Annotated in this window: 55 protein-coding genes, 1 tRNA gene and 1 pseudogene (1 of these 57 running past the window's edge); 23 read left to right on the forward strand and 34 right to left on the reverse strand. The window is 43.4% G+C overall.

What is annotated here, in order from left to right; translation table 11 throughout:
* The 3 genes and pseudogenes from AACV12_RS02745 to AACV12_RS02755 all read left to right on the forward strand — a co-directional run.
* Positions 1 to 228, forward strand: a pseudogene (locus tag AACV12_RS02745) (PTS galactosamine/N-acetylgalactosamine transporter subunit IIA); the annotation flags it as partial.
* The gene (gene nagA / locus AACV12_RS02750; RefSeq protein ID WP_096036141.1) at positions 218 to 1,426 is read left to right on the forward strand and encodes an N-acetylglucosamine-6-phosphate deacetylase; all 1,209 of its coding nucleotides are present in this window, start codon (positions 218 to 220) and stop codon (positions 1,424 to 1,426) included. The pseudogene AACV12_RS02745 and the gene nagA, both read left to right, overlap by 11 nt.
* Complete coding sequence (locus AACV12_RS02755) at positions 1,417 to 2,271, forward strand: tagatose bisphosphate family class II aldolase (RefSeq protein WP_088720988.1); 855 nt, start codon at positions 1,417 to 1,419, stop codon at positions 2,269 to 2,271. The genes nagA and AACV12_RS02755 overlap by 10 nt, the downstream gene beginning before the upstream one ends.
* Before the next feature lie 287 nt (positions 2,272 to 2,558).
* Here AACV12_RS02755 and AACV12_RS02760 read toward each other — a convergent pair whose 3' ends face one another.
* From AACV12_RS02760 to AACV12_RS02785, 6 genes are all read right to left on the reverse strand, one after another.
* Entirely contained in the window at positions 2,559 to 3,005 is a 447-nt protein-coding gene (locus tag AACV12_RS02760) for an RNase H family protein (protein WP_170899899.1), read from the reverse strand.
* 80 nt (positions 3,006 to 3,085) lie between these two features.
* Complete coding sequence (locus tag AACV12_RS02765) at positions 3,086 to 3,283, reverse strand: helix-turn-helix transcriptional regulator (RefSeq protein WP_170900041.1); 198 nt, start codon at positions 3,281 to 3,283, stop codon at positions 3,086 to 3,088.
* A gap of 107 nt (positions 3,284 to 3,390) precedes the next feature.
* Complete coding sequence (locus AACV12_RS02770; RefSeq protein WP_170899900.1) at positions 3,391 to 4,623, reverse strand: tyrosine-type recombinase/integrase; 1,233 nt, start codon at positions 4,621 to 4,623, stop codon at positions 3,391 to 3,393.
* A 312-nt stretch (positions 4,624 to 4,935) separates the two neighbouring features.
* Positions 4,936 to 5,023, reverse strand: a tRNA-Ser gene (locus AACV12_RS02775).
* A gap of 168 nt (positions 5,024 to 5,191) precedes the next feature.
* Positions 5,192 to 5,641, reverse strand: coding sequence for an L-alanine exporter AlaE (locus AACV12_RS02780; RefSeq protein WP_017042265.1), 450 nt, complete (start codon positions 5,639 to 5,641; stop codon positions 5,192 to 5,194).
* A gap of 237 nt (positions 5,642 to 5,878) precedes the next feature.
* Positions 5,879 to 8,302: a hybrid sensor histidine kinase/response regulator gene (locus AACV12_RS02785; RefSeq protein ID WP_049785461.1), complete on the reverse strand. Its 2,424-nt coding sequence runs from the start codon at positions 8,300 to 8,302 to the stop codon at positions 5,879 to 5,881.
* 161 nt (positions 8,303 to 8,463) lie between these two features.
* Between AACV12_RS02785 and AACV12_RS02790 the strand changes: the two genes are divergently transcribed.
* A complete protein-coding gene (locus tag AACV12_RS02790; RefSeq protein WP_013856580.1) occupies positions 8,464 to 9,045 on the forward strand; it encodes a UPF0149 family protein in 582 nt (193 codons plus the stop codon).
* Between the two features lie 112 nt (positions 9,046 to 9,157).
* Here the strand turns inward: AACV12_RS02790 and nadA are convergent, their stop codons facing one another.
* The 16 genes from nadA to cysS all read right to left on the reverse strand — a co-directional run bounded on the left by nadA (position 9,158) and on the right by cysS (position 23,217).
* Complete coding sequence (gene nadA, locus AACV12_RS02795) at positions 9,158 to 10,219, reverse strand: quinolinate synthase NadA (protein ID WP_170899901.1); 1,062 nt, start codon at positions 10,217 to 10,219, stop codon at positions 9,158 to 9,160.
* 134 nt (positions 10,220 to 10,353) lie between these two features.
* Complete coding sequence (ybgF, locus tag AACV12_RS02800; protein WP_019280925.1) at positions 10,354 to 11,130, reverse strand: tol-pal system protein YbgF; 777 nt, start codon at positions 11,128 to 11,130, stop codon at positions 10,354 to 10,356.
* A 15-nt stretch (positions 11,131 to 11,145) separates the two neighbouring features.
* On the reverse strand, positions 11,146 to 11,685 hold the full coding sequence (gene pal / locus AACV12_RS02805; RefSeq protein WP_013856577.1) for a peptidoglycan-associated lipoprotein Pal: 540 nt from the start codon (positions 11,683 to 11,685) through the stop codon (positions 11,146 to 11,148).
* Between the two features lie 30 nt (positions 11,686 to 11,715).
* Complete coding sequence (gene tolB / locus AACV12_RS02810; protein ID WP_088718023.1) at positions 11,716 to 13,053, reverse strand: Tol-Pal system beta propeller repeat protein TolB; 1,338 nt, start codon at positions 13,051 to 13,053, stop codon at positions 11,716 to 11,718.
* A gap of 27 nt (positions 13,054 to 13,080) precedes the next feature.
* Positions 13,081 to 14,151: a cell envelope integrity protein TolA gene (gene tolA / locus AACV12_RS02815; protein ID WP_094146917.1), complete on the reverse strand. Its 1,071-nt coding sequence runs from the start codon at positions 14,149 to 14,151 to the stop codon at positions 13,081 to 13,083.
* 12 nt (positions 14,152 to 14,163) lie between these two features.
* A complete protein-coding gene (gene tolR, locus AACV12_RS02820) occupies positions 14,164 to 14,607 on the reverse strand; it encodes a protein TolR (RefSeq protein ID WP_013856574.1) in 444 nt (147 codons plus the stop codon).
* A gap of 3 nt (positions 14,608 to 14,610) precedes the next feature.
* Positions 14,611 to 15,294 carry a protein TolQ gene (tolQ, locus tag AACV12_RS02825; protein WP_013856573.1) on the reverse strand — a complete coding sequence of 228 codons (684 nt, stop codon included), beginning with the start codon at positions 15,292 to 15,294 and terminating at the stop codon, positions 14,611 to 14,613.
* Positions 15,284 to 15,703, reverse strand: coding sequence for a tol-pal system-associated acyl-CoA thioesterase (ybgC, locus tag AACV12_RS02830; protein ID WP_017042272.1), 420 nt, complete (start codon positions 15,701 to 15,703; stop codon positions 15,284 to 15,286). The genes tolQ and ybgC overlap by 11 nt, the downstream gene beginning before the upstream one ends.
* A 179-nt stretch (positions 15,704 to 15,882) precedes the next feature.
* Positions 15,883 to 16,185, reverse strand: a complete 303-nt coding sequence (gene ybgE, locus AACV12_RS02835; RefSeq protein ID WP_013856571.1) for a cyd operon protein YbgE — start codon at positions 16,183 to 16,185, stop codon at positions 15,883 to 15,885.
* The gene (gene cydX, locus AACV12_RS02840; RefSeq protein WP_000270284.1) at positions 16,178 to 16,285 is read right to left on the reverse strand and encodes a cytochrome bd-I oxidase subunit CydX; all 108 of its coding nucleotides are present in this window, start codon (positions 16,283 to 16,285) and stop codon (positions 16,178 to 16,180) included. Before cydX ends, ybgE begins: the two co-directional genes overlap by 8 nt.
* Before the next feature lie 11 nt (positions 16,286 to 16,296).
* Positions 16,297 to 17,433, reverse strand: a complete 1,137-nt coding sequence (cydB, locus tag AACV12_RS02845; protein WP_013856570.1) for a cytochrome d ubiquinol oxidase subunit II — start codon at positions 17,431 to 17,433, stop codon at positions 16,297 to 16,299.
* A gap of 17 nt (positions 17,434 to 17,450) precedes the next feature.
* Positions 17,451 to 19,037 carry a cytochrome ubiquinol oxidase subunit I gene (cydA, locus tag AACV12_RS02850; RefSeq protein WP_029189795.1) on the reverse strand — a complete coding sequence of 529 codons (1,587 nt, stop codon included), beginning with the start codon at positions 19,035 to 19,037 and terminating at the stop codon, positions 17,451 to 17,453.
* 472 nt (positions 19,038 to 19,509) lie between these two features.
* Complete coding sequence (ruvB, locus tag AACV12_RS02855) at positions 19,510 to 20,514, reverse strand: Holliday junction branch migration DNA helicase RuvB (protein ID WP_017042275.1); 1,005 nt, start codon at positions 20,512 to 20,514, stop codon at positions 19,510 to 19,512.
* On the reverse strand, positions 20,511 to 21,131 hold the full coding sequence (ruvA, locus tag AACV12_RS02860) for a Holliday junction branch migration protein RuvA (RefSeq protein WP_013856566.1): 621 nt from the start codon (positions 21,129 to 21,131) through the stop codon (positions 20,511 to 20,513). Before ruvA ends, ruvB begins: the two co-directional genes overlap by 4 nt.
* A gap of 100 nt (positions 21,132 to 21,231) precedes the next feature.
* Positions 21,232 to 21,753, reverse strand: a complete 522-nt coding sequence (gene ruvC, locus AACV12_RS02865; RefSeq protein WP_013856565.1) for a crossover junction endodeoxyribonuclease RuvC — start codon at positions 21,751 to 21,753, stop codon at positions 21,232 to 21,234.
* A gap of 81 nt (positions 21,754 to 21,834) precedes the next feature.
* A complete protein-coding gene (gene cysS, locus AACV12_RS02870) occupies positions 21,835 to 23,217 on the reverse strand; it encodes a cysteine--tRNA ligase (protein WP_170899902.1) in 1,383 nt (460 codons plus the stop codon).
* Between the two features lie 179 nt (positions 23,218 to 23,396).
* Between cysS and AACV12_RS02875 the strand changes: the two genes are divergently transcribed.
* The 4 genes from AACV12_RS02875 (at position 23,397) to AACV12_RS02890 (ending at position 26,515) form a co-directional block, all read left to right on the forward strand.
* Positions 23,397 to 23,891, forward strand: a complete 495-nt coding sequence (locus AACV12_RS02875) for a peptidylprolyl isomerase (RefSeq protein ID WP_010319203.1) — start codon at positions 23,397 to 23,399, stop codon at positions 23,889 to 23,891.
* A gap of 36 nt (positions 23,892 to 23,927) precedes the next feature.
* Positions 23,928 to 24,662, forward strand: coding sequence for a UDP-2,3-diacylglucosamine diphosphatase (gene lpxH, locus AACV12_RS02880; RefSeq protein WP_017048060.1), 735 nt, complete (start codon positions 23,928 to 23,930; stop codon positions 24,660 to 24,662).
* Positions 24,663 to 24,765: 103 nt separating this feature from the next.
* Positions 24,766 to 25,980: an EAL and HDOD domain-containing protein gene (locus AACV12_RS02885; protein ID WP_094127160.1), complete on the forward strand. Its 1,215-nt coding sequence runs from the start codon at positions 24,766 to 24,768 to the stop codon at positions 25,978 to 25,980.
* A 67-nt stretch (positions 25,981 to 26,047) separates the two neighbouring features.
* Positions 26,048 to 26,515 (forward strand): YchJ family metal-binding protein, encoded by a 468-nt coding sequence (locus AACV12_RS02890; RefSeq protein WP_170899903.1) that lies wholly within the window; start codon positions 26,048 to 26,050, stop codon positions 26,513 to 26,515.
* 114 nt (positions 26,516 to 26,629) lie between these two features.
* Here the strand turns inward: AACV12_RS02890 and AACV12_RS02895 are convergent, their stop codons facing one another.
* Both AACV12_RS02895 and AACV12_RS02900 read right to left on the reverse strand, forming a co-directional pair.
* On the reverse strand, positions 26,630 to 27,259 hold the full coding sequence (locus tag AACV12_RS02895) for a DUF2057 family protein (protein WP_170899904.1): 630 nt from the start codon (positions 27,257 to 27,259) through the stop codon (positions 26,630 to 26,632).
* A 65-nt stretch (positions 27,260 to 27,324) separates the two neighbouring features.
* Positions 27,325 to 28,287, reverse strand: coding sequence for a porin (locus tag AACV12_RS02900; protein WP_170899905.1), 963 nt, complete (start codon positions 28,285 to 28,287; stop codon positions 27,325 to 27,327).
* 513 nt (positions 28,288 to 28,800) lie between these two features.
* Here AACV12_RS02900 and dinG point away from each other — a divergent pair.
* Genes dinG through rsmS form a run of 4 tightly spaced genes read left to right on the forward strand, consistent with a single transcriptional unit; the run spans position 28,801 to position 32,426 of the window.
* Positions 28,801 to 30,876 carry an ATP-dependent DNA helicase DinG gene (gene dinG, locus AACV12_RS02905; protein ID WP_038172098.1) on the forward strand — a complete coding sequence of 692 codons (2,076 nt, stop codon included), beginning with the start codon at positions 28,801 to 28,803 and terminating at the stop codon, positions 30,874 to 30,876.
* Positions 30,877 to 30,929: 53 nt separating this feature from the next.
* Positions 30,930 to 31,709 carry a sulfite exporter TauE/SafE family protein gene (locus AACV12_RS02910; protein ID WP_010319210.1) on the forward strand — a complete coding sequence of 260 codons (780 nt, stop codon included), beginning with the start codon at positions 30,930 to 30,932 and terminating at the stop codon, positions 31,707 to 31,709.
* Positions 31,706 to 32,254 carry a primosomal replication protein PriC gene (gene priC, locus AACV12_RS02915; RefSeq protein ID WP_010319211.1) on the forward strand — a complete coding sequence of 183 codons (549 nt, stop codon included), beginning with the start codon at positions 31,706 to 31,708 and terminating at the stop codon, positions 32,252 to 32,254. Before AACV12_RS02910 ends, priC begins: the two co-directional genes overlap by 4 nt.
* Position 32,255: 1 nt before the next feature.
* Entirely contained in the window at positions 32,256 to 32,426 is a 171-nt protein-coding gene (gene rsmS, locus AACV12_RS02920; protein WP_013856554.1) for a pleiotropic regulatory protein RsmS, read from the forward strand.
* A 34-nt stretch (positions 32,427 to 32,460) separates the two neighbouring features.
* Here the strand turns inward: rsmS and AACV12_RS02925 are convergent, their stop codons facing one another.
* Positions 32,461 to 34,578: a methyl-accepting chemotaxis protein gene (locus AACV12_RS02925; RefSeq protein ID WP_017050380.1), complete on the reverse strand. Its 2,118-nt coding sequence runs from the start codon at positions 34,576 to 34,578 to the stop codon at positions 32,461 to 32,463.
* Between the two features lie 225 nt (positions 34,579 to 34,803).
* On the opposite strand from AACV12_RS02925, the gene xthA reads away from it, so the two are divergent.
* Entirely contained in the window at positions 34,804 to 35,613 is an 810-nt protein-coding gene (xthA, locus tag AACV12_RS02930) for an exodeoxyribonuclease III (protein WP_069212014.1), read from the forward strand.
* Positions 35,614 to 35,722: 109 nt separating this feature from the next.
* Here xthA and AACV12_RS02935 read toward each other — a convergent pair whose 3' ends face one another.
* From AACV12_RS02935 to AACV12_RS02950, 4 genes are all read right to left on the reverse strand, one after another.
* Positions 35,723 to 36,400, reverse strand: a complete 678-nt coding sequence (locus tag AACV12_RS02935) for an ABC transporter permease (protein ID WP_019282050.1) — start codon at positions 36,398 to 36,400, stop codon at positions 35,723 to 35,725.
* Between the two features lie 2 nt (positions 36,401 to 36,402).
* Positions 36,403 to 37,143 (reverse strand): ABC transporter permease, encoded by a 741-nt coding sequence (locus AACV12_RS02940; RefSeq protein ID WP_013856550.1) that lies wholly within the window; start codon positions 37,141 to 37,143, stop codon positions 36,403 to 36,405.
* A gap of 208 nt (positions 37,144 to 37,351) precedes the next feature.
* The gene (locus AACV12_RS02945) at positions 37,352 to 38,128 is read right to left on the reverse strand and encodes an ABC transporter substrate-binding protein (RefSeq protein WP_026028918.1); all 777 of its coding nucleotides are present in this window, start codon (positions 38,126 to 38,128) and stop codon (positions 37,352 to 37,354) included.
* Positions 38,129 to 38,232: 104 nt separating this feature from the next.
* Positions 38,233 to 39,003: an ABC transporter ATP-binding protein gene (locus AACV12_RS02950; protein ID WP_013856548.1), complete on the reverse strand. Its 771-nt coding sequence runs from the start codon at positions 39,001 to 39,003 to the stop codon at positions 38,233 to 38,235.
* A 615-nt stretch (positions 39,004 to 39,618) separates the two neighbouring features.
* On the opposite strand from AACV12_RS02950, the gene AACV12_RS02955 reads away from it, so the two are divergent.
* The 3 genes from AACV12_RS02955 (at position 39,619) to AACV12_RS02965 (ending at position 44,893) form a co-directional block, all read left to right on the forward strand.
* Positions 39,619 to 41,160 (forward strand): DUF3360 family protein, encoded by a 1,542-nt coding sequence (locus tag AACV12_RS02955; protein ID WP_017042289.1) that lies wholly within the window; start codon positions 39,619 to 39,621, stop codon positions 41,158 to 41,160.
* A gap of 268 nt (positions 41,161 to 41,428) precedes the next feature.
* Positions 41,429 to 43,705 (forward strand): formate C-acetyltransferase, encoded by a 2,277-nt coding sequence (pflB, locus tag AACV12_RS02960; RefSeq protein WP_013856546.1) that lies wholly within the window; start codon positions 41,429 to 41,431, stop codon positions 43,703 to 43,705.
* A 201-nt stretch (positions 43,706 to 43,906) separates the two neighbouring features.
* On the forward strand, positions 43,907 to 44,893 hold the full coding sequence (locus tag AACV12_RS02965) for a lipid A deacylase LpxR family protein (protein WP_170899906.1): 987 nt from the start codon (positions 43,907 to 43,909) through the stop codon (positions 44,891 to 44,893).
* A 17-nt stretch (positions 44,894 to 44,910) separates the two neighbouring features.
* On the opposite strand, the gene AACV12_RS02970 is transcribed toward AACV12_RS02965, so the two are convergent.
* On the reverse strand, positions 44,911 to 46,788 hold the full coding sequence (locus tag AACV12_RS02970; protein ID WP_017048071.1) for a methyl-accepting chemotaxis protein: 1,878 nt from the start codon (positions 46,786 to 46,788) through the stop codon (positions 44,911 to 44,913).
* A 201-nt stretch (positions 46,789 to 46,989) separates the two neighbouring features.
* Between AACV12_RS02970 and pflA the strand changes: the two genes are divergently transcribed.
* The 7 genes from pflA to AACV12_RS03005 all read left to right on the forward strand — a co-directional run bounded on the left by pflA (position 46,990) and on the right by AACV12_RS03005 (position 54,897).
* Entirely contained in the window at positions 46,990 to 47,730 is a 741-nt protein-coding gene (pflA, locus tag AACV12_RS02975; protein WP_013856543.1) for a pyruvate formate lyase 1-activating protein, read from the forward strand.
* A gap of 64 nt (positions 47,731 to 47,794) precedes the next feature.
* Entirely contained in the window at positions 47,795 to 48,460 is a 666-nt protein-coding gene (locus AACV12_RS02980; protein ID WP_170899907.1) for an energy-coupling factor ABC transporter permease, read from the forward strand.
* Between the two features lie 123 nt (positions 48,461 to 48,583).
* The gene (locus tag AACV12_RS02985) at positions 48,584 to 49,084 is read left to right on the forward strand and encodes a YfbU family protein (protein ID WP_013856541.1); all 501 of its coding nucleotides are present in this window, start codon (positions 48,584 to 48,586) and stop codon (positions 49,082 to 49,084) included.
* Positions 49,085 to 49,372: 288 nt separating this feature from the next.
* A complete protein-coding gene (locus AACV12_RS02990) occupies positions 49,373 to 51,307 on the forward strand; it encodes a PrkA family serine protein kinase (RefSeq protein WP_013856540.1) in 1,935 nt (644 codons plus the stop codon).
* A gap of 82 nt (positions 51,308 to 51,389) precedes the next feature.
* A complete protein-coding gene (locus tag AACV12_RS02995) occupies positions 51,390 to 52,661 on the forward strand; it encodes a YeaH/YhbH family protein (RefSeq protein ID WP_017042294.1) in 1,272 nt (423 codons plus the stop codon).
* A gap of 12 nt (positions 52,662 to 52,673) precedes the next feature.
* Entirely contained in the window at positions 52,674 to 54,212 is a 1,539-nt protein-coding gene (locus AACV12_RS03000) for a SpoVR family protein (RefSeq protein ID WP_013856538.1), read from the forward strand.
* Between the two features lie 166 nt (positions 54,213 to 54,378).
* Positions 54,379 to 54,897, forward strand: coding sequence for a cytochrome b (locus AACV12_RS03005; protein WP_017045183.1), 519 nt, complete (start codon positions 54,379 to 54,381; stop codon positions 54,895 to 54,897).
* Between the two features lie 42 nt (positions 54,898 to 54,939).
* On the opposite strand, the gene kdsB is transcribed toward AACV12_RS03005, so the two are convergent.
* The 4 genes in view from kdsB to msbA are tightly spaced (at most 3 nt apart) and all read right to left on the reverse strand, a layout consistent with a single transcriptional unit that may run on beyond the window.
* The gene (gene kdsB / locus AACV12_RS03010) at positions 54,940 to 55,692 is read right to left on the reverse strand and encodes a 3-deoxy-manno-octulosonate cytidylyltransferase (RefSeq protein WP_017045182.1); all 753 of its coding nucleotides are present in this window, start codon (positions 55,690 to 55,692) and stop codon (positions 54,940 to 54,942) included.
* Complete coding sequence (locus AACV12_RS03015) at positions 55,692 to 55,871, reverse strand: Trm112 family protein (protein WP_013856535.1); 180 nt, start codon at positions 55,869 to 55,871, stop codon at positions 55,692 to 55,694. The genes kdsB and AACV12_RS03015 overlap by 1 nt, the downstream gene beginning before the upstream one ends.
* The gene (gene lpxK, locus AACV12_RS03020; protein ID WP_017048074.1) at positions 55,852 to 56,859 is read right to left on the reverse strand and encodes a tetraacyldisaccharide 4'-kinase; all 1,008 of its coding nucleotides are present in this window, start codon (positions 56,857 to 56,859) and stop codon (positions 55,852 to 55,854) included. The genes AACV12_RS03015 and lpxK overlap by 20 nt, the downstream gene beginning before the upstream one ends.
* Positions 56,860 to 56,862: 3 nt before the next feature.
* Positions 56,863 to 57,671, reverse strand: the end of a protein-coding gene (gene msbA, locus AACV12_RS03025; RefSeq protein WP_013856533.1) for a lipid A ABC transporter ATP-binding protein/permease MsbA. 940 nt of this gene lie beyond the right edge of the window; the window shows 809 of its 1,749 coding nt (coding positions 941-1,749); the start codon falls outside the window, past its right edge; it ends in the stop codon at positions 56,863 to 56,865.

The raw sequence follows: 57,671 nt of genomic DNA on the forward strand, positions 1-57,671 counted from the left end.
CCATTTCGTACCGCATCACTTCTGAGTCAGGAAAGAGACGATATTGAAGTGGTAACGGGAACCAATATGCAGATGGCAGCGGAAATGTTACTTGAACGAGATGAACTCAGTCTGGTCGAGTTTCGCAAGCAAGCTGTTGAATGTGGGTATAGAGGAATCACTTCATTGGCTGCGGAAATAGAACAAAGAGCGCTAATCGCGGATACGGTAGAAGAAGATGGAATCTGAACAACACACTAATGTGAAGCAGAGCTATCGTGCTCAGCGAATATTACATGGTGATAAATGGCTTAACGATGCCTTAATTACCGTTAATGTTGACGGAGTTATTGATGTTATTGAGCAATTCGAACCTCAGCAGCATGTAGATTTTATAGATTTGGGCGCAGTGAGTTTGCTCCCTGGCATGATTGACAGTCATGTCCACGGGGCAAAGGGCTGCGACGTCATGGATGCCAACCATAATAGTCTAAATACTATGTCACGTTACTTTGCAAGTCTTGGCGTTACAGCCTTTGTTGCTACAACCGTGACAGCGCCAGTGGCAAAGATTCGATGTGCGCTAAAACAAGTTGCGAAAAGTAAGCAGCAGGGCGTTGACGGTGCTGAGCTTCTTGGGGCGTATTTAGAAGGGCCATATTTTACAGAGAAAAATCGTGGCGCACACCCTACAGCATGGTTTCGAGATTTATCAGTTGAAGAGCTTGATGACTGGATTTCTTATAGCGATAACCAGTTACTTAAGGTCGCTCTGGCTCCCGAAAAGACGGGGGCTTTGAAGGCTATCCGCTACCTCAATGAACAAGGCGTGCGAGTGATGCTTGGACACACTGATGCCAGTTACGATCAAGTTCAGAAGGCTCTCGATGCAGGGGCATGTGGCATCGTCCATTGCTACAACGGTATGCGTGGTTTGCATCACCGCGATCCGGGCGTGGTTGGTGCCGGACTTCTTAATCCTAACAGTTATGTAGAGATGATCGCCGACGGCCGTCATGTTCACCCTGCGGCCATCGACGTCGCTCACCGTTGCTGTGGCACTCGCATGACATTAATTACCGATGCGATGTGTGCAGCGGGCATGCCAGATGGTGAGTACACCCTCGGCGAATACCAAGTGCAAATGCGAGATGGGGTCGTCACAACAGATTCTGGCAGTCTAGCTGGTAGCACACTGACCTTGCTAACGGCAGTACAAAACATTAAGCGCTGGCTCAACATTCCACTTGAGCAAGCGTGGCTGATGGCGTCTTTGACCCCAGCTGAATCATTAGGCTTACAACATCAATTAGGCACTTTAGAAATGGGTAAACGCGCTTCTATGGTGGCGATTCAATCAGATTTCTCAATTACAAAAACTTGGGTTAACGGACGTCTTGTATTCGAAACTAAACCCGTACCAAGTCAGGAGGCTTTATGTATCTAATATCTTCTCGTGAAATGCTAAAACGTGCTCAACTCGGTGGCTATGCAGTTCCTGCGTTCAATATCCATAACTTAGAAACGGTGCAGGTTATCGTCGAGACAGCATCAGAGATGGGCTCTCCCGTGATCCTTGCTGGCACACCTGGCACTTACGATTATGCAGGTACCGATTATCTAATTAGTATCTGTAAAGAAGCTGCGCATAAACACTCAATCCCACTCGTTTTGCACCTTGATCACCATGAAGATCTGCAGGATATCCGCACTAAGGTGGATCACGGCATTCGCTCTGTGATGATCGATGGCTCTCATCATGCCTTCGACCAAAACATAGAAATCGTACGTTCCGTAGTTCAATACTGCAACCGCTTTGACGCGAGTGTTGAAGCTGAGCTGGGTCGTTTGGGGGGGCAAGAAGATGACCTGATCGTCGATAGTGCCAATGCGCTAATGACAGATCCTGCATCGGCAGCAGAGTTTGTGCGTCGTACTGGGATTGACTCATTAGCAGTAGCAATTGGGACAGCCCACGGCCTGTACAAAGCAGAACCAAAACTTGATTTTGACCGTCTGGACAAGATCCGTTCAGTGGTTGATATTCCGCTTGTTTTACATGGTGCTTCAGGCGTGCCTGATGAGATGGTTCGCCGCTGTATTGACTTAGGTGTGTGCAAAGTCAACGTTGCAACTGAACTGAAAATCGCCTTCTCAAATGCTGTTAAGCAGCATTTTGCTGAGCATCCGGATGCGAATGATCCACGGAAATATATCACTCCAGGTAAAGCAGCGATGAAACAAGTCGTGATGGATAAGATTCATATGTGTGGCAGTGAAGGGAAACTTTAACTTTTATGTAATTTGGTAAACTCCCCCTATAACGTGTTTACCTGGGTGCTAGGATTTCTAGCACCCTTTTATTCTTTGGTGTCAGCCAGAGTCCAAGAAAGCATAAACATTATCCCCTTCGTAATAAACTTCAAGGAAACAGTTTGTTAGAAATAACTACTACACGTTATCACCTATCACACTCCTATCGCATCCACCTTCAGTTATATGTTATCTAGAAAAACGCAAATAACAGGCAATAGCGGCTTGTAGGTATAAATCTAAACCCTACAAGCCGTATTGTTACATCAATCGATATCGCTTCTAGCTGCTTCAACTGCTAACGAATCCGCTATTTCATTCCCTCTAACACCAGAATACGCTTTGACTTTAAGTACCTCAACACACTTTCTAGAACGTAATTCATCGACTTGCTTCCAGAGTTGACGATGCTTAACCGGTTTCTTATCCGCTCGACGCCAACCTCGGTCTTTCCAATCGTCCATCCAGATGTTGAAACCTTTCACACAATAATCTCTGTCCAAATAGATAACATCCCCATCTTCTGCGTATTCCAATGCTTCAATTAAGGCCAGTAGTTCTAGCCCAGTATTGTCGGTTTTTCGATTGATGGTAAAGCTCTCTTCATGAACAATCTCGTTGTCTTCATCCATGACCACCAGCCCAATGCCACCTCGTGTACATCCGTGTTGGTTGTTTGGTGCAGCGCCGTCTACGTAAATTGAATAGCTCATTTTTTATCTCTCTAATTGCAAAAAGGGCGCATGACTTTGCTTAGCCAGCGCCCCGTTGATGATGTAATTTGATGTTTGTGCTACTGAAAGGATTCTTGGTTGTCTCGCATGCTCAGACGAGATTCCATCCACTCCTGCACTTCACTCTCCACCCAAGCAACAGCACGCCCACCAAGCGGAACTTGCGCCGGAAACTGGTTTGCTTCGATAAACCGGTACATGCAGGAACGTGATAAGCCAGTCATGCCAAGCACTTCATTTAGACGGATCAGACGGATAGTTGGTTTAGGCATACATACCTCTTCTGTGTGTGAATATCACATAGATAACATATGCCTGTAAAAATTTTGAACGATAGCAAGTGGCCGTATAATACGGCCATAAATCAAATAACCTGGCTTAAATGACGTGAACCTGTAACGCTGTAACTTCCATAACTCGATTTGTCTATATGTTCACTCCACCAGCTCATTAGCTGACGGCGAGAGTCTAAATAATCAGTACGGTTATAAGCCTTACGTATTTGGTTTTTATCCGTATGGGCAAGCGCAGCCTCAATAACATCTGCATCAAAGCCCTGTTCGTTAAGTGTAGTACTGGCCAAAGCACGAAGACCATGCGCAGTAGTTCTATCTTTGAATCCCATTCGGCTCAACGCTTTATTGGCCGTTTCTGAATCGGTGGGTACCTTCGGATTACGACTGGATGGAAAAACGAACTCTCTATGGCCACTGATAGGTTTAATCGCTTCAAGAATGGCAACTGTTTGGTCTGTAAGGGGAACTAAGTGCTCACGGTTCATCTTCATTCGTTCCTTTGGGATGACCCAAAGTCGATTTGCTATGTCAATTTCATCCCAACGAGCACCAGAGGCTTCATTAGGCCGAACCATAGTATGAAGCTGCCATTCAATTAAAAATCGCGTCACGTGCTGTATATTGGCTGTAGCAACGGTACGTATAAGCTCATGCATTTCATGAGGCTGCAACGCTTTCATGTGGACAACCTTGTGTTTTCTAAACACATCACGGATCCCGGATAATGGGTTTGCATGAATAACCCCACTGTTCACCGCATAGTTCATTATCTCATTCATTAACTGAGCGGTGCGTTTAACCGTTTCAAGCAATCCCTGAGATTCTATGGGCCTCAATGCTGCTATCGCAATCGGTGCCGTGATCTTACTCACCGGAATGGTTCCAAGTTTAGGAAATGCGTAAAGCTCCAGCTTACGCCAGTTTCCATGAAGTGTTTTCTCTTTGATTTGACCTTCTTTGGTTGCCTTCCATTGTTCGGCGATAAACTTGAATGTCGCGTTTTGCTCAACAATGACTTTGGCTTTTTGCTCTTCCTTCGCCAGTTGAGGATCAATACCATCAGCTAACTGCTTTCTTGCTTCGAGAGCTTTCTCTCTAGCTTCTGCCAAAGACATATCAGGATAGGTACCAAATGACAGATAAGTGATCTTATCTTGCCCTGGTCGTTTGTAGCGGAACTGCCATGAACGAGAATTGCTAGGACGCACGCAAAAGTATAGATTGCCCCCATCAGATAAACGATAAAGCTTGTCTTTGGGTTTTGCGGTTTGAACTTGCCTTGCCGTTAGATTATTTGCCATTTCAATCCCTCAAGTAATACCTGACTAGAGCATAAAAACCAGGAAACTTAGGTATTACTTTTGGTCAATAACTATCTAATTTACATTAAGTTATAGATCATACTGATGGATAAAATGATAACAAAGTAATACCTGTATTAGTGCTCAAAAGTAATACTAGCACTAGATACGGTAGCTGGGTATTACTTTAGGTATTACGAAAAGCAAGCGCTTTTATGACACATCATGAAACGCTACGAAACCGTAACCGATTGATTTTTAGAAGGTTTAGATAAGAAAAAAGACGTCCTGAGACGTCTTTAAACTTGAATGTGGCGGTGAGCAAGAGATTCGAACTCTCGATACGTTGCCGTATACACACTTTCCAGGCGTGCTCCTTAAGCCACTCGGACAACTCACCAAATTATATTGTGGTTAGCGCATTTGGCTAACGAGGCGCTAATTTAATGATTCTATAGGATTAGGTCAAGCCAAAATAATAAAAAAGCCCACCACTTTGGTTCGTTTGACTACTTATTGACTTATTTGATGAAATTCAATACAAGCCTTTCTTCAGTGAGTGTCACGGTTAGGCGCTACGATGATAACCAGGGACACGGAACCAACGGCGGCACATATCTAAAAAATAGCCATAGAGAACGCCCATTCCACACGACACAATGGCATTGCTTGATACTGCGGTTATGATCTGCTCTGTAGATGCGCCTACAGCCCATAGAATGGCGGCATAGACCGGAGATTGAAATAGAACGTAAGCAACCAAATCCGAGACATTCTTCATTAAGCCAGTCTCAGACCATTGACGTCCCTGGCGCAGAATAAAGTCACGAAATACGCCATAAGGCCATGCTATTGCGATATTAACTGGGATAGACAGTGTACGTGATGCTAGCGACTGTTCGAAGGTCATTCCAGAGATGAAAATTTCAATGATCATGCCTGATATAAAACAAAAAACAACCATTGCAAATGTGTCCGCCGCAGCATGACGAATACAAAATGGGCCACGAGCTTTCATTACTTCCCTCTACACAATAGATATAACTATTAAATATGCCAATCAGCAATACAGATACCTAGAAAATAACAACAAGCTAGATAATGAGGGAATTAGAACACATATTTTGTAGATTTAGTGACCAATTTTAATTAACTTAGGTAAATTTATAACCAATTTTGAATCGGAAACTAGAATCTAACGCTATTCTTTAAATTCCTGTTACAACGCATTCTTACTAAATCTCAAAATGGTTATTTAATTACAAAAATCGGAAAGCAATACCGTTAGCAAATCGACTTGCTGCTGTGTAGGTAACTGGTGTTTTTCTAAGCTTGTTTGGGTATCGATTAACACTTGATGAATATGAGTATTTTCAATCTCCGGCAACTGTTGTATCAAACGTTGAATCATGGCTAATGCAAGTTCTATGTTTTGATCTTCCACGGCCATATAAAACGTCACCAATGATTCCTCTGCTGAGCCTATCTTTAGCGGCATAGAGGACTCTGGATGATATTGATACAGTTTTTCGACAAATTGGAAAAGAGCATCATCTAATTCATTGTCATCAATGGGTTTGGTGACAATATAATCAGCGCCGGCCGACAACATTCGCTCACGAGTTTCTTTGAAAACATCAGCAGTACAACCAAAAATGAGCACATTACGTTGCTCCCCAACTAAGATCCGAATCGCAGACACCGCTTCTACGCCATCCATTACGGGCATATGGTTATCCATCAATATCAGGTCATAATTCCCGCCAACAACCGCTTGAATTGCCAATTCACCATTCTCAACACAATCGCATGTAAACCCTTTATTCTTCATAAAGGTTTCGATGATGATAGAGTTGGTCCGGTTATCTTCCACAATGAGAGCTTTCAGTCCTTGGTAATTAAGCTTGCGACGTGGTTTGACTTCAATGGTCCCGGGCGTCGTTGTTTCTATCGCTAGCATAACGTGAAAACTGGTACCAATTCCTAACTCACTGGTTACCGTGACTGTCCCATCCATTAGCTCTACAATTTGTTTTACAATCGCTAAGCCCAACCCCGTTCCACCAAAACGCCTTGTCGTCGATGATTCAGCTTGTTCAAATGGGCGGAATATTTTTTCCTGAGCCTCTTTTGCTATACCTATCCCCGAATCCCGTATCCGAATAGAAAGATACCGTTTATCTTCCATCTGCTGCTCTTTTAGAGTCACTTCGACAAAGCCGTGAGAGGTAAACTTGACCGCATTATTAAGTAAATTAAACAGAATCTGTCTCAATCGTGCTTTATCTGAGTAATACCAGCGATCGTGAACAATATCGCTGTAAATCCTAAACTGCAGTCCTTTTTCATTGCATAAGGTATGGTAAACACTGTTAATACTACCAATCAGTGAATCCAAGGGGAAACGGGTGTTATCAAGTTCTAATCGCCCTTGTTCAATCTTGGAGAAATCGAGAATTTCGTTAAGCAGCACCATCATGTGCTCGCCAGACTCATACAGACTATTAAGGTGTTGCCTCTGTTCTGGGGAAAGCTCTGTTTTCAATAAGATTTGCGCGGTTCCTAAAACACCATTCATTGGAGTTCTGATTTCGTGTGACAGGGTTGCTAAGAAGGCACTTTTGGCTTGAGTGGAAGCTTGAGCTTTCACTTTTTCCGCTTCAAGATAAACGGTTTTTTGGTTAAATGAATCGATAAGCTGGCGGATCTCATCTTGGCTTCGATACGGCATATCAATAATACCGCCCTGCTTAGAATCACTCACTTTTTTGGCGATTATGGTAATCGGTTTAATCACATATTGATTGATCAAGTAATAACCGATCATAACGCAAACTAAAAGGATTGGAATGATACTCCGTTCGACATTCATCACCAGATCAAACACTTCGTCATTCACTAACCGATGGGCATTAATAACATCAACTCGCCATTCAAAATCACCAAAACCGAAATGACTTACGTTAGCTTCTTCACGTATTATAAAATTATGTTCAGTGATCAGGGATCCCCCCGAATCACTTAAGGATACGCCAAGGTTATAAAGCTCCGCTTGACTGGCAATAAATGTGGCTAACCCCGCCAATGACAGATCGACTGTTGCTACTCCAGCAAATTCACCGTTAACGTAATAGGGCGATGAAGCCGTGATCATCTGAACGTGCGTATAGGCATCAACATAGACTTCTGACCATACCACACTACCGACAGGCTTCTCTTTTACTGCGTTGTACCACTCTTCGTTATCGTAACCATGCGCTTCTTGATTGTTCCAAGAATGCAATTTGTCGACTTGACCGTCAGCGGCTCGATTATAAAATAGGCTACTGTATCGCTGCGATGCATTAATGCTGTAGGGTTTCGGCCATAGCCCACCACTGACGACAACATCATCAAGTATAGTGAACAGCGAAGAGAGCATTCTGTCTTGCTCAGCTTGGTTGGTTGCAGCTTGCCCAAGGCTCACAATGCTTTGGAGCACACCAATAGAACGGTTGAGAGGTTCGCGAATTTGGGCTGATAACACTTCTGCACGAAGATCTAAATTCTGTTTTAATTCAGCTCGTAGTGGCGCTTCGACAACCCAATAAGTAACGGTACCTGTGATCGCAATAAAAAAGCAGAGATAAAAAGAAAGGGCGATAATGCTCTTCTTCTTCAATGAAATAGGTGCTCTCATAAATCCTTTCAATTTTTTCTTTTGTGCAAATTATAGTGAACAATCTTAGCGAGCAATATGTTGATTGTTGTAAAACCTCACTAAAGCCAACAAATTATCAGCAAAATTCGCACATTGTATCGCTTTAACGTTAAAATGGCTGCAAATACACTCGGCAACTGATGGGATCTGCTGTGAATTTACAAGAACTCCTTACCCAACCCGAACTAGAAGATAAATTGCTTAATGAGGCCAAAACTCAAGGTTTTGTCGCATCCATGGCGTCAGCGCCTAACTTGCTCCCGCCAGAGGAATGGCTCCCTTTTCTATGGGGGGGAGAAGAAATCGCGCCATTTAGCGAAGGCAAACAGCTAGAAACCTATTTCCAACTGATCGTTGAAATGTGGAATGACTATCGCCCTGCTTTGCTCGAAAATCAATGGAGCTGGCCTGCAGGTTGCTCACTCGATGAACAAGAAATAGTGACTGAACATGTCCGTGATTTTTGTGAAGGTTTTCTTCAAGGTTGGCAACTTACGCGTGATGATTGGGAAACGTTAATGCCTGAAGATAGCCAAGATAATGCGCTACTTGGGGGCGTGCTCCTTTCGCTGAGTATGCTTTATGATCCGGAGACGTCCTTAGCAACACTTTCCCAGCAAGGTATGCAAGGACTCGACCAGTTTGAAGAAATCTATCAGGCCATACCGGTGATGTTGTGTGGCTTAACGCAGCGCGGCGCTCAGTTGGCACTAGAGCAATAACTTTGTTTTTGAATAGTTTTATTTTCGAATAACGTTAATTTCAAATCAATTTGCTTGCGATAAAAAAGGCTCTGAATAAGAGCCTTTTTTCATCCACTACCACCGAAAGGAATTAGGCATTCCCTTTGACTTGCAAATTTAACTGTTCAGCAAAATCCAACATACGGTTTAATGGGATGAGTGATTTCACTCTCACGGCTTCATCGACGAAAATTTCGTGATCTTTACCGCCTTCCATAAGAGCTGACTCAATCGCTCGAAGACCATTCATCGCCATCCAAGGACAATGCGCGCAGCTTCGGCATGTTGCCCCGGCCCCTGCCGTCGGTGCTTCAATCAATTCTTTCTCAGGGACTAACTGCTGCATCTTAAAAAAGATGCCTTTATCGGTCGCCACAATCATTTTCTGTTGAGGTAAGGATTTTGCTGCCTTAATCAACTGGCTTGTAGAGCCTACAGCATCCGCAAGTTCTACCACACTGGCTGGTGATTCTGGATGCACAAGGATGGCTGCATCAGGATACAGTACTTTCATCTTACGTAATGCATCGGCAGAGAACTCGTCGTGAACTACGCATTCACCTTGCCAAAGCAACATCTTTGCGCCCGTTTTTTTCTCGATGTATGAGCCTAAATGGCGATCTGGCCCCCAAATTATAGGTTTATCTTCCGCATCTAAGTGCTCAACAATATCAAGTGCAATGCTCGATGTAACCACCCAATCGGCACGAGCTTTGACCGCCGCCGATGTGTTTGCATACACAACAACGGTATGATCTGGGTGTGCATCACAAAATTCTGTGAATTTATCGGCAGGACACCCCAGATCCAAGGAGCATTCTGCTTTTAAGGTTGGCATTAAAATGCGTTTTTCAGGGGTTAAGATTTTTGCTGATTCGCCCATAAATCGCACACCAGCGATGATCAATGTACTGGCAGGATGGCGATTACCAAACTTGGCCATCTCTAATGAATCACCAACAAAACCGCCGGTTTCTTCAGCGAGAGCTTGAATTTCAGGATCGGTATAGTAATGCGCAATTAATACAGCATCTTTTTCTTTTAAGAGTTGTTTGATACTTGCTGTATAGGCTTGTTTTTGCTCAACCGTTAGTGGAATGGGCTTTGGCGGAAATGGATAAATAGTTTCAATCGTATCTAATATGTGGCTCATTGCTCTTGCTCTACGCAACTTCCAAGAATCCGAGCATTGTACACCGCACCTAACGAAGGATCAAAAGCGATTCATAAAATAGTGCCGTCGAAGAAAGAGGCCACAAGGCCTCTTTTTATTAACTCAAATTGTTATCAATTCAAATTCTCTTTAGCAACCTTGGCAGACGCACTTGTAGGGTATTCATCCACAACTTGCTGATAATACTTATTTGCTTGCGCAGTATTATTATTGCGCTTGGCAATATCACCTAACTTAACCAGCGCATCAGCACGTTTATTGGAGTCACTGTAAGTGAGCACGGCGGCAAAACTTTGTGTCGCTTCTTTATCCTGCTTTTTCGCAAAATAGAGCTGCCCTAACCAGTAATGGGCATTAGACGCAAAATTAGAATCTGGATAATCTTTTTGAAACTGTTGAAACGCTGCAATAGCACCACTGTAATCCCTTTTCTTCAGGATTAAATCAACCGCATTCTGATAGGCAGTTTGTTCATCAACATTGCTGCTAAACGTTCCTGCAATATCAGTGTCCGTTGTCGGCTGTGACGAACTTGCGGTTGTATTCTTCATTTCGCCACGTACGCGATCTAACTCGATAAAGAGTTCACGCTGACGCTGCAACATTTGCTGCATATCGTAGCTATTACGCTCTAACTGGCCACGTAGTTCGCTGATTTCAAGTGCCATATCATCGAGCTGCTGCTGCATTTTGAGTTGAACGCTATTACGGTTTTCAAGCAGACGTTCAAGACGTTGTACATTAGATTCAGATGATGATTGTTGAGCACGAGATGTGCTTGCTGAAGAGCTATTGCTAAGATCGGATACTGGAGCTGGTGCAGCGAGTACTTGACCCGCTGCACTTGCCAGTAACGTAAGCGTTACAATTCGCTTTAAGTTACTGAACATGAGGCGATTCCTCGATTAGTATACGAGAACCGCGCGGCGGTTCTTCGCATACACTTCTTCAGATTGACCAAGAAGAAGTGGCTTCTCTTCGCCATAGCTAACGATCGAGATTTGGTCAGCTTGTACACCTAGCGCTTGTAGATATTTCGCTACAGCTTGTGCACGACGCTCACCTAACGCGATGTTATATTCAGGCGTACCACGTTCGTCAGCATGGCCTTCGATGGTAACTTTCATTGCTGAATTTTTGCTTAGGTAAGCTGCGTGTGCAGCAAGCATATCTTCGTAATCACCAGCAATTGTCGCGTTATCAAATGCGAAATAAATGGTTTGAGTTTCACGAAGAGCTTGTTCCTTTAGCTCTTGTTCAGAGAGTTGGCCATTCGCATCAATTGGAGAAACTACGGTTGTATCAACGCTGTTTGCTGAACCTGAAGTAGACTGGTTAGTTTGAGTACCAGAAGCGTTTGTCGCTTCATCGCTTGAACTACATGCAGTTACTGCAAGTACTGGTAGCGCAATCAGTAGCCCTTTAAGAACTTTATTAAGTTGCATTTTTTTTCCTTACTTTTTGATACTTACTTGCTATAAAAACGGAGACCACGCAGGAGCCCTAACGCGACCATTTGTTGCCGGTAATCTAGCTTTGAAACGCCCATCTATAGACACCATCGAAAGTACATTCGCTTTGTTATAAATAGAACTGTATATGACCATACCACCATTGGGTGCAATACTTGGAGACTCATCGAGCAAAGTCTTTGTTAGAATTTGCACTGAACCAGTTTCCAAATCTTGTTTCGCCAGATTAAAACCCGAATTACTTCGGTTTACCATGACAAGGAATCGACCATCAGGCGTTATTTGTCCACCTAAATTCTGGCTACCTTGCCATGTCAGACGATTGGTAGAACCGTCTGATAAATTTACTTGATATATCTGTGGTTTACCACCCCGATCCGAAGTAAATATTAGCGATTTACCATCAGGATGCCAGAACGGTTCTGTATTATTTGATCTGCCACTCGTTATTTGTTTCAGCTTCTTGGTTGCCAAGTCCAGAGTATAAACCTGTAAGCTGCCCGTTTTAGACAACACCAAAGCAAGGGTTTTCCCATCTGGCGAGAACCTCGGTGCCCCATTATGGCGTGGGTACGAGGTCACTTTCTCTCTTTCACCAGTATAAATATTCATGATGAATATTTCCGCTTGGCCGTTTTGGAAGCTCACATACGCCAGTTGCTTACCATCAGGTGACCAAGTCGGTGACATCAAAGGCTGTTTTGAACGAAGTACTAAACGTTCATTGTAACCGTCATAGTCAGCAACCCTTAGCTGGTAAGGATATTGTTCATCGTCGTTGACCACCACGTAGGCAATACGAGTGAGAAACGCACCCTTATCACCCGTGAGTTCTTGATAGACCAAATCTGAAATTCGATGCGCATACTCACGCATTCGGTTTGCTGGTACGGTGGCAACTTTATTGAATAAAACATGATCTTTAGAAAGCACCAACTGTCCATCGTTACTTAATGCTTTGCTTTGGCCTTGTGTCAGTTGACCACGCACTACATCTACCAATTGGTAGTTGATGACATAGTTACCTTCTGCATTTTGCGTAATGCTACCTGTGAGCAAAGCATCAACACCAATACTGGTCCAAGCATCAAACTTCACATCGGTTTCATTGTAAGGCGTTTGTGGCATTTTGCTGGTCGCAATCGGGCTGAATTTACCACTACGTTGCAAGTCTGACGCGATCACCGCAGAGACATCCTGCGGTAATTTTGTTTTGCCTTCCCACTTAAACGGTACGATAGCAATCGGCCTTGCTGAATTAATGCCGTCGGTGATAACAAGCTCCAATGCGGCGTTGGCGAGCTGTACACTACTTGCGATGACAAGTAAGCATCCTAACATCAATCGCTTTAACACAAGCTTTTCCTTTTAATTTGGTTCTACAGTTAAATTAATGTTTTTCAATTGATTGACTACATCAAGATCATCTTTGGGCAGCGGAAACGTCCCCACCTGCGCCACAGCACGTTTTGTCGCCGCGCATAACCTTGAGTCACCATCAATAATGCTTAGATTACCGACTATTGCTCCAGTTCCCGTTGGAATGAGCCGTAGGTTCACTTTGCACTGTTTACTTTTAAAACTGTCTTCAATCAGCAAATTTTGTTGAATGAGCTGCGTATAGATTGCTCCATACCGCTGAGCTTCGTTCATTACAAATTGGGAACGAGCTGAGCTATTTTGCTCTGCTTCTGTTTCTAACCCAGAAAAAATGTTATTCAGCGCCGCTTCTTGTTCTTTGCGTTCACGCTCCAATCTCTCTAGACGTGCTTTCTCTTTTTTTGCATTTTCGGCCGCTTTCTTCGCCTCTTGTTCTTTGGCTATTCGCTCTTTCTCGGCTCGCTCTGCTGCTTCTCGCTCTTTACGAGCTTTCTCTTTAGCTTGTTCTGCCTCTTTTTCACGGGCAATGCGTTCTTTTTCCGCTTTCGCAATTTCAGCCTCTTTAGCGATGCGCTCCTGCTCTGCTTTTTTTACCGCTTCTTCTTTTATCTTACGTTCCGTTTCCGCTTTTACCGCTCGCTCTTTTTCTTTACGAGCTCGTTCTTCTGCCACTTTACGCTCTTGTTCTTTTTCGGCACGTTGCTTTTCAGCTTCTCTGGCCGCTTTCGCTTCCTGAGCTTGTTGTTCTTTTAGTTGGCGAATATTCTCTTCTTCCGCCTTGCGGTTTTTTTCCAACTGCTCACTTTCGCGGCGTAACTTATCCAGCCGATCCTGCTCTTTTTTGGCAGCAGCTTCACGCTGGTTACGAATTTGCTGGGCTTGCTTTTGTACCAGTTGTGGATCAATCACCACAGCTTGAACCATCTGCCCGACAGGCTCGGGCTTAGTTAGGCTAAAATCCGAACCCCATAACAAAGCAATGATCAACACTATATGCAAAACAGCCGAGATAATGATGGGCTTTTTGTAATCGCTTTTTTTGGATTTATGATCTTTCATGAACAGTACAAACTATCCTTTAATTTCGGTTAGCAGACCTACTTTTGAAATGCCCGCACGATTCAATTCATCCAGAACCAGTATCACTTCTGCATAAGGCGTTGCAGCATCACCGCCAACCGCAACCGGTGAATCCGGTTTCAACGACAATTCAGCTTTGACTCTAATGATGACATCTTGCAGCGAAAGACCCCGCTCGACTTCCTCATTATTTACGCTCAACCCGAGACGACCTTCTTTATCTATTTCCACGATGATAAAACTACTATCACTATCACCTTTCAGCTCAGCCGCTGACTTTGAAGTGGTGGTTTTAGGAAGCTCGACATCAACGCCTTGAGTGACAAACGGCGATGTCACCATAAAAATAATCAGCAACACGAGCATAACGTCGATATAAGGGACAACGTTAATCTCAGCTGTCAACTTGCGTTTTTTACGCTGGTAACCCACCATCGTCTATTCCCTACCAGCCATCGCTTGGCGGTGAAGAATGCTATGAAATTCTTCAGAAAAGGTGGCGTAATTATGCTCTAATTTGCTGACTTTATTGCTCAACCTGTTGTAAGCCATCACCGCAGGAATAGCCGCAAATAAACCCATGGCGGTCGCAATCAGCGCCTCTGCAATACCAGGAGCCACCATTGCTAACGTCGCTTGCTTCACCGCACCTAACGCAATAAATGAGTGCATGATTCCCCATACCGTACCAAATAATCCAATGTATGGGCTGATAGAACCCACGGTCGCTAGAAATGGCAGACTGGTCTCTAACTCGTCCACTTCCCTTGCGACAGCAACTCGCATCGCACGTCCCGTCCCTTCCATAATGAAATCGGGTGAAGTGGCGTTAGTCTTGCGTAAACGTGCAAATTCGGTAAAGCCAGAATAAAAAATCTCTTCTGTACCCAAAAGTTCATCTTTACGCTTTTTGACATCTTGATAAATAACGGATAAGTCAGTACCAGACCAAAATTTGTCTTCGAAAGCATCAGCGTTCTTTTCTGCTTGGGAAAGGACTTTACTACGTTTGATGATCATCGCCCACGAAACGATAGACATCCCCAAAAGGATTAGCATCACCATCTTGACCAATAAGCTGGCTTGCAAAAACAGATCGAGAATTGAGATATCAGCAGTCACTATGGGTTAACTCCAAAATTATTGATTGAGGCATCGCTTTTGGCCTCATGTTCTGATTGTCGATGCATGCTACCTTAACTATTGCTTTACACAATACTTTACCTTCAGGATTGACGAGCTCTTGACAGAAGATCAGTGAGGCTTTTTTCAATGCCGAAATCACAGTATTTATCGTCAGCATATCGTCTAAACGTGCAGCTTGTAGAAAATCGATGTCAACGTGCCTGACCACAAAACCAATGTTCTGCTGCAAAAGCGTCTGCTGAGACACTCCAACTGCGCGTAACATTTCAGTTCGGGCTCGTTCAAAGAATTTAAGATAGTTTGAGTGATAGACGACACCACCAGCATCCGTATCTTCATAGTAAATCGTTACAGGCCAATGAAAGGCTGAGGCTGTATTTTGCACAAAGGTTCCAACACATATACAGATTTAGGCGGATACTATAACGCAACTCATTGACGTTAGTACAAGCATTGAGTGGACTTTTACAAAACTTGAAACAAAAAATTAGTGCTGTCTCAAAGAGGCAGCACTAATGTGGGTCGTTAATCAACCTTCGACAGGTTATTCATACACAGTAAATATCAAACTAGTCGAATAATCGTTAGGTAAATTAAGATCGATAATGAAATGTAGGGGCTAAACAATAATTGCCAAAACCATTTGCGTGGTCTAAAGCCAACACCAAAAACCATACTTGCACACAGCGCCCATATCATGAGTGGTGAAATAACCGCGTTAAAACCACCAATGCTCTGAGAATACAGCTCGGGATCCCACATAATCATGGCGATATGATAAAAACCAAGCAAGAGCGATAAGACTCTGAGCAGAGTCTTATCAACCAGTTTATGGTACTCAGTGACTTGCATTGCAAGTTTACTCACTGTCTTTGTCCATCATTTCAGAATGCTCTAACCAAAGAGCGTTGATGATGCCAAATGCACAAGCTAAAAGCACGCCTAGAATCCATGCGAAATACCACATATCTATGCTCCTTAGTAAAGTGAGTTTTTGTTTTCTTCAATAAACTTGCTATCAAGACGACCAAACATCTTGTAGTAAGTCCAAGTGGTGTAACCAAGAATGATAGGTACCATTACAAAAGCGACCACTGTCATTAAGTTCAACGTCAATTCACTCGATGTTGAGTCCCACATGGTCAAGCTATTACTTGGTACTAAGCTTGAAGGCATGATAAATGGGAACATCGCAAAACCAGCGGTGAAAATCACACCCGCATTGGCTAAGCTAGAAGCCAAGAATGCGAGACCACCTTTTTCAAAACGCGACGCCAACACAGCAAGTAGTGGCATGGCAACACCCAAAGCTGGTGCGATCCATAGTAATGGGTAAGCGTTGAAATTAGCCATCCACGCCCCCGCCTCACGTATCACTTCTTTATTGAGTGGATTTGATGCGGCATGCGTATCAATGACGCTGGTAATCACGTAACCATCGATGTTTTGGATCCAAAACCCTGCAGCGACGAAAGTAACAGCAACCAACAAGCCCATTAGTTGAGCGACGCCACGAGCGCGTGCATGCAGCTCATCGGTGGTTTTCATCTGTAGCCAAGCGGCGCCTTGTAAAATAATCATAAACAAGCTGACTAAGCCGCAAAGCAGAGCAAATGGGTTCAACAGACCAAAAAATGAACCGTGATACGTTGGCATCATGAAATCACTGAGTTGGAATGGCACGCCTTGTAGTAAGTTGCCAAAGGCAACACCAAAGATAACTGGTGGTACAAAGCCACTAATTGAAATACAGATATCCCAAGTATTACGCCACTTTGGATCTTCAATTTTTGAACGGTAATCCAAACCAATCGGACGAAGCCATAATGCAGCCAATGTAACAATCATAGCCAAATAAAATCCGGAAAATGATGTCGCATAGACTAACGGCCAAGCCGCAAACAGTGCACCACCTGCCGTGATAAGCCAAACTTGGTTACCATCCCAGTGTGGGGCAATAGAGTTGATCATGACACGACGCTCACTGTCATTCTTACCAATGACTGGAACAAGAGCACCAACGCCCATGTCAAAACCATCTGTGATTGCAAAACCAACCAGCAGTACGCCGATCAGCACCCACCAAATTAGTCGCAAGATTTCGTAATCAAACATTATTCTATCTCCCTGCCTTATGCTTCGACTTGACGGCTAACTTTGTCTTCAACAGAGTTTGCGTTTTGCTCAAAGTGATAACGACCAGTTTTCAGGCTGCTAGGCCCTTTACGAGCAAATTTAACCATCAGGTAAACTTCAGCAATCAAGAACACTGTGTACAGTGCAAGAATCGCAAACAATGAGGTCCATAATTCGCCCAGAGTTAGGGCAGAAGCGGCAACATTGGTCGGCAATATTTCACCAACAGCCCATGGTTGACGGCCATATTCAGCAACAAACCAACCGGCTTCAATTGCAATCCACGGTAGAGGAATACTGAACAAGGCGGCTTTAAGTACCCATTGTTTTTGCTCAATTTTCTGACGGCAAGTTTGAATAAATGCTGCACCAAAGACAAATAGCATCACAAAACCGACACCAACCATCAGGCGGAATGACCAAAATAGTGGCCATACGGTTGGAATTGAATCATCAGCAGCGGCTTGAATTTGCTCTTCCGTTGCATCGCTCACTTTATCGGTATAACGTTTTAGCAATAAGCCGTAGCCCAAATCGCCTTTCACTTCTTCAAAAGCGGCAATGTTTGCTGGCGATTTTTCGCCTGCACGTAATTTCTCTAACAGTTCATAGGCATACATACCGTTACGAATTCGGTCAACGTGTTGATCGCGTAGATCGCGTAACCCTGTGACTTCGGTATCCAGTGAACGTGTAGCGATAATACCCATCACGTACGGAATTTTTACTGCATAATCGGTGTGCATGGCGTCTTGGTTAGGCAAACCAAACAGTGTAAATGCAGCCGGTGCAGGTTCCGTGTGCCACTCAGCTTCAATCGCAGCCAGCTTCACCTTTTGAACTTCACCCACTTCATATCCTGATTCATCACCAAGCACAATCACGGACAAAATAGCAGCCATGCCGAATGATGCAGCGATAGCGAATGAGCGGCGTGCAAACGCAACGTCTCGACCTTTCAGCAAGTAATATGAACTAATACCAAGAATGAACATCGCGCCAGTGGTGTAACCAGAAGCTACGGTATGCACAAATTTCACTTGAGCGACAGGGTTGAAAACGACTTCAGCAAAGCTGACCATTTCCATACGCATAGTTTCAAAATTGAATTCTGCGCCAACTGGGTTTTGCATCCAACCATTCGCAATCAAGATCCAAAGTGCCGAGAAATTGGACCCCAGAGCAACCAACCAAGTCACGCCCAAGTGCTGGCGTTTTGATAGTCTATCCCACCCAAAGAAGAACAAACCGACAAAGGTTGATTCTAAAAAGAAGGCTACAAGTGCTTCAATCGCAAGAGGGGCGCCAAAAATGTCACCTACATAGTGGGAATAGTATGACCAGTTTGTACCGAACTGGAACTCCATAGTGAGGCCAGTGGCCACCCCAAGGGCAAAGTTAATACCAAAAAGCTTACCCCAGAACTTTGTCATGTCCTTATAGATTTGCTTATCAGTCATTACATACAAAGATTCCATGATGGCTAAAAGAAAAGCCATACCTAGAGTCAATGGAACGAACAGGAAGTGATACATCGCTGTCAGTGCAAACTGCAACCGCGATAGATCAACGACGTCAATCATGGTAACTCCTTTGTGCCGGCTGAATGACACTTTTGACATGCTAAACGGGTTAAAATTCCTCAAAATCCATCAGTGATATAACCTCATCAAATGTTGAAAAATATCAGAATTTTGTTGCAAGCATGTACCGTTATGGTTAGTTAATTGTTAAGCATCAGCTAATATAGCTGGGACTAATACTACTTCTAAATGCAGGTTGTTTCAAAAGATTTATGGGAGAAAAACGCCTTGATTTACATCAATTTTCACGCGGCAAATCTGAACAAAAAAAGAACAAAATGATCCACATCAAAGGAAGAATGAAATTGTTGTGAGTATTTAGTGAAAGGGATAGAAATTAATACAACGAATCACACAGAGAGTTAACAATACACTTCACATCATTAACTCTTTAGTGATAAGGAAATTATCATAAATAAGATGTAGTTCACACTTTGTGCTTACCACCTAAAAATGACGGTGAGGTGTAAACTTATTTTTCAATTCCGAAGTGAAGATAGGCGCGATCGGTCGCCATTCGTCCTCTTGGTGTCCGTTGTAAATAACCTTGTTGGATAAGAAAGGGTTCTAACACATCTTCAATGGTATCTTTTTCTTCGCCGATTGCAGCAGCTAGGTTATCGAGACCAACAGGGCCACCGCCAAATTTGTCCATAATCGCTAGTAATAGCTTTCTATCCATATAGTCGAAACCTTGGCTATCAACATCCAACATGTTTAGCGCTTTATCTGCAGTCTCTATACATATGTGCCCGTTGCCTTTCACTTCAGCGTAATCTCGAACTCGGCGCAATAAACGGTTGGCAATCCGAGGCGTTCCCCTTGCTCTCCTAGCCACTTCAAGTGCACCATCCGCTTCCATCGACAATCCTAAACAGTCCGCGCTTCTTTGCACTATGTACTGTAGATCATCAATTTTGTAATACTCAAGGCGCTGTACAATACCAAAGCGATCACGCAAGGGTGAGGTTAACGAGCCAGCGCGAGTTGTTGCCCCAATCAGCGTAAAAGGGGGTAAATCGATTTTAATGGACCGAGCGGCTGGACCTTCGCCAATCATTATATCGAGCTGGTAATCTTCCATTGCGGGATAAAGAATTTCTTCAACCACCGGACTTAAGCGATGAATTTCGTCAATAAAAAGAACGTCGTTCTCTTCAAGGTTAGTCAGTAATGCCGCCAAATCGCCTGCTTTTTCCAATACCGGACCAGAAGTTGTGCGGATATTCACTTCCATCTCATTGGCAACGATATTGGCTAATGTTGTTTTTCCAAGCCCTGGAGGGCCAAAAATCAGGAGATGGTCGAGTGGTTCGCTGCGCATTTGTGCCGCTTTAATGAAGATTTCCATTTGATTGCGTACATGATCTTGGCCACGATAGTCCGCTAATTTTTTGGGACGAATCGCGCGATCAATAATATCTTCATCTTTAAAAATAGGACTATCAGGGGCAATTAAGCGATCAGCTTCAATCATACCATTGCTCTCAAGGCTTCTTTAATCAGCGCTTCGCTGGTCATGTCAGCTTTCATTACTTGTGCCACTACTTTAGAAGCTTGTTGAGGCTTATAACCCAAAGAAAGTAACGCACTGATCGCTTCTTCTTCCGCATTGCTCGTGAGCGCTTCCAAGGAATTGTTATCGACTGGTGCAGCGTCAGTAGCGGGAGTGAAGAGGTCACCGGCTCCCCAACCTTTCAGCCTATCTTTCATCTCAACAACCAAACGTTCAGCGGTTTTTTTACCCACGCCAGGAAGCTTAACTAATGTGGAGATATCTTCACGCTCAACGCATGAAACAAATTGACCGGCCGTCATTCCGGACAAAATACCCAAGCCTAATTTTGGCCCGACGCCATTCGCTTTAATCACTTCACGAAATAAAGCTCGCTCTTTTACCGTGTTGAAACCATATAAAAGCTGCGCATCTTCTCGGACCACAAAATGGGTATAAATGACTGCTTCTTCGCCCAATTTAGGGAGTTCATAGAAGCAACTCATTGGCATTTGGACTTCATAACCAATGCCAGCGACTTCAATCAATAGCTCTGGAGGTTGCTTTTCAATCAGAATGCCGCGAAGACGTCCAATCACAGGAAATTCCTTAGAGAAATGAGGTTATTTGACTCGGATGATAATAAATAACTGGATGTATAGCCAGTAGAAAAATACCACCTCGCTCGAGATCGGTTTTTCAGCGATATCGGCCTTTTTTAGCACTGCTTGCCCGCCCAGCTAACGCAATCAAGGTTTTATTGGTATTCGCATGACAAATTGCCACACCCAGAGCATCAGCGGCATCCGCTTGTGGCTTGGCCGATAATTTGAGCATTTGCTGGACCATATGTTGCACCTGCGCTTTATCAGCACTACCCGTACCAACTACAGATTGTTTAACCAATCGAGCGGCATATTCATAGACTGGAAGATCCGCATTCACCGCAGCCACAATAGCACTGCCCCTTGCTTGCCCGAGTTTGAGTGCTGAGTCCGCATTCTTTGCCATAAATACTTGCTCGATGGCAAAAACATCAGGCTGAAACTGTGTGATGATTTCCGTCACGCCAGCGTAAATTTGCTTGAGCCGCCCAGGTAACTCTTTTTCGGATGTACGAATACATCCACTACCAAGATAGTACAAATATCGTCCATGCTGCCTGATCACACCATAACCTGTGATTCGCGAGCCGGGATCTATACCTAAAATAATTGACATGAAAACCTTAATCGTGGACGAAAAACAAAATGGGCTTAACCAATAAAGTTCAAGCCCATCATCGACAAGTTAACTGCCTGATTATTTACGACGCCAAGTAGTCCCATTTGGGCCATCTTCTAAAATGATGCCGAGTTCGTTCAACTTATCGCGTGCCACGTCAGCATTAGCCCAATCTTTTGCTGCACGTGAGTCATTACGCAGTTTGATCAAAGCTTCAATTTCAGCCACTTGTTCGTCGCCATTAGCGTCCCCTTTAAAAAACGCTTCTGGATCTTGATGCAAAATGCCAATCACATCGGCAAGCTCACGCATAAGTGCGCCAAGAGCGCTGGCTTGCTGAAGATTTTCTGTCTTCAACTTGTTGATATCACGTGCCATATCAAACAAGACGGAATAAGCCTCTGGCGTATTAAAGTCATCATTCATCGCTATCGTAAAACGACTGACATACTCTTCACCACCTGCAACTGCTACGGTTAAATCCAACCCTCTCAACGCTGTGTATAGACGCTCTAGCGAGGCACGCGCTTGTTTTAGGTTATCTTCGCTGTAATTTAATTGGCTGCGATAATGGCCCGACATCAAGAAATAGCGCACCGTTTCCGCATCATAGTGAGCAAGTACATCGCGGATTGTGAAAAAATTCCCTAATGATTTAGACATTTTTTCTCTATCCACCATCACCATGCCACTGTGCATCCATGTGTTCACATAGGGAGTGTCATGTGCGCAGCATGACTGAGCAATTTCATTTTCATGGTGAGGAAACTGCAAATCAGAGCCTCCACCATGAATATCAAAGTGGTTACCCAAAATCGCTGAATTCATCGCCGAACATTCGATGTGCCAGCCTGGGCGTCCTTCTCCCCATGGGGATTCCCAAGTGGGCTCGCCCGGCTTAGACATTTTCCACAACACAAAATCAAGTGGGCTACGCTTAGCAAGATCAACATCAACACGAGCGCCCGCTTGAAGCTGATCGAGATCTTGTTTGGATAACTTGCCGTATTCGTCAAATTTGCTGACTTCAAACATCACATCACCATTAGAAGCAACGTAAGCAAAACCGCGTTCAATCAGTCGTTGCACCAAGCCTATGATTTCTTGGATATAAGCGGTTGCACGAGGCTCGACATCTGGGCGTTTCATATTCAATGCATCGAAATCTGCATGCATGTCTGCGATTAAGCGCTCGGTTAGCGAATCGCAAGATTCACCATTTTCGGCAGCACGTTTAATGATTTTGTCATCAATATCAGTGATGTTACGCACAAATGTAAGGTCATAGCCTAAGTAGCGCAAGTAGCGAGAAATCACATCAAAAGAAACGAAGGTGCGACCATGGCCAATATGACAGAGATCATAAATGGTGACTCCACAGACATACATACCCACTTTGTTGGCATGAATTGGTTTGAATTCTTCTTTTTGTCTAGTGATTGAGTTATATATTTTCAGCATGATCTCTATCTAATAACTGTTTGAACTAAAATGGCTTCACAGTATAACAACTCTAGCCTAGCTTGGTCATCCTTATTCTCTCGCAATAATACGGCCCCTAAAGACATTTGTTGATTTGAATGTGTCCAAAGTTCAGTTAAAATCCGGGCCTCAACGAAAAATAGATAAAGGTAACTATCATGATCATCCTTCACACGAATTTTGGTGATATTAAAATTCAACTTAATGAAGAAAAAGCACCAGAAACAAGCGCAAACTTTCTACAGTACTGCCGTGACGGTTTTTACGATAACACTCTGTTCCACCGCGTTATCGATGGATTCATGATTCAAGGCGGCGGCATGACCTCTGGCCTAAAAGAAAAAACAACTCGCGCAACGATTAAAAACGAAGCCAACAATGGCCTAAGCAATAAGATCGGTACTCTTGCCATGGCGCGCACTATGGATCCACACTCTGCAAGTTCTCAGTTTTTCATCAACGTGAACAACAACACATTCCTAGATTTTCGTTCAGAAAGCCGAGATGGCTGGGGCTACTGCGTGTTCGCTGAAGTGATCGAAGGTATGGATATTGTGAACAAAATAAAAGCCGTGAGCACAGGCTCTATGGGCATGCATCAAGATGTTCCACTAGAAGAAGTGTTCATTTCTGGCACAACCATCGAAGAGTAACGGTAAAAGGAGCGCTATGCGCTCCTTATTTTTATTATGCATACACTATTTATTTCTGATTTACACCTAAGCCCTTCTCGACCAGATATCACCGAGTGTTTTATCCGTTTCATGCGCGAAGAAGCCATTCATGCCGATGCACTGTACGTGCTTGGCGATCTTTTCGAATTTTGGATAGGTGACGATGATAATTCACCTTTCGCCAACCAAATAAAATCGGAATTTAAACAACTGACTCGCGAAGGGGTTCCTTGCTATTTTACTCAAGGAAACCGCGACTTTTTGCTTGGCAAACGATTTGCGAAAGAAACCGGAATCACTCTTCTCCAAGAAGAACAAGTAATTGACCTTTACGGAAAAAAAGCCGTGGTGTTGCATGGCGACACACTCTGTATTGACGATATAAAGTATCAAGCCTATCGAAAGAAGGTTCACCAGCCTTGGCTACAATGGGTATTTAATCGGCTGCCATTTTTTGTAAAGGTTCGTATTGTGGGTAAAGTACAGTCGGGCATCCATAATGATAAGCAAATGAAATCTATGGATATTATGGATGTCACACAAAGTGAAGTGGATAGAGTTCTGACCCAGTATGGGGTCGATTTAATGATTCATGGCCATACCCATCGACCAGAGATTCATCACAGAAATCAACTTCATGGCACCGCAACGCGAATTGTTTTGGGTGACTGGTACACCCAAGGTTCAGTCTTAGTCTATGCTAATGATGGTTACGAACTGCAAACTCGACCTTTTAGTTCTAAAAACTGACGCCAAGTCGCACTCTGGTACTAATTGGTTTAAGTGGTCGAATCAAAAGTTAAGCTATAATAAGTATAATCAATAATATCAATAATTAGATAAGAGTCTTGCCTTGAAATACTCCTATATCGCCAGACAACCCATACTCGATCGTGACCGGAAAACTATCGGCTACGAGCTGCTATTTCGAGACGGTCCTAAGAATACCTTTCCAGATATAGACCCAGACTTAGCAACGAGCCGGTTACTCTCTGATCATTTTTTATCCACTCATTACAATACGCTGGGTAAGCATTTAGGGTTTGTCAATTTTCCTTATCAAAGCCTGATTAACCTCGTGCCTACGCTTTTTCCTGCGCAAAACTTGGTCGTTGAGGTATTGGAAGATTGCGAACCAACTTTAGAGTTATTAGAAGCAATTAAAAAGATGGCGAAGCTTGGTTACCGAATTGCGCTTGATGACTTTGTACCCAGTTCAGGCTGGCTCGTCTTCTTCCCCTATGTGTCAATTATCAAATTTGACATCCGTATCGTTCCCCTTGAAAAAGCCGCTCGCTTTATTCAAAAACTTGGTGCGACGAAAATTGAGTTCCTTGCTGAAAAAGTAGAAACCTATGAAGAGTTTAAGCAAGCTAAAAAGGCGGGCTTTACCTATTTTCAAGGCTACTTTTTTAGCAAACCAGAGATGTTACAGCGCAAAGCGTTAGAGCCTGCATTTCTTACTGTGGTGCAACTGTTCAAAGAAATAGCCAAATCTAACCTCGATTACAAAGCCATTGAGGAGCTTGTCGCCACCGACCTGACCTTATCTTATAAACTGTTAACCTTTGTTAACTCATCCGCGACAGTTAGTTCAAAGATCCATTCATTTAAACAAGCGCTGATCTATCTCGGTGAACAACGATTGAGAAAGTTCATCTCCTTGGTTGCGATTGCTTCGACGCAAGAATCTAAACCGGATTATTTGTATGGCCTATCCATTCAAAGGGCAAGATATTGCGAGCTGATCGGTGTGAAAGCAAAAATGAACGTCGAACCCGGTTCGGCCTTCCTGACAGGAATGTTTTCGCTACTCGATAGCCTACTTGATCAACCTTTAGAAAGTATCATGGAAGAGATGCCTATCGACGAATACGTTAAACTTGCACTAATAGAGGGGAAAGGAGAGTTAGGTCTGGTACTTGAATTAACTCGAGCTTATGAACAGGCTGACTGGCAAAAGGTTGAGAAAATTGCTCATGCATTAAGTATCGAAGAGCCCGTGGTGAAAGAGTGTTACAACGAAGCTGTGAAATGGACAGCCGATTTACTGGGTGTCCACTCCTGAGTAGACATCGAGTTTAGATCTCCTTAAACTTCCCCGTCTTATCTGCATGGGCAATTTGAGAGGATTTATGAACCAATGCTATTGTGGTAGCCATTTAGATTACCAACACTGTTGTGAACCAATCCACAGTGATTCAGCTTTAGCCATCTATCCAGAACAACTGATGAGAGCCCGCTATAGTGCCCATGTTCTGGGCTTGGTTGATTTTGTCATCAATACCTATCATCCGAGTTGCAATGCACCACAGCAACGCGACGCGATTGAAGAATCAATCAACAGTCAATGGTGTGGGCTAGACGTCATCTCCGCAAGTATCCGCAACAACGAAAATGAAGGCTTCGTTCATTTCAAAGCCTATTATAAGTACGATCAAGAGCAATTTTGTCTGCAAGAACGTTCACGATTTATACGAGAAAATGGTATCTGGTTCTACATTGACGGTGAATTTCCACAGGAGAACACACCAACGAAGCTAGGACGAAATGACCCATGTCATTGCGGTAGCGGCAAGAAATTTAAGAAGTGTTGTGGGTAGGGTGCTCAAAGTAAAACCCTTTTCTATGCAGAAAAGGGTTTACAATATGATTAGTTTTCTATCCTGACTACAATCCATTTCTTATATTTGGCTATTGATTGTAAATGAGCAACCTTACTTTTGTCCTAGCCACTGTTGGAATATTTTTCTATCTTGCTCTGTTGCACGACCATACCAAAGTTTTAGCTGTAAAATAGCTTCGCTTTCCGAGCCTTGGACAGGGTCAGCTTGTTCTTCAACTTCAGCCAATTCTTGTTTTAATGCTCGTACTTTTCCCGAATCTACCATTATGCCATTCTGCTGATTGTAATCATGCAATAGAGATACAGGATCACCGTATGGGAGAAAGCCCTTCTTACCAGGCAAAATATCAATAATAGCTACTGAAGGTAAATCATTCACGGTTAACTCAAACAGATCATCACCATGTTGCAAGCGCTGCTGATAGTCACTTAAATCTTTAGCAACAAATTTGATATGTAAATGATCATCAGGTTTAGTCATCAAAGTGATAACGTAAGGGATAGATGAAATCGCCTCTCGCTTAGCTCCATCACGAATTCGCCCTTTATATTGGACAACTAATTGATTTAAACCATCAGGCAGTGCCTGTGGTGACTCGGTAACCTTTTCAAGATTCACGACTAACAACGTAATGCTTGAATCTGTAGACAATGTTGCAGATAACGTTGGGGCAGTAATTAGGGCTATACAAAGAAAGCTAAGAAGTCGATAAATAAACATAGACGCACTCCAGAAATGGAAAAGCCAGTACATAGTACTGGCTTTATAGTAATCAATTTCAAAAATTAGAAATCGAAGTAACCACCAACTAGAATTTCAGTCGTGTCTGCTTCACCATGATCATCACGAGTTGAAATTTCAGTAAATACAGTCAACAGGCTAGATGCAGCATAAGACGCACCTAGGATAAATTCTTGACCATCATCTTTGCGACCGTCATCTTGCATACCCGCAACACCGTATACAGAGAACGCATCAGTTGCTGCAAATGTTGCCGCTAGAGTCGCATTTTTAACATCTTTTACAGTATCTGCAGACACCACGTTGTAAGAACCTGCCAGAGTTACTTTGCCTAGATTAACGTCAGCAGCTACTGCCCAAGTTGACTTATCTTTGTAAGCCGCTGCATCGCCATGGTTTTGATACATCGCACCAACAGAGAAAATCTCTGCTGCATAGTTTGCACTCAAACCAAAGATGCTGTCTGTATTTTCAGCAGCTTCAGTATATGCATCAACAACTAATGTTAAACCACCAAAACCTTTAGTATAAGAAATACCATGGCCTTTACTATCCGAAGCTGAAGCTGGTAAGTAATTGTTATCTAGCTCATTTAAGATATCAGTTTTTGATACGGCATCATTAGAGTCAGAAACATCACCGATTTCACCAATACCAACTAGGCCGAAATCCCCTTTCAAATATGCAGCAACATCATCAAATTCTGCGTTATTATCACTCTTTTTAAACCCAGTACCACTTTGAATTTCAAAAGTACCGCCAGCGGTCAACGTGTCAGTCACTTTGTGAGAAAAGTCGAATTGAACTTTAGCCCATGCGTTAACGTCTAAATCAGTTTTTACGTCTTTAGTGTTATCAGTTTTGTGGTCATAATCACTGGTATAAAGAAAGGTCGCAATTTCACCCTTCACAGATACAGAAGAAGCGTCATCTTTGAATAATTCAACCTTCGCTTGTGCAGATGTAGCAACACCAGCAACCAATAGTGCTAATAGAGTCTTTTTCATAATTAATCCACTGCCTTTTCTTATGTATGGGAATTCCTTATCCGGTTCCCTTTGTTTTTGCTGGCAACTTCCAAATTTAAACTCGGTTCGTTGCCGCCATTAAATCTCAAGGATTAGATTGCAAAAGATTATCCTGCATGTCAAATATCCTAAAAAATAAACAAAAATAAAGGTAAAAATAATTAAAAACATATAGTTACATGATATTTTCATAAAATTACGGGCGACTTCCAAGCAAAAACATCACTCAATCTAAAAACTAACAATCATGAAACATCAGAATTAAACACCAGTAAAATTTAGTTTGGCAAGATTAAATAGATATTGAGGTCATCATTTAACCGAATAGATAGTTTTATATTTTTCACAATGAGAATTAAACATAAGTTCCTGAAGGTTCAGTTTTTTTTTGTGAACAAGATCTAGATTTGATCTAAAAGCATACGATTTCGTGAACTGCGTATCCTTTAGTGAACTGTGCTAGACTCGGCACTCTGCTATTTAGGTCTGTGTATGCTTACAACAAAAATCCAAAAATCCATTCGGGATAGTTATCAAAACCTGCAATTTCAGCTCGAAAACTTCATTCCTCGTCGAGGACAAAATTATCTTGTTGCTGAGATTGCAAAAACATTGTGTGGTTCATATCACAAATCCAACCGAATCTTGATTGCTGAAGCGGGTACAGGAATAGGGAAATCACTCTCCTATTTAATGGCGGCGGTTCCTGTTGCAGTGTTGAATAATAGAAAGGTTGTTGTTTCGACAGCCACAGTGGCACTTCAAGAACAGCTGATCAGCAAAGATTTGCCTTTATTTAGACGCATCACTGATCGTCAATTCTCTTTTATCCTTGCCAAAGGACGTCAACGATACTGTTGCACCGAAAAACTCGCGGCTGCGTGTGGGGTAGATGGATCACAAATTGCTCTGTTCGAATCAAAGCCACAAAAAAAAGACGTTGAATTATTCACCACCATGTATGAAAAACTGGCTCAAGGAAAATGGAACGGTGATCGCGACTCGTGGCCAAAAGCGATTAAAGATGAGTTATGGCAACTGATTGTTAGTGATAAGCATAGTTGTAATGGTAGCTTTGCTGGCCACAGAGATTGTCCTTTTCAAAAGGCGCGTTCGGAACTGGATAAAGCCGATGTCATTATTGCCAACCACAGCTTGGTCATGGCGGATGCTGACCTTGGCGGTGGTGTCATTCTGCCTGAGCCCGAAAACACCATTTACATTTTTGATGAAGCACACCACTTACCTCATGTAGCACGAGATCACGCTTCAGCGTCCGCAAGCTTGAAAGGCGCAGCAAGTTGGTTAGAAAAACTCAATCAATCCGTAACCAAGTTTTCAAGCTTAGCCGAAGAAAAACGAGTGGCACGTTTTCGTAACGAACTGCAAGAGACACTGCAACAACTTATCCCAAGCTTGAGCCAACTGACAAAGCAGTTTGTACCCGAACAATTTGAAGAAAAGCGATACCGTTTTGAGCATGGAGAACTGCCACAATGGCTTGAAGAAGAGTCTAAAACCCTGAAGCGGCTCTCTCAAAAAGCCAATCAATCCGTCGCTAAAATTGCGGACTTGATTGCTGAACGAGTTAAGGAAGGCGAACTCGCCGCTCGGTTGGCAGAACCAGCACTGACTGAATTAGGCTTTTATATTCAGCGTTTAGAGAACCTTGCCCAAGTATGGCTGCTGATGGCGGAGCCCAAGCGAGAGAAAGGAGCCCCTTTGGCACGTTGGCTTGAAATTCACCCTGAGCGTGAAGGTGATTTCATTGTTAACGTTTCACCGCTAGAAATTGGTTGGCAACTTGATCAACAGATCTGGAGCCGCTGCATAGGCGCAATCTTAGTCTCCGCGACGATGCGAGCTCTTAACTCATTCAGCTACTTTTGCTCGCAAGCAGGGATCAGTGAAAAGGCAGAAGATGGTACACGTTTCCTAGCACTCGCTTCACCGTTTGATTATCAAAATCAGGCCGAGTTACTCATTCCAGCAATGCGTTTTGAACCGCAAGCGAAAGAGTATACTGATTATCTGGTAGAGCGTCTCGCTGAGTTTATTCAGCCAAACAAAGCTAATTTAGTGCTATTTGCTTCTTACTGGCAAATGCGCGAAGTGGCTGAAAAAATATCAACAGATTTTGTTAAACGAGGCTGGGCGCTGCAAGTCCAAGGTGAAATATCACGCACAGAAATTCTAAATAAACATAAAATGCTAGTGCAGTGTGGTAAAACGAGCGTAATGTTTGGCACCAGTAGCTTTTCGGAAGGGCTAGACTTACCAGGAGAACTTTTGGAGAATCTGGTGATCACAAAAATTCCGTTTGCCGTACCAACCTCTCCAGTTGAGCAAGCTCACGCCGAATACATAGAGAAGCGAGGCGGAAACTCTTTTATTCAGATAACCGTTCCTGAAGCCAGCAAAAAGCTGATCCAAGCCGTCGGGAGATTGCTGCGCAAAGAGCGTGATTCTGGTAGAGTCGTGATTCTCGATCGCAGAATCGTTTCAAAACGCTACGGAAAATCATTATTGGACTCGCTTCCTCCATTTAAAAGAACAATAGAATATTAGCTAGGGCTTAACACTACGCCCTTTCATCTCATTACTCAGGGCCGATTTTATTCATGGAATTTGTTGAGCCAACCACTTTGATTGTGTTGGCGCTTGTTGCTTTTATTGCTGGCTTTATCGATGCAGTCGCTGGCGGCGGTGGCATGCTTACTGTACCCGCGTTATTATCGATCGGTCTTCCGCCGCACATCGCACTAGGAACGAATAAGCTAGCGGCAACATTTGCCTCATCAACTGCCGCATTAACCTACTATCAGAAGAAGTTGTTTCAACCAAGTTGCTGGGTCAGAGCTTTCATTGCCACCTTAATTGGCGCAACCATAGGTACTTTTGCTGTCGATGCGATCAGCACCGATTGGCTACAAAAAGTGCTGCCGCTCATTATTCTAGCGGCCGCTATCTATACGATATGGCATAAAACACCACATGCACACCAGAATGTCAGCCCGCCTCCCTGCCCTGTACTTCACAAAAAGCAGTATGCGCAAGGCTTGATACTTGGATTTTATGACGGGCTGGCAGGGCCGGGGACTGGCGCATTTTGGACAGTCAGTTCGATGGCGTTATACCGACTCAACATTTTATTGGCCTCTGGCCTTGCTAAAGCGATGAATTTTACCAGTAATGTAACGTCATTGGTTACCTTTGCCATTTTGGGGCATATTGACTGGGTGCTGGGACTGACTATGGGAGTTTGTTTGATGGCTGGAGCTTTTGTTGGCGCACATTCAGCGATTCGTTTCGGCGCTAAATTTATTCGTCCGGTGTTTGTGAGTGTGGTCAGTGTGCTTGCAATCAAGCTGACTTATGATGCGTGGTTTGCAGGCTTATGAACCATTTTTCTCAATTAAAGTCCTTAATTGAAGAGTTGAAACAACAAGCCGCCAGTGTTGACCGAACTCGTGGTGAACACCATCAGGCTCTGTTTGATGAGCGCCTGTTCCACTGTAAAGCGCACTTATTAATCCCTTGTGTTATGGAAGCAAAAGCGACCTTTGACTCCATCGTGCGCGAACAAGAGAGCCAACGGCTAACCAGTCAACGAGCTCAATATCTAACCGATCGACTGCTTGCACAAATTGCGGCAATCCAACGTGAAATATCGACAGTATCGATCAGAAAAAGTGAGCCCAAGCATCGCAGCTATTATCGCAAACCGATCAATGCGTTATATCAAGAGCTGGCCCAGCACCAAGAATGGGAGCGGAGGCTGATGGATATGGTGAGAGAAAAAGAACTCGGACTCAAGCAAACTTCTGCTGTTAGTCAGCAGCAAGCACAAAAAGCGTTATTAACGGTAGAGCAACGGCTCAAGCGTTGCCAAGAAGCTAAGGCTAAGATCGAAAAACAAATTACGTTCAGGGAGAAAAACCAATAAAATGAATGATCCTACTGTACCGCTAGACGGCGCGTCTGAAGAGATAAAGCTCGCTGTCGATCTCATCTACTTATTAGAAACCAATCAGATTGAACCACACACCGCACTTGAAGCGCTGAAAATCGTACAGCAGGATTTATTGCGTAAACTGGATGATACTGCGAGAGAGTAAGAAGCAAACATCTACTTCTTACTCTTTCCAGCCGTTAGACTTTAAATTGTCCAACCAACTGTTGTTGCTTAGCCGAGAGTTGGCTTATCTGAGCACCAACCGATTCTGATTCACCGACCAGTGTCAATATCTGCGCGCTAAGATCACGAATATTGGATAGGTTGAGGTTGACTTCACCAGAGACGGCTTGCTGTTCTTGGGCCGCTTTTACAATCTGGCTATTCATATCGTTAATTGCTGAGATGGATTCAAACACTATTTCTAATTCAGCAACGGCCTTTTGAACTTGCATCGCAGTTCCATTTGCTAACGCGTTTCCTTGCTGGATCACCTCAACTACGCCCTCAGTACCTTGTTGGACTTTTTCTATCACTTTGCGTATTTCACCCACAGAGTTCTGAGTCCGCTGGGCCAAATTACGTACCTCATCGGCGACAACAGCAAACCCTCGCCCTTGATCTCCGGCCCGAGCCGCTTCTATAGCCGCATTTAATGCGAGCAAATTGGTTTGCTGTGAAATTCCCTCAATGACCGTTAAAATTTCGGTAATATTGATATTGTTTTGAGCCAACTCTTCAACAACAGGCACCGCATCACTCATTCGCACCACCAGCTTATGCATCTCAGCTTCAGAGGCACGGATGACATCCTGCCCAGTCAGTGCGGAGTGATTAGCTTGCGAAGCGGCTTGCACCGCAGCCTCGGCATTTTGCACAACGAGACTTGCTGTTTGTGTCATTTCTTCAGAGGCAGTCGCCACCATATCCATCTCTTTAAATTGAGACTCACTACGGCTACGCGTTTGTACGGCAGACTGCCGTGCCTGTTCAGTCGTTTGAGCTACTTGGTTCGCACTTTCTACGATCTGCTGAATAATAGCCTGTAATTTGTCTAAAAACTGGTTAAAGCCGCGTGCCAAATCACCGATTTCATCATGACTACTGATGACAAGCCGCTGAGTTAAATCCCCTTCGCCAGAAGCAATATCTTGTAACCGCTCCACGACCGCTCGGATAGGTTTCACAATTTGGGTTGCAGCTAACGCAATGATTGCGAGCCCTAAAAAGACTAGCAATGCGCCGACTAATAGCTCCGCTCTAACGCCATTCTCTACCTGTTGAGTAATGATCTGATCCAGTTGATTGGCATCAGCTAGCACACTCGATGTCGGCATTTCAAAAACCACGCCCCAAGTCTGGTTCGCCACCTGAATGGGAGCAAAGACAGACAACCACTGCCGATCTGAATTCCATTGAGAATGGACTTTACCCTCGGCTAGAAGATTGGCAATCTCCTTTGTAGTCAAAACTGAATCAGCCAGTGGCGCACCTAAGGTTAATTCACGCTCATCAGTCGCAATAAGCGTGTTATTTAAGCTGACAATAAAGACCTTACCATTACCGCCAAATAGACTTTGATCTGAACTCAGTGCAATCGCTACCAGTGGGCTAAGTTTTAAATCGATGCCAAAAAAGCCAATCGCAACGCCATCAATCAAAATGGGCACAGAGAGAGAAGAAGTAAGAAACGTTTCATTGTCTTGAATCACAATTTTAGGCGATGAGATACATGCACTAGCGGTTGTTAACGGGCAGGCGAAACGCTCACTGTTTCCTTCATCCTTCAATGCCACTTCGCTTAATACATTTGCCACCACATTTTCACCATTGGAGGACGTTATCCAGTATGCAGCGAATCGACCTATTTCATTTGAACCTACATAGTCAGCATTCTGGTAGTTGTCATCCTCGCTATCGAGCAAATTTGGCTTAAAGACGAGATAAGCCCCCTGGACATTGGGATAATTGACTACCGTCTTGCGAACCATTTCATCTAAAGATGTCCTTAACGCTTCGCTTTCACCAAAATTTTCTTCGGTATTTGATTTGAAAAACAAGGCCGTATCAGCAAGCATTTGAGCCCGATACATGGCTTCACTGAGATATTCAGATACTTCGGTGGCATTGAGCAGCGCCCGAGTTTCTAATAACTGCTGCGATTTATTGATCACAGAATCTGAACTTTGTTGTTTTATTGCTTGTTGGTTATTCACTGCGTTATAAACAGAAAAACCAATGAGAGACAATGACGTAATTAGCAGGCAAAGGCCGGCTAAAAGGGTTATTTTCCATTGAACCGAAAGTGTTCGCATACTACATCCTTATGCTGCGCTAATAGGGTTTTCAGACGAAATGGTGACGACTTTAATTAGAGCATATTGACTTGAGAGATCAATCGTAAGTTTACATAAATGTTAATAAAAATATCCTTTCTGACTATTCAAAAAATTTACGTATTACAATTGATTCGCTTTTCGTCTTGTCCTTGCGCCTTGAAATGGTAACATCTTGCGCACAACTCATCTTAAGGATCCCTTATGAAAGTCATCAGTTTTAACATCAACGGTTTGAGAGCTCGCCTTCATCAACTGCAAGCGATTATTGATAAGCATCAACCTGATGTCATTGGACTTCAAGAAATCAAAGTACACGATGACGCTTTTCCTCTTGAGGATGTTGAAGCCATGGGCTACCACGTCTATTTTCATGGTCAAAAAGCACATTATGGCGTCGCCATGTTGTGTAAGAAGGAACCCATTTCAGTACAGAAAGGCTTTCCTAGCGATAATGAAGATCATCAAAAACGCATGATTATGGCCACTTTTGAAGATGACAACGGCCAAAAAACAACCATACTCAACGGCTATTTTCCTCAAGGGGAGAATATTTCCCATGAAACAAAATACCCCTATAAGCGTCAGTTTTATAAAGATCTAATGGGTTACTTAACGACACATCATTCCCCTGACGAACAAATAATTGTAATGGGAGACATTAACATCAGCCCTATCGACTTGGATATTGGGATTGGTGAAGCCAATAGAAAACGCTGGTTGCAAACGGGAAAATGCTCTTTCCAACCTGAAGAGCGCGAATGGTTACAAACTTTAATGGACTGGGGTTTTGTTGACACATTCCGTCAGTTAAATCCGGATGTAAATGATCAATTTTCGTGGTTTGATTATCGCTCACGCGGCTTTGATGATAACCGCGGGCTACGAATCGACGTCATTTTAGCGACCCCGAACCTAGCAAAAAAATGCCAAGAGGCCGGCATCGACTATGAACTTCGAGGAATAGAAAAACCTTCTGATCACGCGCCAATTTGGTCCAGTTTTTCTTTGTAGGAACAGAAAGTAACGTGCCAATAAGAAGCGCGCATTCAGCGCGCTTCTTATTTTAATCTATGCCTTGATTATAGAAACAAACTCGGTACAACATGCTACTCGCAGCCCTTCAGCTTAATGGGCGCAAATAAGCTAAGAAGCGTTTTTCAGCCTGTTTGAAGCAGAACAAAATAATGAAGGTCAAGCCCATATAGAACAAACCTGCGGTTAAAAATGACTCGAATGGAGCATAATAACGAGAGTTCACTAAACGCGCAGCCCCCGTTAAATCCATAATGGTAACAATACCAGCAACCGCAGAACCGTGGAGCATGAAGATAACTTCATTACTATAAGCGGGCAGTGCGCGCCTTAACGCACTCGGTAGAATAATTCGTCGATACGTTTTCCAAGTACTCATTCCGTATGCCTTCGCCGCTTCAACTTCGCCTTTCGGCAACCCATTGATCGCACCGCGAATAATTTCAGCCGTGTAGGCGGACGTATTGAGAACAAAAGCAACCAACGCGCAAAACCAAGCGTTTTCCCACAAGGTATCTTTCACCGGGAAAAATTGATCCATTCCATAGTAGATGAGATAAAGCTGGACCAATAACGGTGTACCACGAAAAAAGTAGGTATAAGTCCATGCTGGAGTACGAATAAAATAGTTGTGGCTATTTCTAGCAATCGCTAAGGGGATGGCAAGGCTCAAACCGATGATTAACGACAACCCCACCAGCCAAACCGTTGTCCATAGCCCACTAAAATAAATTGGTAGGCTTTGAGCAATAAGGGAAAAATCCATATTTACCTCGTGTGAATGCTAAACTTGCGCTCAACCAATTTGAGAAGACCGGTTGATACACTGGTAAAGAAAAGGAAGATCACTGAGACAGCCATATAAAAGGTGAATGGCATTTTTGTCGAACCCGCCGCGAGTGAGCTGACTCTGACCATATCTTCTAATCCAATAATGGAAACAAGTGCCGTCGTTTTGAGCAATACCAACCAGTTGTTACCAAATCCTGGCAATGCATGACGAACCATTTGAGGAAGCAAAATGCGTCTAAATGCTAAGGTAGAACTCATACCATACGCTTTCGCCGCTTCCATCTCTCCTTTATCAACCGCCATAATAGCGCCACGAAAGGTTTCAGCCATATAGGCACCGAAAATGAAACCTATGGTTAGTATTCCAGCAATGAAAGGGCTAACATCAATATAATCGGGGAGATAAGCGGTCCATTCATGGCTCGGGTCACTTGCCATAAACCAATTGTTTAGCCATTCGTTGATTGAATAAAGGCTATTATTCAACAATATTTGACCGCCAAAGAAAATAAGCATCATTAACACAAGGTCTGGAATACCGCGAATGATGGTCGTATAAAGAGTGGCAATGGCTCTTGCCCAACGGTAAGGTGCAAGCTTGGCTAGCGCACCTAACATGCCAAGTAACATGGCAAGTAATAAAGAGAGCACGGCAACTTCAATGGTCAGCACCGCTCCCTTCAAAATTGAGGCTTCATATCCGTGTAGGTCCAACATAATTCATCCCTAGTCCCTGGAGAATTTAACGGCTGGGTACTTCTGGAACTAGGATCCAGCCGTTAAGAATCAATGGATTCCCATCATAATTGAGAAGGTGGAGTCAACTGAGCTAACCAGTCCTAATTACAGAGTGATCGATAAACATATTCATATGCTCGGCTCACTCTCACCTTCTAATTATATGGGTAAGATATGATGTTACAGCTTATTCACCGTATACATCGTAATTAAAGTATTTGGTCGCAATTTCTTGGTAAATCCCTTGTTGACGAAGAGATTTAATCGCCATATCAAGTTTTTGAGTGAGATCTTTGTCTTGTTTACGAACCGCAATACCAAAACCATCGCCAAACCATTTCGGATCGGTTAATGATGGGCCGACGAACTCATACGCTTCGCCGCCCGCTTTGTTAAGCACACCCTCTTCCAAGGCAGAGGCATCACCCAATACTGCCGCAATACGACCATTGGCTAGGTCAAGATAGGCTTCATCAAATGAACCATAACGGACAATTTCAACTGCATCGCCATAATTATCAGTAAGATACTTATCGTGCGTTGTTGCACGTTGTACACCAATTTTCACCCCTTTTAGACCTTCTTTAGAAAAATCCAACGCGGCTCCCTTCTTGGCGATAAATTTATTGGGAATTAATGCGTACTTACCAGTGAAATCGACTTTTTTCTTGCGCTCGTCGGTAATCGACATGGCTGCAATAATCGCGTCATATTTACGTGCGAGCAGTGATGGGATAATGCCATCCCAGTCTTGTGGAACGATTTTACATTCCACTTTCATCTCCTTGCACAACGCATTGGCCATATCAACATCAAAGCCTTTGAGAGATCCATCAGCCTCTGTCCAGCTAAAAGGAGGATAAGCCCCTTCTATACCAAAACGAACCGTCTTCCATTCTTTCGCTTGGGCCATACCAGTCATTGCACTAGCAGCAACGGCTGCAACTAATAACCACTTTTTCATTTCCATACTCCTGTGATTGAGGTCTTACTTATTTATCATGCTATGTTTATGTTGGTTTTGCTTAATATTTATGCCGTGGCGAATACCACAACATAATGAACACATTAATAAATAGAGGATATAAATTGTTTTAACCGTTCAGATTTAGGCTGGGTGAACAGGATGGCTGGATCTCCTTGCTCTTCCACTAAACCTTGGTGCAAGAACATCACATGGTTTGAAACATCGCGAGCAAAGGCCATTTCATGAGTCACTACCAGCATAGTACGGCCTTCTTCTGCCAAGTCTCTCATAACACCCAACACTTCACCCACCAATTCAGGATCAAGTGCAGAAGTGGGCTCATCAAACAGCATGACTTCTGGCTCCACGGCTAACGCTCTAGCAATCGCCGCACGTTGTTGTTGCCCACCAGAAAGGTGACCAGGATAATAGTCTTTACGTTCATACAGGCCGACTTTTTTTAGCAGCACCTCAGCACTCTCGATGGCTCGTGCTTTCGGTACTCCTAACACATGAATTGGTGCTTCAATAACGTTTTCTAACACCGTCATGTGCGACCAAAGGTTAAATCCCTGAAATACCATAGCAAGGCGTGAGCGAATTCGTTGCACCTGCTTTTCACTCACAGGTGAAGCTTCACCTTGCCGATTTTTTTTCATTTGAATGAGTTCACCATTGACCCAAATATCACCAGAGGTTGGTGTTTCAAGTAAATTGATGCATCTAAGAAAGGTACTTTTTCCCGAGCCAGAAGAACCAATAATGGAGATCACATCACCCTTACGAGCTTCTAGCGAGATTCCTTTTAGTACTTCGTTTTGACCAAAGGTTTTGTGCAGCTCTTTAATATTCAGCGCCGGTACATCAGTCATTGCGCTTAACTCCCTGTATTTGCTACTGCAGAGTATTCCAACTCCCATTTTTGATACAAACTAGCATTCACACCGAAAACATGCAACAAATTATTAACCTGCAAAATAAGGATATTTAGTTATTTTATCTGATTAAAAATTCACATTTTAGCCAATACTTCTCCGTATGGCGCATATAAATGGCACATCAAGCAATTAACAGTTAACTCATTTCATTAACATTTACTTAAAAATAGACAACCTATTCATGTATAAAGTACACCTAGATTCATAAGATATTTAAGGTCATTAATATCATTGAAACTCTTTTACAAACATCACAATGTGAAAACTTATTTCAAGCAAGTAACGGCTCAACCCCCCGTTTTCATTAGGCTGCTGTAGTTTTCTTTCACATTTATTCTTAAAGTGATCAAGATCAATCACCCTAAAGGATAAGCAAGCTAAACTCGCGAGCAAAGATAAGGTTGTATAAATAACCACACTCTCTTTTTTAGTTGTTGTTATGCAAGCACATATGAGATGTGCTACATATTCAATTAAAAACATTACCGCTTCTTCGCGGATTACTAGGATTCAGTACGAATTACTAACTTTTAAAAATATGAGGAATCTATGCCAGACGTAGTCAACAATGAGCGCTCAGAAATCGAGACGAAAAGCTATAAAGAGCTGCATCGTCCAGCATCTGAGTTTGCAAGCCGTTCAGATTACCTAGACCACGAACTGCAAATCATGAAGCCCCGTCGCTTTGGTTTGAACTTACCTGGTCGTGACTTCCGTTTTGAACTTGAAGATTTTGTACCAGCCATCGCGGGCACAATCGGCATCATCGCCATGTACTCAGCGGTAATGATGTCTTGGGCTGATGGCCTAACCCAAGCATGGGATCACATTCATCTAGGTAAAGACTTCGCGATTGAAGTTGCACGTGTAGAGATGTTATTTCCTGCCCTCTTCTTCTGTGTTATTGCCTCTGGTTTCTTAAACCCAAAAGCCAACTTAGCTGGCAACCATGGCCCAATGATCCCTCTTATCGGCTCAATCGCATTAGCCGGTGCACACCCTTTGGCATTGGCAATTTTGCTTGGCGTTTTTGGTCTTCTCTTAAGTTACTTTAAAGGAGGCTCGAAACTGGTCAATCTAACCTCCGAGGGAACCGCAGGCGGGTTGCTTATCTTCCTCGGCTTTACCGGAACAATGAGCCAAATTGGTTCTATCCAAACTTGGGCTACCAGTTTGCAATCGGCCGATGTCGCCGCAGGCAGCTTAGGTTACGTTGGCCTAGTGGTTTTAGGTGTCAATATTGTGCTGTATGCATTTCTTGCAAAAATCAACATGCGTTGGTTAGCAATTCCTGTCTGTGCAATGACAGGGCTTGCGATTGCGCTTTTATTCGGTACTGGCTTTGATCTTCAATTTGAAACTCAAATGGGCTTACCTAACCTTAATCCTGTTTACTGGTGGGGCTCAACCACTGAAGGTTGGATGCTTGGTTTGCCAACAGTAGAACACTTTATCGCCTCATTGCCCTTTGCTATTTTGGCCGTTGCGATGTGGTCACCAGATTTCCTTGGTCACCGAATTTTCCAAGAATTGAACTATCCAAAGAGAACTGAAAAAGTACTGATGGATGTTGATGACACAATGACCATGTGTTCAATTCGTCAAATGGTAGGTACAGCACTTGGTGGTGGTAATATCACATCGTCATGGGGAACGTATATGATCCCAGCGGCGATTGCTAAACGCCCAATTCCTGGTGGTGCCATCATCTTAGGTTTATTGGTCATGACTATTGCTATCCTTGGCTTCCCTATGGACGTAGCGGTTTGGCCTCCAGTGATGCGTATTGCTCTATTAGTAGGGGTATTTCTTCCTTTACTAGAAGCGGGTATGCAAATGGTAAGAAACACAAAAGATTCACAAGCAGCGGGCATCTGTATCTTTGGTAGCGCTGTGGTCAACCCTGTTCTAGCGTGGGCATTGACCATGCTACTCGATAACAATGGCCTAATTGGCGACAAAGAACGTGCATCAAAGCTGTCTTTTATCGACAAAATCATCATTCCAGGTGGTGTGCTGATCATCTGTTTAATTGCTATGCTTGCGGTTGGTATGCTTGAAAACCAATACGGTTTAAAAGCTTGGCTATAATGAGCTTGGACTAATACGAATTTGGGTAGTGCTCGCACTACCCAAACTTTATTTGAAAAATTTAACTTTTATTGATTTAGTTTAAGGTTTGCAAAAAAATTTTAGTCTAATCTTGCATTCAAGGCTTAAAAGCACAATATCTATATTCAGATAATTGAATAGTGTGAATATAGATATTGTATTAATAGAGTGTACTGCTCCTTTCGAGGATAACTGGCTCAACGGTGAAGACGGTACGTGTTTTTTCTACTAAAAAGGTAGGTATGTCATGGCAGAGCAATTTGCTAAAGCTTGGGAAAGTTTTGTTGCAGGTGAGTGGCAAAACGAAGTTAACGTTCGTGATTTTATTCAAAAGAACTATACGCCGTATGAAGGTGACGAATCTTTCCTAGTTTCTGAAGGTACTGAAGCGACAAACAAGCTTTGGGCTAAAGTAATGGAAGGTATCAAACAGGAAAACGCGACTAAGGCCCCTGTCGATTTCGATACTGACGTTATTTCTACCATCACTGCTCACGATGCAGGCTACATCGAAAAAGATCTTGAAACTATCGTGGGTCTACAAACTGAGAAACCACTTAAGCGCGCTATCATCCCTAACGGTGGTGTGCGTATGGTTGAAGGTTCTTGCAAAGCATACGGTAGAACTCTTGACCCTATGATTTCAAAAATCTACTCAGAGTACCGTAAAACTCACAACGCTGGCGTTTTCGATATCTACACTCCTGATATCCTAGCGTGTCGTAAGTCTGGTGTTCTGACGGGCCTTCCTGATGCTTATGGTCGTGGCCGTATCATTGGTGACTACCGTCGCGTAGCACTTTACGGTATTGATTTCCTAATGAAGGATAAGCTTGCTCAATTCACTTCTCTACAAGAGCGTTTTGAGAACGGCGAAGATCTAACGGCAACGATGCAACTTCGTGAAGAAATTGCAGAACAACACCGCGCACTTGGCCAAATGAAAAAAATGGCTGAAAAATACGGTTTTGACATCTCTCGCCCAGCAGAAACTGCACAAGAAGCTATCCAGTGGACTTACTTCGGCTATCTAGCTGCTGTTAAATCACAAAACGGTGCGGCAATGTCGCTAGGTCGTACTTCGACTTTCCTAGATATCTTCATCCAACGTGATCTAGAAGCGGGTAAAATCACTGAAGTACAAGCTCAAGAAATGATCGACCACTTCGTAATGAAGCTGCGTATGGTTCGTTTCCTACGTACTCCTGAATACGATGAACTATTCTCTGGCGACCCAATTTGGGCAACAGAATCAATGGGTGGTATGGGTCTTGACGGTCGTACACTCGTTACGCGTTCTAACTTCCGTTTCCTAAACAGCCTATACACTATGGGTCCTTCTCCAGAGCCAAACATCACTGTACTTTGGTCTGAGCAGCTACCTGACGGCTTTAAACGTTTCTGTGCAAAAGTATCTATCGATACTTCATCTATCCAGTACGAAAACGACGATTTAATGCGTCCAGACATGAACTCTGACGACTATGCTATCGCATGTTGTGTATCGCCAATGGTTGTAGGTAAACAAATGCAGTTCTTCGGAGCGCGTGCAAACCTTGCTAAAACCATGCTTTACACCATCAACGGTGGTATTGATGAGAAGTTGAAAATCCAAGTTGGTCCTAAAATGGACAAGATCGCAGGTGAGTATCTTGACTATGACGAACTGTGGGCAAAAATGGACCACTTCATGGATTGGTTGGCGAAGCAATATGTGACCGCACTAAACAGCATTCACTACATGCACGACAAATACAGCTATGAAGCCGCGCTAATGGCACTGCATGATCGTGACGTTAAACGTACGATGGCATGTGGTATTGCTGGCCTGTCTGTTGCTGCTGACTCTCTATCAGCAATCAAATACGCAAAAGTTAAGCCAATTCGTGACGAAGATGGCCTAGCGATCGATTTCGAAATCGAAGGTGATTATCCTAAATTTGGTAACAATGACGCCCGCGTTGATGACATCGCATGCCAACTTGTTTCTACGTTTATGGGCAAAATCCGTAAACTTAAGATGTACCGTGATGCAATTCCAACTCAGTCTATCCTGACTATCACTTCAAACGTGGTATATGGTAAGAAAACAGGTAACACACCTGATGGTCGTCGTGCTGGTATGCCTTTCGCACCGGGTGCAAACCCAATGCATGGCCGTGATGAAAAAGGTGCAGTAGCATCATTGACTTCAGTAGCGAAACTACCGTTTGCTGATGCACAAGATGGTATTTCTTATACTTTCTCTATCGTTCCAAATGCGTTAGGCAAAGAAGAAGCAAGTCAACGTGCAAACCTTGCTGGCCTGATGGATGGTTACTTCCACCATGAAGCAGGCATTGAGGGTGGCCAACACCTAAACGTGAACGTGCTTAATCGCGAAACTTTAGAAGATGCGGTTAAACACCCTGAGAAATACCCTCAGCTAACCATTCGTGTATCTGGCTATGCTGTGCGTTTTAACTCACTGACTGCTGAACAACAAGCTGACGTTATTGCACGTACTTTCACTGAATCTCTATAATTTCAGTTAAATTACTAGCAAAATAGTTAAGCCCTGCTCGATGAGTGGGGCTTTTTTTATACTCAGAAATCAAAAATGCGCAATGCATCGGCCACAAATGTTACGCTTACCACATTTATTTTGATTCAATTGCCTATTTATCAACTGAATAGCGCATCTTTCCTATATGATTAGGGCTTGTCTATACTCTGCAGTGTTCGTATGAAGCTATTTCACATTCTTCCATTGACGTTACTCAGTGCTTCTGCGCTGGCCTCTCAACACGCAACGGTTGCTTTTAACCTCGATAACGATGGCGTATTTGGCGTAGATCGCGACTACACCAATGGTTTATTTTTAAGCTACACCTCAGGGGCGATTGCTCCATATTGGTGGGCTAAACCACTCAGCCTTTCTGTTTGGGGAGCGGCCCCATTGGACAAATGGGAGATCAGCATTGGCCACAAAATGTGGACTCCTTCGGAGATTTCTCTCACCAAACCAGAGCCGAATGAACGACCTTACGCTGGGTATTTACACACCGAGCTTAACTATATTAGTTTGCATCCCCAACAAGCCACGCGGGCAAATTTAACCATTGGAACCACCGGAGATGCTGCGCTTTCTGAGAAAGCGCAAAAGTTAGTGCACAGCATCACTAAATCTGACGAACCCAATGGCTGGGCCTACCAAGTAGAGGAAAAAATCGTCGGCAGCGTGGGTTATCTGTCTCACTTTAATCTGGCACGATACCGCAGCTATGCAGGAACTGACGTTGAGCTTTCCAACGTTTCAGAGGTCAATGTAGGTAACTTTCGCAGTGATCTCTCCACAGGTTTTATGATGCGTTGGGGGACCGATCTTGCGGGTAACTTTGGCAGTGCTCAAATCAGTGCAGAAAACCCTTTCTCGGCAGGGATGATTGGTGCCTCGGATACTGGATGGTTTCTATTCGGAGGTGTAGAAGGACGCTATCGCTTCAATGACATTACCATCGAAGGAGATAGGCCTTTAAACGGATTGGATCACCCATCTAAATATTACCAAGTTAACTTGGAAAATCTTCAGGCGACCGCCGTAGTTGGTGCGGCTTGGTATATTCAACAAGTCGGTGCGAGTTTAACGTTCACCGCAAACACACCTGAGTATAAGGAAGACAAAAACTCCATTCACGGTGTCGGTAATATTTCTCTTTTTGCTTTTTTCTAACGTTTAGCAAACTGAAATTATATGGTGAAACTTTGGCAGTCTACACTTAGGCTGCTAGAGCGTTTATCCACAATCTGGCTGGTTGCTCTTAACTGTTCATTGTTCTCTTCCAAGGCTTTCATGGCTCGAGATATTTGTATCATATTATCTGCCATTGAATGGCTAGTCGTCGCCAAATCTCGGATCGATGCAAAAATGGCTTCTGTTTTATTCGCCGCTTCATCTGCTTTTTTGATAATTTGCGCGATGGCCTGTATTGCCTCATTACCTTTCTCTTGCCCACTCTGCATAGACTGCTCAGATTGCGCAATATAAGTGATTACTTCCGCACTTTCCTTTTGCATAGTATCAATAGTGCCGGAAATTTCGGCCACGGCATTGACCGTTCTTACCGCTAAACTTCGAACTTCATCAGCGACAACAGCAAAGCCACGACCTTGCTCTCCCGCTCTCGCCGCTTCAATTGCGGCATTGAGTGCCAATAAGTTAGTCTGCTCGGCAATACCATTAATGATGTCCATCACCGAGTCTACTTTTGCAGAAGCTTGTTCAAGTTGATGAATGTGGCCTGCGGCCGAGCTTAGGATTTTACCAACCTCAACCAGTGACGTAATAGCAACGGAAATCACTTTTCCTCCCTCTTCTGCGCTTTGCATAGAAGATTTGCTGAGTTCCGCAACGAACTCCAATGAATTGGAGACTTCTTGGGTCGTCACGCTGACCTCTTCTGTGGCCGATGCCAATAATTGCGTTTGTCCCAAAACGTCAGATTGATTTGTCACCAAAGTATCTAATCCAACATTCAGTGACGCGGCATCACCAGACAAGGCTTCACTGCTTTTCTGCACACCACTCACCAATTTCCCTAAATTTTCACAGCTTTGGTTAATGGCCAATGCCAGTTGATTGAATTCGTCCTTTTCGTTATTCGTCATCGGCATACGGCGTGACAAATCGCCACGCGAGATATTGTTCAACACGTGAATTGTTTGCGACAAAGAACGAGAAAGAGAAAAACTAAAGGTAAGGAAAATAGCAATGGTCAATATGGCAAGTAACGCACAGGCCGCCAATACAGACCACTGTGTTTGCGATGCGGTCGTTTTTGCGGCCAACTGATATTGCTCACTCAACGCGGAAAGCTTGGTTGAAATATCTTGAATCACCGACTTAACTTGCGCCTCTGTATCGCCTCTTTGTTTCTCCATCACTTGCAATTGCTGAGACAGTTCACTCACACGTAAAAAAGCCTGTTTAAATTGTTGTATCTCTTTTTCATACAGATCCAACATCGAATAAGAATCAGACATATTGACGAAACTGGCCATAGCACGATTAAACAGTTTTAAGTTTTGCTCCGTGGGTTCTAATAAATAATTTTGCTGCGCCTTAACCATGGCTTGAAAATCCGAGTTGATTGTAACCATCCCCGTCTCATCTATCTTTTTCTCTATCGTGGTGGCCAACGTTTTCAGCTCACCCAGCTTACCTTCGTTAACGTTGAAACCCACCTCTGATTTCACTTGCAACCAAGGACGCAAAAATTGGTCAAATTGTTTGGCCGCCTTGAGCAACACTTCCCCTTCTTGAGCAAAATTGGTCTTTTGCAGGAAAGCAACATTAGCATTCACCTCTCCCATCAACTGATCCAATTTATTCAAAATCGAGTTGACCTGATTGCCTTGCATGTTGTTTAGCTCTGATGCAAGCGACAACAAATTTGCTTGAGTAGTAAATATCGCCACAGAACCGGATGCCACTTCGCCACTGGAGCGATACTGTTCATCCATTCCCATCAAGCTCTTTGCGGTATAAATCCCTAAACCTAAAAAACCAACACAAAGGATAACTAAAAATAGACTGATTTTTTGCTTTTGAGAAAACTGTACATCCATGAACTATTCCTTATTTAAACCCTATCGCATTCAACGAGTTCTTATTTCTATACAGTGTAGTCAATGTGCAGAATTTCATGACATTCATTTTGAGCCACAACATATGGTTTAGGATATGCGGCGGCAATTGCACATTAACCCTACTTAATCCCTACTATTTGTAATAAAATAACGGGCAAATAACCTATTCGAGATGAACTGATGTCAACAACTGGTCGTATTCATTCTTTTGAGTCTTGTGGCACGGTAGATGGCCCTGGAATTCGCTTCATTGTTTTTATGCAAGGCTGCCTAATGCGTTGTATGTATTGTCATAATCGTGACACATGGGACACCCATGAAGGCAAGGAAGTGACTGTTGAAGAAATCATTACCGAAGCAAAATCTTATCGCCATTTTATGAAAGCCTCTGGCGGCGGAATTACCTGCTCAGGCGGTGAAGCTATGCTTCAACCTGAATTTGTTCGTGATTTATTCCGCGCAGCGCAAGCTGAGGGCATTCACACCTGCTTAGATACCAACGGTTATATTCGCAAACACACAGACGTGATTGATGAAGTACTCGATGCCACTGATTTAGTGATGTTAGACATCAAACACATGAAAGATGAGATCCACCATGATTTTATTGGTGTGTCGAATAAGCGAACCTTAGATTTCGCGCGCTACTTACACACCATAGGTAAAAAAACGTGGATCCGTTATGTGATTGTTCCTGGCTACACTGATGACGAAGAAGCGGCTCATATGCTTGGTGATTTTATTAAAGATATGGATAACATCGAGAAAGTAGAGCTGCTGCCTTATCACAAATTGGGCGCTCATAAATGGGAAGCAATGGGGCTAGAATACCCATTAGAAGGTGTGAATCCGCCGTCAAAAGAGACCATGGACAAAATCGTTGGGATCTTAGCTCAGTATCACTCAAACATAAAATATTGATTGCTTGATTTAATAACCATAAAAATGCCAGCATAATGCTGGTATTTTTATAGAGAGGCTAGCCATGCAGCTGGAACAACTTGCGGTGCTATTGCTCCTGCTACTTGTTGGGTTAACGACCCTTCGCGATTTTAAATACTCATTTTGGACAAAGTTTAAGGCCGAGAAATCCTTTCAGCATCTCACCTATTTTGCCTCTTTTGCGCTTTTTCTTTTGTGGTTAGCTCAAGCCGGAGTGACCGAAGGATTGCCTATCCATTTTCTCGGTTTAACAACCCTCACGATGATGTTTGGCTGGCGCTGCGCATTTGTTATAACTATTCCTGTTACATTCGCACTGGCGGTGGTCGGTAAACTGGCCTTCTTTAACATCCCCGAATACTTACTACTATCATCGCTACTGCCAATCCTAGTTAGTTATGCTTTGTTTGCTTTGAGTTATCATTATCTACCGCGCAACATTTTTGTGTTTATTTTTGTGGCTGGTTTTTTAAATGGCGGCCTGACGGGTAGCCTGCATTTGGCCATTAACACCGCTTATCAATTGCTTCTTGGGCAACATGGCTGGCAAGTCATCCGCGATAATTACCTAATTTTTGTTCCTTTACTCGCTTTCCCAGAAGGGCTGCTCAATGGTATGGCGTTAGCGATACTATCCGTATTTAAGCCGGAATGGTTGCGTGTCTTTTCCGACAAAGATTATATCTATAACCGCTTACACAAAAAGTGACAAGAATTGCACACATTTTATACTTTCCATATTAAATCCGTGTTGAGATCATGTTTCATTGTCGATAATTGCTGTTAACCTTATGCCATCAAATAGAACATAAAATTTAGTGAGGCTACCTCCATGGAAATGACCAACGCTCAACGACTGATTCTATCTAATCAGTATTTTTTGATGTCACAGATGGATCCCAACAACGCCAAAAAATACAAGCGGTTACAAACCATTGTAGAACGTGGTTATGAACTGCAAATGCGAGAACTCAACAAAGAATTTGGCTGCTTGACCGAAGCGGAGTGTCGCGAAGTGATCGACATCATGGAGATGTATCACGCCATGCAAGAATCACACAAAATGCTCTCCGATGCAGAAAGCAAAAATGTGGATCAGCGCCGCCTGCACTTTTTAGGGTTTGATATCGCTAAAGAGTCACAACGCGTTCATTACGTGCGTTTCTTGGTTGAGTCTGAAGGGCTTTACCCACAATTTGATAAAGCCGATCACCACTTCAACAGCCAAATGCCAATGTCAGATAAATATCGTCGCATGTTAACGGCTTGGCGTAATTGTCCTCGCCAATACCATTTGTCAACCGCAGAATTTACACAAATTTTTAATGCCTAAATTTTAATACCTAGCAAGGTAGGCTGACGAAAGATGAAAAGACGCAGACACTGCGTCTTTTTTACATTCCCCCTCGCAGTTATTAACTCCAACACCAACTTATCCCTCGAACTCTTGATATTCACACACTAAATAGTTCAACCTGCTCGACGTTATTACTGTCACGAAATTTAAATAAACACATAATTGTTAAGCAAAATTGTCAAACTCGGACTAGTCTTAAATTGTTATTAATTTGTGTTTTTAAGCGGTGTTGTCAGTTAGACAGTTTTCAGAGGGGAATTCACTATGAGTATTTTTGACCACTTTCAGGCACGCTATGAAGCCGCCAAGGATGAAGAGCTATCACTGCAAGAGTTTTTAGCTCTGTGTAAAGAAGATAAAAGTGCTTATGCCAATGCAGCAGAGCGGCTGTTAATGGCGATTGGTGAGCCTGAGCTGATAGACACAGCAAAACACCCCCGATTGAGTCGCATTTTCTCTAACCGGGTGATTTCTCGTTATAAAACTTTTGAGGATTTCTATGGCATGGAAGAAGCCATAGAACAGATTGTTTCCTACCTCAAACACGCTGCCCAAGGTTTAGAAGAAAGAAAACAAATTCTCTATCTACTCGGTCCAGTTGGTGGCGGTAAATCTTCACTGGCGGAGAAACTCAAAGCTTTAATGCAACAAATGCCTATTTATGTTTTGTCTGCAAATGGCGTTCGTAGCCCAGTCAATGACCACCCATTTTGTCTGTTTGATGTGGTTGAAGATGGCGAAATCCTCAAGCAGGAATATGGGATAGAAAAACGCTATTTACGCTCAATTACATCACCTTGGGCGGCCAAACGCTTACACGAGTTTGGTGGCGATATTTCCAAATTCAAAGTCGTCAAAGTACGACCTTCAATTCTCGATCAAATTGCCGTCGCAAAAACAGAACCCGGTGATGAAAACAACCAAGACATTTCGTCACTGGTTGGGAAAGTGGATATTCGAAAACTCGAGCATTTCTCGCAAGATGACCCCGATGCATATAGCTATTCCGGTGCACTCTGTAAAGCCAACCAAGGGTTAATGGAGTTTGTTGAGATGTTCAAAGCGCCAATTAAGGTGCTTCACCCACTCTTAACCGCCACGCAAGAAGGAAACTTCAACGGGACAGAAGGGTTATCCGCCCTACCCTTTGATGGCATGATTTTAGCGCACTCAAACGAATCAGAGTGGCAGACATTCCGTAACAACAAAAACAACGAAGCGTTTTTGGACCGGGTTTATATCGTTAAAGTCCCTTACTGTTTACGCGTCTCGGAAGAAGTGAAAATTTACCAAAAACTGCTTGAACACAGTGAACTATCCAAAGCGCCATGCTCACCAAGCACACTAGAATTACTTGGTCAATTTAGTATCCTCTCGCGCCTAAAAGTGCCGGAAAACTCGTCACTCTTCTCCAAAATGCGCGTCTACGATGGTGAAACGCTAAAAGATACCGATCCAAAAGCAAAAAGCTATCAAGAGTATCGTGACTACGCAGGTGTTGACGAAGGTATGTCTGGTTTATCGACTCGCTTTGCCTTTAAAATACTGTCGCGCGTATTCAACTTTGACCAAACGGAAGTTGCGGCTAACCCCGTTCATCTGTTCTATGTCATCGAACAGCAAGTTGAACGCGAGCAGTTCCCTCAAGAAATCGCTGAACGATATATGGAGTTTTTAAAAGGCTACTTAGTGCCTCGTTATGTCGAGTTCATTGGTAAAGAGATTCAAACGGCTTATTTGGAATCTTATTCTGAATATGGTCAAAATATTTTTGACCGCTACGTTACTTATGCTGATTTCTGGATCCAAGACCAAGAGTATCGTGATCCTGAAACTGGCCAACTTTTCGATCGTTCATCGCTCAATAACGAGTTAGAAAAAATCGAGAAAACAGCAGGCATTAGTAACCCGAAAGATTTCCGAAATGAAATCGTCAATTTTGTACTGCGTGCGAAAGCGCACAACAATGGACAAAATCCGGTTTGGACCAGTTACGAAAAACTGCGTACCGTCATTGAGAAAAAAATGTTCTCAAATACCGAAGAGCTACTTCCTGTTATCTCTTTTAATGCCAAAACCTCATCTGATGATCAGAAAAAACACGACGATTTTGTCGCTCGTATGATGGAGAAAGGTTATACAGAAAAACAAGTAAGGCTGTTGTCTGAGTGGTATTTACGCGTCCGTAAATCTTCTTAACTTCAAGCAAACCAAAACCTGTACATGCGTTAGCCATACCAACAATGGCTAACGTAAAGGTGACGTTTTCAAGGGGATACTCATGGCGCAATTTATCGATAGAAGATTGAACGGTAAAAACAAAAGCGCGGTCAATAGACAACGCTTTTTACGCCGTCATAAAGAGCAGATCAAAGAATCTGTTGCAGACGCAGTGAATCGTCGCTCCATCACCAACACCGAGTCTGGCGAAGATGTGTCGATCCCAAATCACGACATCAAAGAACCCGTGTTTCATCAAGGAAAAGGCGGCCTGAAAGAACGGGTTCACCCGGGTAATGACCAGTTTATTACTGGTGATAAAATTGAGAGACCTAAAGGTGGCGGACAAGGCAATGGTTCAGGACAAGGTGATGCGAGTGCTGATGGCGAAGGCCAAGATGAATTTATTTTCCAAATATCTAAAGATGAATATCTTGATCTACTGTTTGAAGATCTGGAATTGCCTAATCTAGAAAAAAATCAAATCAATAAGATTACAGAATGGAAAACTCATCGCGCGGGTTTCAAAACGGCAGGTGTACCGTCGAACATTGCTGTAGTTCGCTCTTTGCAACAATCACTAGCTCGCCGCACCGCAATGACAGCGGGAAAACGTCGTTTAATGGGGGAATTAGAAGAAGAGTTACTGCGCATTCAAAATAGAGAGCCCGCTCAAGTATTAGAAGAGAAGCGACTTAAACAAGAAATCGAAGCGTTGCGTAAAAAAATTGAAAGTGTGCCGTTTATTGATACGTTTGACCTGCGTTTCAAAAACTTTGAAAAGCGCCCCATTCCATCGAGCCAAGCTGTTATGTTCTGCTTAATGGATGTGTCGGGTTCAATGGATCAAGCGACTAAAGATATTGCCAAACGTTTTTACGTGTTGCTGTATCTATTTTTAACTCGCACTTATGAAAATGTCGAAGTGGTGTTTATTCGTCACCATACGCAAGCCAAAGAGGTGGATGAGCACGAGTTCTTCTACTCTCAAGAGACCGGCGGCACGATTGTTTCTAGCGCACTGAAATTAATGCATGAAATCATTGAACAACGCTACCCTCTCGGCGAATGGAATATCTACGCAGCTCAAGCATCCGATGGTGATAACTGGGCTGATGATTCGCCTCGTTGTAAAGAACTCCTCACCAATAAGCTTCTGCCATATTGCCAGTATTACGCTTATATTGAAATCACTCGTCGCTCACACCAAACCTTGTGGCACGAGTACGAAAAATTACAACCCTCATTTGGCAATTTTGCGATTAAAAACATTCGCACCGTGGATGACATATTCCCTGTATTTAGGGAGCTATTCCAAAAGGAAACAGCTTAGGGAGGCATACTAATGACAACAAAAGCGAAAGGTACTTCAAAACGCAAGAGCAAATTGTTACCAGACGGACCTGACTGGACGTTTGAGCTTTTGGAGAAATACCATACTGAAATACGCCGGGTAGCTGAGTTTTATCGTCTCGATACTTACCCCAATCAAATTGAAGTTATTACCTCCGAGCAGATGATGGATGCCTACTCCAGCATTGGCATGCCGATTAATTACAGCCACTGGTCATTTGGCAAAAAATTTATTCAAACGGAACAAGGTTACAAACATGGCCAAATGGGGCTCGCGTATGAGATCGTGATTAACTCAGACCCATGCATTGCCTATTTGATGGAAGAAAACACCGTCACCATGCAAGCCTTAGTGATGGCGCACGCTTGCTATGGACACAACTCGTTTTTCAAAGGCAACTACCTTTTCCAAACTTGGACGGATGCGAGCTCTATCATTGACTATCTCTTGTTTGCCAAAAACTACATTTCAGAATGCGAAGAAAAATATGGCGTACCCGAAGTCGAATCGCTGCTCGACTCATGCCATGCGTTAATGAATTATGGTGTTGACCGCTATAAACGACCTGAAAAAATATCGATAGCAGAAGAAAAAGCACGTCAAGAAGAGCGCGAAGCTTATCTACAATCACAAGTTAATGAACTGTGGCGCACCGTGCCCAAAGCAAAAACCAAAGAAGAAGATCTTAAAGTTCGTTTTCCAAGTGAGCCACAAGAAAACATTCTTTATTTCATTGAGAAACATGCGCCACTGCTTGAGCCATGGCAACGGGAGATCGTTCGTATTGTGAGGAAAATAAGCCAATATTTTTACCCACAAAAACAGACGCAAGTGATGAATGAAGGCTGGGCCACATTCTGGCACTACACTATCTTGAATCACCTTTATGATGAAGGTTTTGTTTCTGAGAAATTCATTCTTGAGTTTCTACACAGCCACACCAGTGTCGTCGCACAACCTTCTTACAACAGCCCCTATTTTAGTGGCATCAATCCATATGCACTTGGCTTTGCTATGTTCCGAGATATTAAACGTATTTGTGAAGAGCCAACCGATGAAGATAGGGAATGGTTTCCTGAGCTTGCTGGCACAGAATGGTTAGATGCGCTTCATTTTGCTATGCACAACTTTAAGGACGAGAGCTTCATTAGCCAGTATCTTTCACCTAAAGTAATGCGCGATTTCAAGCTGTTTGCCATTGTGGATGACGATCGCAAGAATTTTATTGAAGTTAGTGCCATTCACGATGATATTGGCTATCACGCCATCCGTGAAAAGCTTGCGGCACAGTACAATCTCAGTAATTTAGAACCGAATATTCAAGTTTATAACGTGGATGTACGTGGTGATCGTTCACTGACGCTTCAACACGTTCCACACGATAGAATTCCTTTAGATCAAAGCTGTCATGAGGTACTAAAACACCTTTACCGTTTATGGGGGTTTGATGTCATTTTAGAGGAAGTCAAAGAGAGTGGCCGACGTGAAATTTTAGCGACTTGCCCACCACACGGCGAACGTGACACATAAGAACAAGTCGTTACCTTAAATATCGACTTCATAATGCGCGACCTCATTCGTTGCGCATTTTTTATTAAAAAAATATTTGTAATACATCCTTACAGCTTTGTTCACATTTCATTCATTAAATATTTGCTTAAATAAAATCACCAATATTTATAAGGGTATTTAACTAATGAAGCACAACAAAATCATCATTGCTATACACTGGGTTATAGCATTACTGTTCGTATTGCTGTTTTTAAGCGATTCATTTCGTTCATTCTCCGATAAAGGTAGCGAAATGCGAGTGTTATGGCTGAACTTACATGCATGGTTTGGAGTCGCTGTTTTTGGATTATCGATGATTCGTTTAGCCGTAAAACTAAGCACAACAGCACCAGCGCCAGTGTATGAAAGTGACCTTATGCAGAAGCTGCTATATGGAGCGCATGCTGCCCTTTACCTCCTTACATTGCTTGTTCCAATCAGTGGTTATCTTCGTTTTGCAGGAAAAGGTCGGACATTAACTCTGGCAGGCGATGCTATTCCCTCATTGATAGGTAAGAGTGATTGGCTTTATAACATAGGGAAAACTTTACACGGGGAAGTAATGCAGGTGATTGTATTGACTGTTATCGGTGGTCATATCGCAGCGGCTCTTTATCATCACTTCATCGTAAAAGATCAAGTCATGGCACGCATAAAACCGTAATTAACTCGGTGATAAAAAGGAGCATAATTGCTCCTTTTTTAGCTAACGTTGGCTTACTATCGCTCTCACTAACTCTAAATCTTCTGGTGTATCTACCCCTGCAGGTGGTGCTTCTTTAGCAACGGCAACGTGAATTTTTTCACCATACCACAGTACTCGAAGCTGCTCTAAACACTCAATTTTCTCAAGTACACTGGGTTGCCAGTTGATATAAGTATTGATGAAACCAGCCCGATAAGCGTAAATACCAATATGACGTAGCAATGGCTGAATCACCGTTTGACCACCAGCTGCAAAATTGTCTCTATCCCAAGGAATTGTCGCACGGCTGAAATACAGCGCGTAACCCTCTTGATCTGTTACCACTTTAACCGCGTTAGGGTTAAACACTTCAGCTTGATCAGTAATTTCAACCGCTAAAGTCGCCATCGGCGCGCTACTGTTGGCTAAATTGTTAGCGACCTGCTTGATGATGCTCGGTGGAATGAGTGGCTCATCACCTTGTACGTTAACAATAATGTGGTGATCGGCAATGCCCATTAATTTCACCACTTCGGCTAAACGCTCAGTACCGGACTCGTGATGTGATGATGTCATACAAACATTGCCACCAAACGCATGGACAGCCGCTTCAACACGAGCATCATCAGTAGCAATAACGACCTGCTCAGCTCCCGATTGTAACGCTTGCTCATAAACCCACTGAATCATGGGTTTACCGCCGATATCAGCCAAAGGTTTGCCAGGTAAGCGAGTTGACTGATAACGAGCAGGGATAACAACGGTGAAAGCCATTATCGCCCCTCATCCATCGTCATGCTGCGCGCTTCTGGCTCAAGCAACACAGGAATCCCTTCTTTTATTGGGTAGGCCAAACGATCTAACTTACAAATAAGCTCTTGATTTTCTTTATCATAAGTCAACTTACTTTTACATACAGGGCAAGCTACAATTTCAAGCAGACGGTGATCCATATGACTCCATTACCTCTTTTATTTTGTCCAAAATACGCCTTTCATCTGGCGAACTAAATTGCGCAGAAACGGGAAGATACCACCAGTTTTCTTGTGCAAAGGCCGCACATTTCACTGCGTCTTTTTCTGTCATGATGACGTTTGCTCCATGTTGCGCAAGCGCCTCTAATTCTGAATATTGATACTCTCGGTGATCCGCAAAACCTTGGGTCAATACCGTCTTTGCACCTAAAGCTTCTAATGTATTGAAAAAGCGCGTGGGATAACCAATGCCAGCAAAAGCCACTAATGCAGCTAATTGGCTCACTGGCGCTTGCTGACCTGTCACTAAGTTAACGGCTAAGCTAGGTGAAAGGTGCATAGCCAATTCGCCATATTGAGCTTGACCGCCATTAGTCACAATAAAATCAACTTCCGCTAACCGAGAGAGTGGCTCTCTTAACGGACCTAAAGGCATGAACTGCTCATTACCGAAGCGACGAACGCCGTCCACGACTGCAAATTCGAGATCACGCTCCAATGCATAGTGCTGAAGGCCATCGTCAGTGATGATCACATCAACACCCAACGGAAGCAGGGCTTGCACTGCTTGTGAGCGCTTTGGTGCAACAGCAACCGGAGCACCCGTGCGCTGGTGAATCAATTTAGGTTCGTCACCGCAGTGAGTGGTTGGCGTGTCACTTTGCAGCACTAATGGATAAATCGGAGCTTTACCACCATACCCACGCGAAACAACTCCTGGTTTGAAACCTTGTTCTTGTAAAGCTTCCACTAACCATACAACCAACGGTGTTTTACCATTACCACCCGCCGTAATATTACCCACCACCACCACAGGAACGGGAGCCTTATAGCGCTCTTTTTTGTTCGCTTGGAATGCTCGCTTACGTGCTTGACTGACCAACAGAAACAAGACACTCAGTGGCCACAACAGTGGCCACAACAAAAAACACGCTGGGTGATGTCCGAACCAGATTTTTTCAATCACTGATTAGTCACCAAATTGAATTCGATGTAGTTGGGCATACGCCCCATCTTGTGCAATTAACTGAGCATGATGACCACGTTCGATAATTTCACCCTCATCGACCACTAGAATTTCATCGGCTTCTTCAATCGTCGACAAGCGGTGCGCAATGACCAATACCGTTTTATTCTTTTGTAGCTCTTCAAGTGCTGATTGAATCGCTCTCTCAGATTCTGTATCCAACGCAGAAGTCGCCTCATCTAGGATAAGTACGGGTGCATCACGTAATAACGCTCGTGCAATCGCTACTCGTTGACGTTGACCACCCGATAAACTGGCTCCATTCTCACCAATCATGGTATCCAAGCCATCAGGCATGTTATTGATAAACTCCATGGCATGAGCAAGCCTAGCCGCGTGCTCAATTTGCTCACGCGTATACTCATTTTCTGCCGCGTAAGCAATATTATTGGCAATGGTATCGTTGAAGAGGTGAACATTTTGCGAAACCAGCGCAAAGTGGGTGCGCAAGTTCTTCAGTTTATAATCGCGAATATCATGATCATCTAGATAGATAGCACCTGAATCGACATCATAAAAACGAGTCAAGAGGCTCGCGATAGTACTTTTCCCTGAGCCGGAACGCCCAACAAGCGCGACCGTTTTACCTTGAGGAATCTCAAAGCTCACATGAGACAGCGCTGGTTTTTCTTTACCTTGATAAGTAAAGGTCACATCCTGAACTCTAACGTCACCACGTACTTTTTCGGCTTCAAACTGGCCAGTGTCGCGCTCGGTTTCTAAATCAATCAGCTCAAATAATGTTTGGCTGG

Origin of the sequence: Vibrio sp. 2-2(8), from assembly GCF_963888495.1 — a bacterium.
Lineage (GTDB): Bacteria > Pseudomonadota > Gammaproteobacteria > Enterobacterales > Vibrionaceae > Vibrio > Vibrio anguillarum.

Bases quoted from the DNA above. Each gene is read 5' to 3' on its own strand.
- AACV12_RS02985 (WP_013856541.1), top strand. From the start codon at position 48,584: ATGGAAATGACCAACGCTCAACGACTGATTCTATCTAATCAGTATTTT.
- AACV12_RS02790 (WP_013856580.1), top strand. From the start codon at position 8,464: ATGGGATCTGCTGTGAATTTACAAGAACTCCTTACCCAACCCGAACTA.
- cysS (WP_170899902.1), bottom strand. From the start codon at position 23,217: ATGCTGAAAATATATAACTCAATCACTAGACAAAAAGAAGAATTCAAA.
- rsmS (WP_013856554.1), top strand. From the start codon at position 32,256: ATGAATGATCCTACTGTACCGCTAGACGGCGCGTCTGAAGAGATAAAG.
- AACV12_RS02910 (WP_010319210.1), top strand. From the start codon at position 30,930: ATGGAATTTGTTGAGCCAACCACTTTGATTGTGTTGGCGCTTGTTGCT.
- AACV12_RS02895 (WP_170899904.1), bottom strand. From the start codon at position 27,259: ATGTTTATTTATCGACTTCTTAGCTTTCTTTGTATAGCCCTAATTACT.
- AACV12_RS02780 (WP_017042265.1), bottom strand. From the start codon at position 5,641: ATGAAAGCTCGTGGCCCATTTTGTATTCGTCATGCTGCGGCGGACACA.
- AACV12_RS02935 (WP_019282050.1), bottom strand. From the start codon at position 36,400: ATGGATTTTTCCCTTATTGCTCAAAGCCTACCAATTTATTTTAGTGGG.
- AACV12_RS02995 (WP_017042294.1), top strand. From the start codon at position 51,390: ATGGCGCAATTTATCGATAGAAGATTGAACGGTAAAAACAAAAGCGCG.
- cydA (WP_029189795.1), bottom strand. From the start codon at position 19,037: ATGATTGACGTCGTTGATCTATCGCGGTTGCAGTTTGCACTGACAGCG.
- xthA (WP_069212014.1), top strand. From the start codon at position 34,804: ATGAAAGTCATCAGTTTTAACATCAACGGTTTGAGAGCTCGCCTTCAT.
- nagA (WP_096036141.1), top strand. From the start codon at position 218: ATGGAATCTGAACAACACACTAATGTGAAGCAGAGCTATCGTGCTCAG.
- tolR (WP_013856574.1), bottom strand. From the start codon at position 14,607: ATGGTGGGTTACCAGCGTAAAAAACGCAAGTTGACAGCTGAGATTAAC.
- pflA (WP_013856543.1), top strand. From the start codon at position 46,990: ATGTCAACAACTGGTCGTATTCATTCTTTTGAGTCTTGTGGCACGGTA.
- pal (WP_013856577.1), bottom strand. From the start codon at position 11,685: ATGCAACTTAATAAAGTTCTTAAAGGGCTACTGATTGCGCTACCAGTA.
- AACV12_RS02955 (WP_017042289.1), top strand. From the start codon at position 39,619: ATGCCAGACGTAGTCAACAATGAGCGCTCAGAAATCGAGACGAAAAGC.
- AACV12_RS02950 (WP_013856548.1), bottom strand. From the start codon at position 39,003: ATGACTGATGTACCGGCGCTGAATATTAAAGAGCTGCACAAAACCTTT.
- AACV12_RS02900 (WP_170899905.1), bottom strand. From the start codon at position 28,287: ATGAAAAAGACTCTATTAGCACTATTGGTTGCTGGTGTTGCTACATCT.
- AACV12_RS02965 (WP_170899906.1), top strand. From the start codon at position 43,907: ATGAAGCTATTTCACATTCTTCCATTGACGTTACTCAGTGCTTCTGCG.
- cydX (WP_000270284.1), bottom strand. From the start codon at position 16,285: ATGTGGTATTTCGCATGGATTCTAGGCGTGCTTTTAGCTTGTGCATTT.
- priC (WP_010319211.1), top strand. From the start codon at position 31,706: ATGAACCATTTTTCTCAATTAAAGTCCTTAATTGAAGAGTTGAAACAA.
- kdsB (WP_017045182.1), bottom strand. From the start codon at position 55,692: ATGGCTTTCACCGTTGTTATCCCTGCTCGTTATCAGTCAACTCGCTTA.
- AACV12_RS02980 (WP_170899907.1), top strand. From the start codon at position 47,795: ATGCAGCTGGAACAACTTGCGGTGCTATTGCTCCTGCTACTTGTTGGG.
- AACV12_RS02875 (WP_010319203.1), top strand. From the start codon at position 23,397: ATGATCATCCTTCACACGAATTTTGGTGATATTAAAATTCAACTTAAT.
- cydB (WP_013856570.1), bottom strand. From the start codon at position 17,433: ATGTTTGATTACGAAATCTTGCGACTAATTTGGTGGGTGCTGATCGGC.
- pflB (WP_013856546.1), top strand. From the start codon at position 41,429: ATGGCAGAGCAATTTGCTAAAGCTTGGGAAAGTTTTGTTGCAGGTGAG.
- tolB (WP_088718023.1), bottom strand. From the start codon at position 13,053: ATGTTAGGATGCTTACTTGTCATCGCAAGTAGTGTACAGCTCGCCAAC.
- nadA (WP_170899901.1), bottom strand. From the start codon at position 10,219: ATGAGCCACATATTAGATACGATTGAAACTATTTATCCATTTCCGCCA.
- AACV12_RS02925 (WP_017050380.1), bottom strand. From the start codon at position 34,578: ATGCGAACACTTTCGGTTCAATGGAAAATAACCCTTTTAGCCGGCCTT.
- AACV12_RS02970 (WP_017048071.1), bottom strand. From the start codon at position 46,788: ATGGATGTACAGTTTTCTCAAAAGCAAAAAATCAGTCTATTTTTAGTT.
- AACV12_RS03015 (WP_013856535.1), bottom strand. From the start codon at position 55,871: ATGGATCACCGTCTGCTTGAAATTGTAGCTTGCCCTGTATGTAAAAGT.
- AACV12_RS02785 (WP_049785461.1), bottom strand. From the start codon at position 8,302: ATGAGAGCACCTATTTCATTGAAGAAGAAGAGCATTATCGCCCTTTCT.
- ruvC (WP_013856565.1), bottom strand. From the start codon at position 21,753: ATGTCAATTATTTTAGGTATAGATCCCGGCTCGCGAATCACAGGTTAT.
- tolA (WP_094146917.1), bottom strand. From the start codon at position 14,151: ATGAAAGATCATAAATCCAAAAAAAGCGATTACAAAAAGCCCATCATT.
- AACV12_RS02945 (WP_026028918.1), bottom strand. From the start codon at position 38,128: ATGAAAAAGTGGTTATTAGTTGCAGCCGTTGCTGCTAGTGCAATGACT.
- ybgF (WP_019280925.1), bottom strand. From the start codon at position 11,130: ATGTTCAGTAACTTAAAGCGAATTGTAACGCTTACGTTACTGGCAAGT.
- AACV12_RS02940 (WP_013856550.1), bottom strand. From the start codon at position 37,143: ATGTTGGACCTACACGGATATGAAGCCTCAATTTTGAAGGGAGCGGTG.
- ruvB (WP_017042275.1), bottom strand. From the start codon at position 20,514: ATGATTGAAGCTGATCGCTTAATTGCCCCTGATAGTCCTATTTTTAAA.
- AACV12_RS02770 (WP_170899900.1), bottom strand. From the start codon at position 4,623: ATGGCAAATAATCTAACGGCAAGGCAAGTTCAAACCGCAAAACCCAAA.
- lpxH (WP_017048060.1), top strand. From the start codon at position 23,928: ATGCATACACTATTTATTTCTGATTTACACCTAAGCCCTTCTCGACCA.
- dinG (WP_038172098.1), top strand. From the start codon at position 28,801: ATGCTTACAACAAAAATCCAAAAATCCATTCGGGATAGTTATCAAAAC.
- AACV12_RS02990 (WP_013856540.1), top strand. From the start codon at position 49,373: ATGAGTATTTTTGACCACTTTCAGGCACGCTATGAAGCCGCCAAGGAT.
- AACV12_RS02755 (WP_088720988.1), top strand. From the start codon at position 1,417: ATGTATCTAATATCTTCTCGTGAAATGCTAAAACGTGCTCAACTCGGT.
- AACV12_RS02760 (WP_170899899.1), bottom strand. From the start codon at position 3,005: ATGAGCTATTCAATTTACGTAGACGGCGCTGCACCAAACAACCAACAC.
- AACV12_RS03005 (WP_017045183.1), top strand. From the start codon at position 54,379: ATGAAGCACAACAAAATCATCATTGCTATACACTGGGTTATAGCATTA.
- AACV12_RS03000 (WP_013856538.1), top strand. From the start codon at position 52,674: ATGACAACAAAAGCGAAAGGTACTTCAAAACGCAAGAGCAAATTGTTA.
- AACV12_RS02890 (WP_170899903.1), top strand. From the start codon at position 26,048: ATGAACCAATGCTATTGTGGTAGCCATTTAGATTACCAACACTGTTGT.